The organism is Oceanospirillum beijerinckii DSM 7166 (genome assembly GCF_000422425.1).
Classification (GTDB): Bacteria; Pseudomonadota; Gammaproteobacteria; order Pseudomonadales; family Halomonadaceae; genus Oceanospirillum; species Oceanospirillum beijerinckii.
Map to the genome: position 1 here is coordinate 1 of NZ_AULT01000046.1, position 53,976 is coordinate 53,976.

Genomic DNA, 53,976 nt, shown 5'->3' on the forward strand with positions numbered 1-53,976 from the left:
GCTCAGCGCCGATGGTAGTGTGGGGTCTCCCCATGTGAGAGTAGGACATCGTCAAGCGCCTATTTAGTCTTTTTAGAAAAGACAGCAAACTCTGATCAGCAATGGTCAGGGTTTTTTGTATAGGCGTGTGAAAAAATCGAAAGAGAATAGGGAAAGAAATTAAAGCGTTGTATCTGGTTTTGCTCAAAACTCTATTTAGTTTGGGCTTGTGTAGAATCTATCTGGCATCAAAAATGGCAGCCTAGGCTGCCATTTTCAGTTCTTGCGGTATCGCTCGTCCTCAGGTTATTTCAACTGAGTACCGGTACCGTCAGTGTGCCATTGGTACATACCGAATTCAAAGCCTACCAGATCACCCTTCGTGTCCCAGGTTAGAGGGCCCATTGCGGTGTCGATAGTGTTACCACGCAGACCTTCAGCAACTTTGTAAGGATCGTCTGAACCTACTTTAGAGATCACATCAACCATCGCCTGTACTGCAGCAACACTGGTCCATACGAAAGGACCGGTTGGATCCTGGCCTTTGGACTTCATCAGATCAACCACTGCTTTGTTTTTCGGCAGTAGATCATAACGTGCAGGCAGAGTAACCATCAGGTTCTCAGTCGCTTCACCAGCAATAGACGCGATCGCTTTGTTACCTACGGCCTCAGGGCCTACAAACTGAGGTTTAAAGCCGTTGGCAGAACTCTGACGCATAATCAGACCCAGTTCTGGGTGGTAACCACCATAGTAAACCAGATCCACACCTTCACGTTTCAGCTTGAAGATCAGGGAGGAGAAGTCTTTGTCTCCCGCAGTTATACCTTCTGTTAATACTACATTCACGCCCGAGTCCAGCAGCGTTTTACGCACGGACATAGCAATGCCTTCACCATACTGCTGTTTATCATGAATGATAGCGACTTTTTGAGGCTTCAGGCTATCTGCAATATAGCGCGCCGCCGTTGGGCCCTGATCGGAATCCAGGCCAATGGTACGGAAGATCATTTCGTAGCCACGGCTGGTAATTGATGGGTTAGTTGAACAGGTAATGGCCAGAATGCCTTCTTCTTCGTATACATCAGAAGCTGGCTGAGTGGAGCTTGAGCACAGGTGACCTACTACATATTGAACACCGTCACTTACCAGTTTGTTTGCTACGGCTACAGCTTGCTTTGGATCACAGGCGTCATCATATTCAACGGCTTCCAGCATCATGCCGTTAACGCCGCCAGCTTTATTAATCAGTTCAATCGCGGCACGAGTACCTTGGAACTGCATATCACCGTATTGAGCTACTGCACCTGTCTGTGGTCCTGCGATACCAATTTTCAGTGTCTCTGCGGCGTTAGAAGCGCTGACTGCTACAGATAAAGCCAGAGTCGCAAATGTCTTTTTTATTAGAGTCATCGGGTATTCCCTGTTTGTTTTTATGTTGAGCCTGGTAAAACATCGCTAAAGGTGTCACAGGCTTTTTATCTGGATCTGACCCACAACACCCTGATTTAAAAATAAAACAACCACTGCTATATAGTTGTTTTCTAATGTTATGGCGGACTATCTCAGACCAGACATCTATAAATAGCATTTACTCTAATGAATTAAAATGGTGTAGTAGGAGTGTGATTTAAACAAAGGATTAAAATAGGGATACAGCTGTAAAGTATAATAGACACTTTAGGCGAGGTGCCTATGTTTGGTAACAGAGTTTTCAGTCAGGTGCATTAATGTCTTCTTGTGATGTACTACGCTGTAGAGGCACTACCAACATCAAAGGTCGCTAACAGCAGGATGTAGCTCTTGAGGTTGAGTCGAAAGAGTGAAGAGGTAGGCACGAAGCGGAAATCCTTTATAACTAAAACTCTATGCTTTCAATAGAGCTCAGTGATACAAAAAATCACATAAGTGCTCACAAATCAAGTACCCTATGAGCTTGAGCTGATAGAGGTGGCAGATTATCACTAGCAGCGAAGTGAAGTCATTGGTTGAGAGGCTGTATTGGTGATCAAAAGTGAGCGGGCATCTGAAAGTTTTTATCTGAAAATTCCGGGGTTTAGCGACTTCACTGAAATCTCCGATAGTCGGCATTATTACTCTGTGCCTGACGATTGGCTAGTGATTGTCTCAGATATTCAGGGATCTACTCAGGCTGTGCAATGTGGCCGTTATAACGATGTTAATCTGATAGGTGCAGCTTGTATCACGACAGTGCTTAATGCAACTCGGCAAGATATTCCTTTTGTTTTTGGTGGTGATGGTGCGAGCCTGCTTATTCCACCAGATCAGTCTGAGGTGGTCTTCAGAGTATTGAAAGATCTGATTCGGATATCAAAGGAAAACTTTGGTTTGATCTTGAAAGCAGGCTTTGTACCTATCCATGAGTTGACTAAAAATGGTTTTCAGATGGAGATTGCCCGTTTTATGCCTTGGGGCAATCGAAGTATTGCTTTGTTTCGTGGTGGTGCACTTGCTGAGGCTGAAAAACGTATCAAACGTCACAGTGAATATCAATTAACAGCTGATGATACTCCACCGGATGACTTGCTATTTAATGGTTTAACCTGTCGATGGAACAAAATCTCAAGCAAGAAGGGCATCACCTTATCATTGCTAATCACGCCTTTGCCTTTGTCAGATAACAGTCAGATGGGAGTTGTTGTGCAGAAAATTGGTGAAATTTTAGGTGGTAATCTGGAGCTGGGTAACCCGGTTAATATTGAGATGAGTAGTTATAAGAGTATTGCTCAATGCTTGCAACAGGAACTCAGGTTCCACCCCGGCTGGCACAGCCCGGGGTATATGAAACGTGTTGTGGAAATTGGTATGGCAGTGCCCTTGTTTGGTTGGGGGCTGCACAGTTACTTTCCTAAAGCGAACCATTACTACGGCAATTTAAAATCACACTCGGATTTTCAGAAGTATGATGACACCCTTCGTATGATTATTGATTGTTCAGAGGAACAAAGTCAGACTATTGAGGGTTATCTGCTGGAAGCAGAAGAAAAAGGGCAGTTAGTTTATGGGTTTCATCGCTCAGATGGTGCGCAGATGACCTGCTACGTGGAAAACCTGAGTGATGGCAATCATCTGCATTTTATTGATGGTGGTAATGGTGGTTATTCGCTGGCTTCTATCCGCTTGAAAGATAGATTAAAGCAACTACAGCCGTGAATAGCTGTCGATGGTTTAAGGGTAAGTCCATTTACCCTCTCTGTTAGTTTTAGCTAAAGCAGCATGTTCCAATGTAGCTCCTACTCAGCTGTGGCTTGCTTTATTTCTTCTGCCTCTGTTTTTTTGATCCTGCTTTTTCTGGCTCCGGTTTGTCTGAATTGTTCTCTGATTTAGCCGGGTGAATCTGCAGCTGGAACAAACTGGCTTCACCGTTACGATCATCATTGCTGGCCTGATCCGGTTTACCATCCCGTACAATTACATGACCACCCTGGCCGTTACGACCACCGATCACACTGCCTACCAGATAGCCTGGGAAGATGCTCGGATCGTTTTCATAGTTAGGATTATGAATCAGGCCGATCATCTGGAAGCGACCCCGGGTATTGCGTAGGGACTCCAGGGAGTCTTCAATCAACTTCTTGTGCGATAGCTTACTGAACAGCCCATCAAGAATAATCACGCTTTCACGGCTGGCTTGTTCCCGTTTGCGTTTTGGACTGGCGACCATGCGCATATCCCGCTCGATGGCAAACTCGGACAGTTTCACCAGCCACATCAGAGATACCGCTTCACGCTGACCCTCACTCATCTGCTCGTTCAGGCTAAACAGACGACCGTGGGCACGAATGGCGCTATGGCGCAGGCGAATAGCGATATTACGGAACAGGGAGCGGTAGATGCGACGGCGAATCAGCTCCTGCAGTTCTTTCTGCTGCTTCTCTTCGCTGTAGCTCTCCGGGTTCTGCTGCTGGCGCTTACGACTCACTTCCTGATGAGTGTCAATCTCGCTCAACAGTGTAGCGACCATCTCCTGAATTGCAGTGTCATCGATCACTTCCGCCTGGATATCAAAGTGCGCGCCTTCATCGCTGCCTTGGTTGCGGGCGACACGTTTTAGAATCTGCAGATTACCTGCAGCATCGGCAATAATACGGCTGAGACGTTCCTGCAGACCCGCTTCTACCTGGCCCTGAGATTCCTTCAGTTGTTCCACTCGACTCAGGTGTTGCTGCAACTGGCTTTGCAGGGTGATCTCCAGGGCGTGCAGATCACTAATCGCCTGATCACCAAAGCTTTCCAGCGCGGTTAAGCGGGCTTTTTCCGTGCTGTTAAACAGTTTGGCTTCAGACAGTGCCTGTTTTAACTGATTGGAGAGCTGTTCATGCAGTTGGTTGATCAGTTTCTCCTGACGCACCATCTCCTTGCCGCGCTCATTCAACTGTTCATCACGCAGACTTTCGATCAGGCGGGCCTGTAGGATATTCAGCTGATCCAGCTCGGATTCATCCAGTTGATAGTTGTGACAGTACTGATCAAACAGCTGATACAGCTCGCTATCTTCAATGCTTTCGGTCAGAGGGATAACTTGATTGCCGCTGAATTCCAGCTCACGCAGCTGCTCCAGCCACTCCATAGCTAGCTCATCAGTCAGCTTCATCACCTGCTCAGCGTGACTGATACTGGTTCTGAGTTGTTCGATACGCTGCTGCAGCTCTTTACGTTGGGCTTTCAGCTGACGAATGCTTTGATCCAGTGTCGCCAGGTTTTTATCCAGGCTTTGGTCGTTATCGCTATCGCTGCGCAGGGCCAGATAATCGCGAATACGTTGGAAATTCCAGCGTGCCCGGCGGGTGGCTCTTTCCTGTTGGGCCAGCAGTTCCTGCTCTTTTTGCGCACGATGGGCTATAAAGGCTTGTTCACCGGAGTCCAGATAGTGACACAGGCGTTGTAAACGGGCCTGTTCGCCATCGGCAAAGATCTGCTGTAACTGACGTTGAATAGTCTGCAACTGTTGTTGCTGCTGTTCCTGTTGCTCCGTCTGTTGATGCTGTTGCTCTTCAAGACGAGCAAGATTCAGCTCACAGGATGCTTGCTGATTGATCAGGGTTTGGTAATGACCTTCACCACCGGCCTGAACAAAGTTCTCGGCTTCCAGTGCCTGACGTTGGGACTGGTGCAGTACCTGTTCCAGCTCTTTTACCCGTGGCATTAGCGGTTGCAGAATCAGCTCCTGCTCTTTGATGCTTTCCAGAGCTTCGGTCAGGCAGGCATCGCCACCCAGCTCCAGATAGCGTTGGTAGTCGCTGATGGTTGCTAAGGCTTCCGGTTGAATCTGTTGCTGCAGCTGTGCCAGTGCTTGCTCGGTTTCCAGCAGCGTATTATCGATCGCTTTCAGGCGTTTATCCGCATTGTCGGCAACCGCCTTGGCGGCTTGCTCTACGGTGCCACAGGCCTCGCCATAGGGATCATACAGTTGCTGTTCCAGTACCAGTTGCTGCTGTTGCTGCTCCAGCTGTTCGATACGCTCCTGCACCTGTTCTCTGAGCAGATTGATACTGTTGGGGTCGGTGGCGGCTTTTACCGCCAGAGTCTCGTAACCCAGTACCGAACCCAGAATCTCACGCTGGTTATGTACCGATTCCGTTAATTCGCTGTGGCTAAACACCGGTAGTGAGAACTGTTTTTGTAGCAGTAACTTGGCCGCTTGCTGAGCCTGTTCGTTATCCGGCAGAACCGGGGCAAACAGGAAGGCGGCGGCTTGGGTTAGCCAGCGCTGCTTGATCTCTTGATCAGTGATGCCTTGCTGTTCTGCAATATGAGATAGGCTGATATGTAACGCGCTGACCGAGAACCCTTGCTCCTGCAGCAGATGAAGAGCTTGCTGTTCCTGTTCACTGGCGGCGAGCGGATCGGTATCCAGGTGTTTCAGATAGTGCTGCAGACGCGGCAGTTCTTTACGGCACTGTTCCAGCTCAGTCAGAGCTGTAGGGTAGCGCTGTTGAGCAAACTCCAGCCACTGTTTTGGCGTTTGTTCCGGGTTCTGCTGACGATATGCCTGCAGCGCCTGGGCTAAAGCCGTGTACTGTTGCTGTTCCGCGTTGAGTCGCTCCAGCTGTTGTTGCAAACTGCGCTCTTTATTCAGCAGTTCTTCTTTCAGGCCAACGGGTTTGGCATCGGCAAACAGCTGTTGGAAACGATCTCGCTGCAGTGCCAGCGGTTGCAGTTTTTGCAGTTGCTGACGGGCTTCTTCCAGTGTTTGTTCCGCCGGTTGTTTCTGCGCCAGCAGGGTTTGGTACTCCTGCTGAATACGTTGAATAAAACCAGCCGGTGATTGCTCTGGATGCTGCTGACAGAAGGCCTGGTATGATTCTCTGTACTGTTCCAGCTGCGCCAGCTCCGTATGCAGACGATGCTGTTGCTGTTGTTCCTGAGATATTTGCTGTTGCAGGTTTTGCAGCTGGCTGCTGTGTTGCTCCAGCGCTTCCTGTACGGCATGCTGGTTTTTGTTCAGCTCGTTATGGCTGGCTTCTTTCTCCTGCAGCAGCTCCTGAGGTGTGGTATTGGCGTGCAGATCGCAAAAGGTTTGCCACCATTGTTCCGTTTGTTCCAGTTGACCGGTTTTACGCTGGTGTTCACTGAGGGCTTGCTGTGCCTGTTCCGCTTCCTGAGTACAGGCTTGCTCGGTTTGATCCGGTGTTTCCAGTTCCTGTTCGCTAAACAGGCCTTCGCTTAAACCATCACGATAGTAGCTCTGGTTATCGATAAAGGCCTGAGAGCGAGTCGCGAGAGATTCTTTTTCTTGTTGGCACTGCTCCAGACGCTCTTCGGTTTCGCTTAGCTCCTGCTGGCTGTTATGCAGGAACAGCTGATCCGCCAGATAATCTTCGCGAGCCTGATTGCTGTCCCATTCAAGGAAGGTATCGCAGGCGTCTTCCAGCTGTTGCAACGCTTCCAGGCGTGCAGCATCATCTTCAAAGCCCTGGCTATCGACAATCAGCTGACGGCTTGTTTCCAGAGGATAGGTGTTTACCTTACGATCACTCACCCAGCGTGCAGCTGGATGATGCAGCAGACGACGAGTGGGGTTACCGCTAAAACCGGCCTGATCCATATAGGCCTGAGCACGACTTAGGGAGATATTCAGCAGTTTGGCGATCAGGGTACCGGCTACCACAGGTTCGGTTTGACCCGGCAGCAGGGCAAAATTCAGTGCCGGGTGTTTATCATCGATTACCTCTTCGGCAAAGGGAATACCGGGCAGTGGCGACTGAGCGATATGCAGCAGGGTATCGCGACTGGTGGCCATCTCTGCTTGTTGACGATTCAGTTCGCTACGGGCCTGTTGCAGTTCAGCGGCTTTTTCATTCAAGCCGTGTAGCCGAGAGACCTTCTTCTCGGCTCTTTGCTGATCCTGCTCGGCGGCGTTGATACGGTGACGCAGCTCAGACACCTTCTGGCCCGAGTTGATAATCACCTCTTCAATAAACTCTTCGCCTTCGTCGGTTTCCCCCTGAGTGGCACCGGCCAGAATCTGTGGGGCCAGTACTTCATAGAAAAACGCCTGATCCGGCTTTTCACCGGGACGGGGACGAATGGCGTTAAAGATCTGGCTTTTATCCGCACCCCCTTCCTTCTGGAAGTTAGCCAGTTGTTCCAGCTCTTTACGACTGATATGGCGACTAATCGACTCCAGCCACTCATCACGGGTATTGGGGCGTACCACGCGAATCGCGCGGGCAGCATTTAGAAAATCCCTGTTGCTGTACAGGCGTACCTTGCCATCCAGACTGGTTTCGATAACCCGGCAATCTTCCAGCTGGCCCTGATAGAAGTAGAAGTGACCATCACCGTCGCTATGGCCATACATACCAAAGACCCAGTTTTCACCGGACACCTCTTCACCGGCGACGGCCAGCAGATCATTTTGCTGTTCACCAGATTGGGTGTTGCTGCGGAACTCAACACGGATATGACTCCACGGGCGTTCCTGACCCTGCACGCGGGAAGGGCTCATCTTACGGCGGCTGTTAGACATCAGCTTGCGGTCACGGGACAGCATACCGATCAGGGCATCACTTAACGTGGTTTTACCAAAACCGTTTTCCATGCTGACTGCGGTGGATTGACCGTGCAGATTGAGCAGCAGGTGGCGCATCTTGGGTTCCCAGGGGCTAGCCACATCACCGTGTTTGTTCAGCAGGTTCGCAATCTCGATACGATTAATCACAGACATTAGTGGTTCTCCTGTTGATCCAAGATTGCGCTTTCATTCACTTGTTCGTTGGCGTGCTCACTGGCCTGCTTATTGTCGTGCTCATTATCGAGAGAGGTTAGCAAATCGTCTTTTACCTGAGAGAGCAGATCATCTTCGATGGGTGACAGTAGATCACCACCCTGAGGAATCATATCGGTTTGCTTAGAAGGGCGCTCTTCAGACGATTCTTCTTCGGAAGCGCTATTCTCTACCGTGTCTTGTTCAGTAGAGATTTTGTCAGATGCCCAATCAACTGCAGTTGCTTCAGTCTCGGAAGTATCTGTCTGAGTCGTATGCTTAGCATCTGTTTTCTCACCGGCTTCTGGCAGGTTTAGATCATTGAGCAGGTGATGCAGATGGTGCAGGCCAATCTGCTCCGCTTCCAAAGCACCTAACAGGGTTTGCTGATAGCTGGTTTGCAGGGCGCTGGCCTGCTGGCTAGAGGCCGCGACATCGTCGCTATCACTTTTGTCCTGATTACGTTGCAGATGACCCGCTTGCTCCATCAGTTCGATAAACACACGTACACGACGGGGAATATCCTCGCCCTTCTCATCAATCAGCGCGCGAACCGCAGGGGAGACCTGAGTACCCTGGATACCGCTCTGACGCAGTTGTTCCAGGTGTTGACGCATCGCTGTGATCAGCTCCTGTACGCTAAATACCGCTTCCTGATACTGGCTGACATCGGTCAGTGAGCGGTTATTACGGGTGTAGAGCAGGCCCATTAACAGCAACCACAGATGCAGGAACCAGAGGGCGATCTCCTCCTGGCTTTCCTGGCGCAGACGCATACTGGCGTAAACCGGTTGTTGGCTAAACAGTGCGGGCAGATCGGATTCCGGCAGACGTTGCAGCAGATACATACGACCACCTGCAGAGATACCAGGGTAATCGCTGGCTTCGATAAATACCAGCTGTAGCCCCTGTCCGTTCAGGAACTGACGCAGCTGACTGATCTCATCCTCACTGGCCTGGGCCAGAATGGCACAAACATCCCGCTCAGAGATTAAACCAGCACGGGAGGCACGGCGATTACGCTGACTGGGACGGCTCTCCGCCATACGGTAACGTAGCAGGTAGGCGTACACTTCGCCCATTTCACTCATATTCATCTTACTGGTCATCCTGGGCGTGAGGTTGGCGTAACATCAGAATCGGGTTATCACCTTTCAGTACCCGGCCATCGGGCAGGGTGATCTCAAGGCTATGGTTCGGGTCCAGCGCGACCACCAGATCCGCTTGTAGCTGTTCAGGGTCGACATACATATTTAGCAACTGAGGCAGGAAGTCTTCGCCTTCAATTTGGTGCCAGCCTTTGTCTAATGCTTCAGACAGGGTCAGAGGCTGTTGTTGCAGATGCTGACAGATACTTTCCGATCTATGTTGTAGGAAGGTATGTAGGGCGGTGTCCTGGTAGTGCTCGTTATCAGTGCTGTCGAATACCAGAGCTTCTTCGCTGCGTTCACTGCGTTGATCCAGCAGGTTGCTGGTAAAGTCATTGGGTGACGGGAACATGGTCTCGATATAAAACGGCATGCAGCGCTCTGCCACCGTATCGGTCAGTGCCTGTACCGGTGGCTTCAGGGCGATATCTTGAGCCAGTTGGCTAAAGTCGATCACGCCCATGCTGCGGATACGGCCATCGGCGATATCGGTCAGCAATTCGGTTAAACGACGACTCAGGTTTTCAATGGCGTTTACCACACGGTTAAGGCTCTGGGTCAGCATCAGCAGATCCCACTCCTGATGATTCTGCTGCTGCCACTGCTCAAAACTGTGTTGCTGTTCCGGGCGCAGCAGTTGAGTACGACAATCCAGAATGGTGCGCTGAATACTGTTCAGGGCGTTATGGTAGTGACGCTGATTTTCCTGGAATGCCAGTAGCTTACTTTCCCGTGTCGGGTTTTCCCGAATCTGGCGAATCTCCTGAGTTAATCCCCGGATCGCCAATAGGATGGAGTTACAGATATCCGGCACCCGGCCATAGTCGCCACGGGTAATCGCGGTAAGCGCTTTTGCCGCATCGTACTCACTGTACAGCACGTCTTCCACCTGACCGGCCAGGTTCACCGCCTGACGACCGGATGAGGTCAAACGTACATGTCCGGTTTGCGCCTGCTTTTCAATCAGCGAGGTACGCTTAGTACTGGCAATGGGGGCTTGCTGTTCATGACTTTGACCTGGCTGACGGTTGATATAAATCAGCTCGCTGGGTGTTGCCAGGGTATTGACCACAAACTGCAGATCATCACTGCTGCAGTTGGGGTAGTACTCACGGACAAAACCCAAACAGCAGCTATGACTGATAAAACCACCGTTGGTCAGGAAGTCCTCTTCCAGAAGATAGTCCAGCAGCAGGCAGGCCAGATCCAGCCAATAGCCATTTTTCAGGCCCGGTCGGGGCTGTTGTGCCACCCTTACATGGGGGGAGCGCTGTTCATGGTTGCTGTCATGAAGATCCAACAGGCGAACCGTGGTAATCAGCAGATTAGTCCAGGGGGTCATAAGCGAGCCCTAAAGTCATGGCGATGAGCTTTCATAATTGAAATTTAAGCAGTTTCCGGAACAAAACAGAGCCAAAGCGGCCAAAATACAAAGGCGGTTATTATGCCATAAACGTCTTAAAGGCGAGGGCTAATTTGTCTTAAATCAGAAGCTTTAACAGGAGTGTTATCATGCTAAAAACTACAACATCGGTGGTTGAAGGGCGTCCGGTTCAGGATTACCTGGGTGTGGTTGTCGGCGAAGCGATTTTAGGGGCCAATATCTTTAAAGATATGTTTGGTGCTGTACGGGATATTGTCGGTGGCCGGTCTGGTGCTTATGAAAAAGAGATGGGCCGGGCCAGAGCAATTGCCTTTGAAGAGATGGAAGCCCGGGCCAGGGAATTGGGTGCTGATGGCATTATCGGCATCGATATCGACTATGAAGTGGTAGGAGCCAAAGGTGCCATGATGATGGTCAGTGTCAGCGGTACAGCGGTTCGGTTTGGCCGGTAAAGGGTAGTCAGATTAAGTGCTGTGTGTTGTCTGCTGAAAAATTCTGGTGTGTAGAGTGATTTTCGGGCTCTTGTGGAGCCCGAGAATTTAGAAACTGTCAGATTAACTCTGGATTGCTACGTGTAATCAGCTTCTGCCAAGGTAGGCAGATAATCTATCAACAGTTGGTGGTAAGCAATAATACGATCCGCAATTAACGCAACCTTGATGGTTTAAGGTCGCTTGTGGAAATCACAGATTTACAGATGCTCCAGAACGGTGATCTTCTCTTCTTCCGCTAGCATCGCCGAAATCGCTCCAGAAATCTGAATACGCTCTTCCGACTTGTACCATTGCTTCCAGGCACTTTGATCACACCAGGTAGTGAAGATAAAACGATGGTTAGGATGAGCGCCATCTTTCAGAGATTCACCAGAGATAAAACCTCGGGCGTGAATGGCCTGTTTCAGGATATTGCGCGAGAATTCTTCATAGTCTTCTTCCAGGCCAGGAATAATAATGCGTTCAATCATTACCTTAATCATGCTGTTCTCCTTAAAGCAAATGGTACGTCCTGTGCTAACACGGTGATGCTCGTGGTTAGATATTTTGAGTGACCGTGCGGTCAAGTTTGGCTCAAGACGCGTATTTATTATTGGTTGCTCTGTCTTAATAGTGTGTAATATCAGCCATTTTCGCAAGGGGTATGAAGAAAATTTCTTGTTTTAAGTCAGTCTGTTAAACTTAGCGGTAAGATCTTTGATAGCTCATATAATATGATTCCGGATAAGTTTATTGATATCCGAGTAGGTTGGATAAGCGAAGCGCCATCCGACATCCGACATTGATGATCGTCGGAAGGCGCCTTGCGGCTTTTCCGACCTACAACAACTTATCCGGTTTGGTATAACACAAGCTGTTTAGATCAAAATATATCAATCCTACTGATCAGGAACCGGCTGATGTCTGATATTGCTTTTACTCACGAACTGGATACTTCGGGTCTGTTGTGCCCAGAACCTGTCATGATGCTGCATGGTAAGGTGAAAGAGCTGGCAAAAGGTGATGTGCTGAAAGTGATCGCAACAGACCCTTCAACTACGCGTGATATTCCTAAGTTCTGTCAGTTCCTGAGCTATCCGCTGGTACATCAGGAGCAGCAGGGCGATATCTATCTGTACTTTATTGAGAAAACCTCAGATTAATTGAGCTTTTTGTTGTACTGACTTTGCGTCGTGCCCTTGCTTAAAAACCTTTATTAAAAGGTGTTAGCAAGGGCAGTGCCGATCATCTCTCTTTAATTTGCTTTCTTCGATTTGGCCTTTTTTAATTGGATCGCGATGAAATCTCAGCCGAGTGCATCATACGCACCAGCGCCTGCATCGCTTCCGGTTCCCGCCGTTTAATCTGATTGGCAATCTGGTACTGGAAATAGTAGCTGGTGCCCTTGACCTGGCTCGCAGGAAAAAGACTATCGTCACCGGGAAGTACCGGGGTATTTATGACCTTGCTCTCGTCGACAATAAAGGCTTCGATCGTGCCGTCACTGAATAATCCCCAGCTAAAGACTTCCGCCATCTGAAAACTACGCTGATCCTCTTTTAGAGTGACTAAGTGAGTGCCGGTTAAGTCGGGCATCTCCTGCATCAGGTAGCGTTCCGGGCCACCGACAAATTCATAAATATCCATGGCAGCTTTGAGTTCTGCGACTTTATGCTCCGGTGGATCACTGAAAACAGTTTCGGTTTCGTAATCGTAATAACCCTGCCATTGACCGCCTCTGGGATCGGCTGCGCTATCTGCGGCGATCACTTCTTTTAGCCAGGGCACGACTCCGACAACTTCACCGTTTTTCTGCATTGCCCAGCCGATTAAGCGCAGAGCAAAAAGGGTGGTTTGGTCACTGGGGTGACTGTAGACCATGGCAAGCCCGTCCAGCTCAGGTGTCATACGAACAAAAGACCTTGCCTGAGGATCTTCATGCACACGGCGACTGAACAGATCAATCACGTTACTGGCTTGGCCAGTATGAGCAGGTGAGGTGTTCATAGAGCCCTCCTTTCCCCGTTGCTGTATAGACCGGGGGGACTAAATCAGAGAGTGAATCATGCGCTATCAGCTGGCATACCTTTCCCGCAAATGGGCCAGGAAAAATAAACCTGCTCTGATATTTTATACACCCTATAAGTAAAAGTAGTTCATAACTTGTTGTCTGCAAAGTAAAAGTTGGAAACAGCGTTATGGTTCAAAGGGTTAAGTGGTGGCTTAGGCAGGGAGTACTTGATAAAAATAGTCTGAATTAAAGGCTTGTGGTGATAGTGAAGGCTAACTTTTCAGATGCTGATGGCTCCGGTTAAAAATGATTTTAATCACTGGGTCTCGGGACTGAAAGCACTATACCAGTGTTAGGAGCCGCTTCAGCTTCTTGGAAACAATCCGCATTCACGCAGTACCTGATTCCAGATATGGGTATGTCGTTTATTGGCTTGTTGGTAGCGTTGCCATAGTCCCTGGGGATAATCATTGCTCAGCCATTGCAGGCGGAATTTTTCTAACTCGCTCCCTTTTTCTGCCAGCTGAAATAGCTGATCCATTCTGGGGAGTAGCTGATTCGCCATACGGTTATGGGAGGCCAGTTCCGGTTGTATACCTTGCAGATAGAACTTCTGAAGCAGATTAAACAGAATTTTAGCTTTTGGTGTTGCGGTGCCGCTTAAGCACAGAGGACGTTTATCTCGTTTATCTTCTAATAGCCGTGCAGTTTGGTTCAGCTCTACGGTGCTGATCTGCAGTGTTTTGAGTAAAGAGAGCATCAAAGGCTGTTGATAGAGTGTCTGCAGGGTTTGCTCAAGACCGGTGCCGTTAATTGGGCTATTGAGCGGGTCTTTACTGATGGTAATCAGCTGATCCAGTGCCGAGACCAGAGTGTTATATTCCAATACCTGCTCTGGGGGGATCGCTTGCTGTGTTGCTCCAAACTGGCTATCCAGCTCGGGCCCGGCAAACAGCATCTGATGAAACACGGCTGGCATAATATTTTGCTTGTACTGATAAAGCTGTTCGATACGGTGGACAAACTCGGCATCTTCAACCAGCCATTGTTCCCTTTCTTCATAACAAGGTTTTAGCTTTTGCCAGAAGGCATTTTCGTAGATAAAGCGTTGTGAGTGGGCCATCACTTTACCTAGATTGCTGTTGCGTTGATTGATCAGCTGCATCAGATCACAACGGCGAAAGTCCCAGACTTCGATCATACCCTCGCTGTACTTCGGGATCTCTCTTAAGCGTTGGCGCTTATCGGGATAGTGAATATTGGTGAGTGGTGCGACAGCGGGCTGATCACTGTCGAGGGTGCTGGCTAAACGATTCTGGTAGTTATCAAAGCGATATTGCAGGCTATCTTGTTCGGAGCAGGCCGTTATTACCAGCACCATAAAGCCGACCGCTAAGATGCTTAGAGCTTTTAGTGGTTGATAGCGCTTAGTCGTAATATGGTTGATCGATAGCAAATTAACGGCCTGATGCAGATAACTGATTTTATACAATGGATTCTGAAATCTCCGGTTTTATGGCCGACGCCATATAATCCGTAATCGCCAGCACAATAGGATGGCGGCACAGCTTAGTCCCGCTATCAGTCCATGCCAAAAGCCGGAAACGCCGGATGCTGGCAGAATCCAGTCGGTTAAACCCAGTATGTAGCCCAGTCCCATACCGATCACCCAATAGGAAAACAGCGTGATCGGCATAATAATTTTAGTATCTTTATAGCCTCTCATGGCACCGCTGGCGCTTACTTGGATGGCATCCGATAACTGAAAGATCGCCGCCAGGTGTAAAAGGCTAACAGCTAGGGCAATAACATCACTGTCCTGAGTATAGAGCCGTGCAATCGGCTCCGGCAGGAAAAACATAATACTGGCGGTAAAGGTACAGGCGATCACCGTACAGAAAATACCGATCAGGCTGATACGATGGGCGGCTTGCTGGCCCTGTCCACCAATCCCTTGTCCCACTCGAACTGTCAATGCCATCGCCAGGCTTAGCGGAATCATAAAGGTTACAGACGTCACATTTAACGCAATCTGGTGGGCTGCCACATCCGTTGAGCCCAGATGGGCGATAAAGAGTGCGATGGTGGTAAACAGACCTACTTCAAAGAATATGGCAACACCAATAGGCAGGCCAACACGGGCGATCTCTTTAATCGCTTGGGTATCCGGTAGGGCAGGATGCTCCAGCAGGTTGCAGGTCTTATATCTGGGCTGCTTTTTAATATACAGCCACATAAACAGCACGCTGCTCCACATCGCGATGGCTGTCGCTAAACCACAGCCTAAAACCCCTAATTCAGGGATAGGCCCAAAGCCAAAGATCAGGGTAGCATTGGCGATAATATTAACCACAAGGCTGGCTAAACTGATCAGCAGTACCGGTTTAGTGAAGCCCAGCCCTTCGGTAAAACTGCGCATCGTTTGATACAGGCCGATCGCCGGGAAACCCAGCATAATACCCAGTAAGTAATCACTGACCGAATCGTAAAGGTGCATGGGGACTTGCATCAGATCCAGTATCCAGGGATGGATCAGCATGATAAGGATGCTGAAACAGGCTAATGCCAGGCCGAGCCAGAAGCCCTGGAATGCGAAAGGCCCGATTTTGCTGACATCTTTTGCCCCATTCCATTGTGCGATAAAGGGCGTCAGCCCCAGTAAAACGCCCGCTAACAGCAGAAATAGTGGCATCCAGATGCTGGTGCCCAGGGCTACAGCAGCCAAGGCGTCTGCACCCAAGCGGCCCACCATGAGTGTATCGGCCACGCTCATACCGGATTGAGCGATCTGCGCACCCATAATCGGTAACGCAATCGCCAGCAGCTTTTTCACTTCCGTTGGCGTGTGTACAGAAGAAATGTGAGGGGAAGTGTCCGAATTTGACATAAGGTCCATCTGGTCTATACAAGGGGTTAAAACGATCCGGCATTCTACCTATGAGTCTGCCGTTTGTCTGTTGAAAGTCATCGATCCTTGTAGTGATAAAGTGCATACCGTAAGGCGCTCTGGCCGGAAAGGGTTGTTCCGTATCAAAAAAACAGTCATCAAACCTGCATAAAGCTGAACAGGTCGTATAATGTCCCGCGAAAAATTATGTTCTTCTGAGGTTAGTGTGGCTGAGCAACATCAATGTGAAGATCTGATCCAGATCTTTAATCAACTTTTCCAAGACAGTGAAAATACTCTTTTGGTACGCGGCGACGATGAGCCTATCTATCTGCCTGAGTCGATGACGGGGAATAAGCATCAGGTGATTTTTGCCCACGGTTTTTATGCCAGTGCCATGCATGAGATCGCTCACTGGTGTGTTGCGGGTGCTGAGCGTCGTTTGCTGGAAGATTATGGTTATTGGTATGAGCCTGATGGCCGTAGTGAAGAGCAGCAGCGCTTGTTTGAAACCGTTGAGATAGTGCCTCAGGCGATGGAAAAGTGTTTCTGCCTGGCGGCGGGTTTTAAGTTTCGTGTCAGTGTTGATAACCTGAATGGCTCTCCCGGCGATACCTCAGGTTTTGCCCATAATGTCGATCTCAAGGCTCAGGAATATCTGGAGCAGGGGCTGCCTGATCGTGCTCAGCGTTTCTTTGATGCGCTGGCCGAATTCTATGGCACAGGTGTCGTAACCGCTCAATCGACAAAGGATACACCAAGCGATATACCAAACAGTCAAACGTCAGCTTGTGAACAAGGACAGCCTGTTCAATTGCCTGATCCGGTATTGTCATAAGTCTTTATCTTTTCTAAACTTTGATCTAAGTCAGATAATGAAAATGATTCGTATCAAATATTGCGTTTCGTGGCGATTTGGGGTTAAATACAATTATTCTCATTTATATTAGATGTTTGATTTCAAAGACTTTCCTTGTATGGAGCACACGATGGCACAACAGAACGCACTGAAAAAAGCACTGGCAGGTCTGGCGATGATTGCGGGTGTTACGGCGACATTTAATGTCAATGCTGCGGATGAAGTGAATATCTACTCTGACCGTCAGGCCTTTCTGTTAAAGCCCATTCTGGATGCGTTCACCAAAGAGACGGGTGTTAAGGTTAATATTGTTTATGCCAAGAAGGGCATTATTCAACGCCTGAAGAGTGAAGGCCGTAACAGTCCTGCTGATCTGTTGTTAACGTCCAATGTGAGTAATCTGAATCGTGCGGTAGATGCCGGTGTGACTCAGGCGGTTAATGACAGCGTGGTCAACGGCAATGTGCCTGCTCAGTACCGTGATCCTAATGGCCACTGGTTTGGTCTGACTACCCGTGCCCGTGTGATCTACGCTTCCAAAGACCGTGTCAAAGAGGGTGAGGTCACCCGCTATGAGGACCTGGCTGATCCTAAGTTCAAGGGGCGTATCTGTACTCGTCCGGGTGATCATACCTACAATATTGCGTTATTGGCGTCGATGATTGCTGAATACGGTGAAGCTGATGCAAAGGCCTGGCTTGAAGGTGTTAAAGCAAACCTGGCACGTAAACCACAGGGTAACGACCGTGCTCAGGTTAAAGCCGTTAAAGAAGGTGTATGTGATATTGCCGTGGGCAACAGTTACTACTACGGTAAAATGCTGGAGAATGAAGAGCAGCGTGCCTGGGCAGAGTCGGTTAACCTGATCTATCCGAACCAGGCAGATCGCGGTACACACGTGAATATCAGCGGTATGACACTGACCGAAAGCTCTCCCAATCGTGAGGACGCGATTAAGTTGATGCGCTTCCTGACCGAAAGCACAGCACAGAAAATTTATGCTGAACAGAATTTCGAATACCCTGTGAAGCCGGGCGTGGAAGCCAGTAAGTTGATCGATCATTGGGGTGAGTTCAAGGCAGATAAAGTATCCCTGGCTGAGGTGGATAAGTACCGTAAGCGTGCTGCCATGATGGTGAATGAGGTCGGCTATAACCGTTAAGAGATCAACTACAAAGTTGATCGGCTTTTGAGTTGAAATATCAATGAAAACAAGGAATTATATTCCTTAAAAACAGGGCAGTTTTTACTGCCCTTTTGCGCGTTTAAGGATATGGATTTGCAGACACTGCCACAACAAAGCAAACCGGGGTTTTTTAGCCGCATGATTATGGCCAAGAAGAGTACAGATTCAGGTGTAAGGCGTTGGCAATGGTCGGTATGGCTGATTGCTGCTGTTGTGCTGTTGCCTGTGTTGTCTGTACTGTGGTTGTCTGCATTTCCAGATGAGAATATCTGGCCTCATCTGCTTGAAACAGTTTTGCCGGATTATGTTCAGAGTACTCTGTGGCTAATGCTGGGTGTCGGTGTGCTCTCGACCTGGCTGGGGGTTTCAACAGCCTGGGTGACGACCATGTATGAGTTTCCTGGTCGACGCTACTTTGAGTGGGCGCTATTGCTGCCTTTTGCCGTGCCTGCCTACGTGATCGCTTACGTTTATACCGATATGCTGGAGTACTCCGGTCAATTGCAGATCTGGTTGCGGGAGGTGTTTGGGTGGCAAAGTGCCCGGGATTACTGGTTTCCCGAGATCCGTAGCTTGGGCGGTGCGGTGATTATGATGGCGTTGGTGCTCTATCCCTACGTCTTTATGATGGTGCGGGCCACCTTTATTGAGCAATCTGCTTCCTTGCGTGATGCGGCCCGAACACTTGGCTGTAGTCGTCGTGAGGTGTTTTGGCGTGTGTCTCTGCCCACGGCGCGACCTGCACTGGCAGTTGGTCTGGCGTTGGTGCTTATGGAGACTCTGAATGACTTTGGTACGGTGGATTACTTTGCCGTACGTACCCTGACAGCAGGTATCTATGATGTCTGGATGAATATGGGCAATATTGGTGGTGCAGCCCAGATCGCCAGTGTGATGATGCTGTTTATTGTTGTACTGATCGGTATGGAGCGTTTCTCCCGCCGTAAACAGAAGCAGTTCTCCCGTGGTGATCGTTTTAAGCGTTTTAATCGGACTAAGCTTTCAGGTCGTACCGCTTTTGTTTGCTGGTTAATCTGCTTCATCCCCCTGGCATTTGGCTTTCTGGTGCCTGTTGGGTTTCTGGCCCGTCATGCGGTGGTATATTTTGATGTTTCCTGGACGCCGGAATTTGTCCAGATGAGTTGGAATAGCTTCTCTCTATCGGCGATTGCTGCTCTGGGGACGGTTGTGCTGGGGCTGGTATTGGCCTATGGCAAGCGTTTAGTAAAAGTGCCCAGTGTGCAGCGTGCAGTGGCACTGTCTGGCTTGGGGTATGCGATGCCTGGGGCGGTATTGGCGGTGGGTGTGATTTTGCCATTAGCAGCATTTGATAACAGTATTGATCGTCTGTTTGAAAGTTGGTTTGGTATCTCCACCGGTTTGCTATTGAGCGGTACGGTATTTGCCGTGGTGTTTGCCTACATGGTGCGTTTCCTGGCCGTATCCTCCGGCAGTATCGAGTCCAGTCTGGAAAAAGTGACGCCGAGTATGGATATGGCTGCGCGCTCTATGGGTTATAGTACCTTGGAGATTCTTTATAAGATCCATCTACCGATTATTAAACCGGGGGTGCTGACTGCGGCTCTGGTGGTGTTTGTGGATTGTATGAAGGAGCTGCCTGCGACGCTGGTTCTGCGTCCATTTAACTTTGATACTCTGGCGACTCATGTCTATCAGTTTGCTTCCGACGAGCTGTTAGAAGAATCGGCACTGTCGGCACTGGTGATTGTGCTGGTGGGTATTATTCCGGTAATTTTGTTAAGTCGTTCGATTATTGCGGCGAGGAATGAGAAGAAAGAACCGGCCAGTGCGGAGTAGTCTTCTCTCTGCTTGATTTATCGCAAGCCTCACTTCGAATAAAGAAGTGAGGCTTGATGCTTTTTAAACTGCGTTTTTAATATTGCTGGTCTTCCAGTTGCTGGTGCAGATTCAACATGGCGACCACATTGGTTTCGGATTGATAGTTGTCCAGGCCCTGATCTTCCAACCATTGCTGCTTCGTATTCATCCAGGATTCAAAACCGACAGTGTATAACTGTGGGGCGGGTTCGATGCGGAAAGACGGTTCGATCTCATAGGCTGAGAACAGCATCTCAAGCCAGTGTTCATCTTCACCCAGAGCATCGTTGTAAACCACATCCTGATCAATATCACCTTGCATCTCACGAATCACTTCCAATGCGCTAACGCCGTGCATCATCAGATCGCCCAGGTTAACCCGTTCATCATCAAACAGATGGCTGTTGCTGTTGAGCCAGTGATCTTCCGGGGTGATCAGTGTGGTTTTTACCTGGCCATCAGGCAGTGACCAGCATACGGCAATAGGGAAACCGTCTTCGTCAGGGCTGCTGCACTCAAAGTCGATAAAAATCGGATACTGGGTCATGTTCTTTCTCTTGTGGATGTTCTACAGAGGGTAGGTTGAAAAATGTGCGGGCGTTATCGCCGGTTTTGATCGCTAATGCAAGTTCATTGATCGCAACACCGTCTTTTTCTAGAGTGTGTTGCTGATAGCTCTGGGTGATCTGATGCAGCACCCAAGGCAGAAAGGCCGGGCGATTGCTTCTGTCTTTCGGCTTTTTCACCATATTACGTGGAAGTAAATAAGGTGAGTCAGTTTCGATCATCAAACGATCCAGGGGTATATTGTGTACCAGCTGTTGCAGCTCAATGCCCCGGCGTTCATCGCATACCCATCCGGTAATACCGATATAAAGGTCCAGGTCCAGATAACCAAATAGTGATTTCTGGTCTCCGGTAAAGCAGTGGATCACTGCATTGCTGAGTTGGTCACGATAGCTTTTCAGTATTTCAAACTGGCGGGTAAAGGCATCGCGCTCATGGAGAAACATAGGTTTTCCGGTTTCTATTGCCAGTTCGATCTGGGCTTCAAAGGCAGCAATCTGTTGCTCCGGGGTGGAGAAGTTACGATTAAAGTCCAGGCCGGTTTCACCAATAGCGACACAAGCGGCTTCTTTGCTCAGATCCTTTAACGTGGCACTGGTGGTATTGTCATAACTACTGGCGTCGTGAGGGTGGACTCCAGCGGTAAAGTAAAGTTGCTCTGGATATTGTTGACACAGTTTAAATGCCGCTTCGGACTCAGCCACGGAGGTGCCTGTTACGATAAGCGTTTTTACTCCGGCTTCCAGAGACTGCTCAATAATCTCATCATGTTTACCATCAAACCGGCTATTGGTCAGGTTAACACCGATATCAACCAGAGGTGCTGGGGAGATTAACAGGTTATTTGTGCTAGTTTCGCTCATTTGTAGAGGAATCCTGATAGCAAAAGAGTGTAAATTTAACTACTATTGTGTACTCGAATGAAGGTAATCGGCAACGAGAACCCTTTAAGACAACGTATAGAGTGGAGCGGCCCATGGCAGGGGTATTAGATAGCGTAGATTCCAGAACCCAGTTAGTGGGTGAAAACCGACTTGAGTTACTGATGTTCCGTCTGTTGACTGGTCAGTTATTTGCCATCAACGTATTTAAAATCCAGGAAGTGATGCGTTTGCCTTCACTGTCCAATCTGCCTCACCACCACCCTCATGTTGTGGGCGTGACTCACCTTCGTGGTCAAACTGTTACCGTAATTAATCTGAGTCAGGCGATTGGCATGCCTGCACTGAAGCCTACGGAAGACAGCAACCTGATTGTAACCGAATATAACAACTCAATTCGGGCATTTTTGGTCGGCGGTGTTGATCGCATTATCAATATGAACTGGGATGAAATAATGCCGCCCCCCAGAACGACAGGTCGCTCGCACTACTTAACGGCAATTACCCGGGTTAATGAGCAGATTGTTGAAATTATTGATGTTGAAAAAGTCTTGGCAGAAATTTCGCCATACCTGATTGACGTGGATACTAATAGTCTGGATGAAGATCTGCGTAACGCGGCCAATGGTATGGAAATCCTGATGGTGGATGACTCCTCTACGGCGCGTGCTCAGGTTCAGGATACGGTCGGCCAGTTGGGAATCAAGATCCATGAGGCCTGTGATGGTAAAGAAGGTCTGGATAAGTTACGTGAATGGGCTGATGCCAACGAAGATGTGCCGAATAAACTGCTGATGATGATTACGGATGCAGAGATGCCAGAGATGGATGGTTATCGCCTGACCCGTGAGATTCGTGAAGATCCGCGTTTGAAGGATATGTTTATCGTACTGCACACCTCCTTGAGCGGTAGCTTTAACAAGGCAATGGTTCAGAAAGTGGGTTGTGATGACTTTCTGTCTAAGTTCCAGCCTCATCAGCTGATAGATATCGTGCTGAAGCGAGTAGCCAGTGTAAAGGGCTTACCGCTGCCAGAAAACCTGAGTTGATATAGCTCGGCTGTGAGCCGATAGGTTAATCCAATGATGCAAAGAACCCGCTACGGCGGGTTCTTTGCCATGAGTACTTATCGCGTGTCAAGATTATGGATGGATGGAGAGAGGCAAAGACGAGCAGATAAAACGTTTTCCTGGCGGGGCTCGATACTCTAATCCGTTTACAGCACTGGCTTAATCCGTTTGCAGGGGGACTTTGTTTTCGTTATTTGCGACAGGTTTAGCCATAATAAAGTTGAACTGCTGCCGAATCTCTTCCAGTCGACTGCGGTTTTTACCCAGGTCATAAAAGCCAAGCCGTGACTCTGAGCGAAGTTCAATTATGCCAGGGATCTGGAAATAGAACTCCACATCATCAATAAAACCCAGTATAGGTGAACGAAAGTCTGCCCGGATGTAGTGTGCGTGTTCCATCTCTACTACAATGGCATCTTTTCGCTGCTTGATAAGCTCCAGCAGTTGTTCATAAGCAAAGCTTTGCTCTGCTTTATAAGTTAAGGGTGCGATACGTTTAGTCTTTGGCGTATCAGGGTGAGAGGCTACACAGTTGGGTGTACTGGGGCAGGGGTGCAGGCGATTATTTTGTACACCCAGTGTGGGCAGCTCAGCCAGGCAACCGGTTAGAATCAGTAGGCTGCTGACAGAGATAAGTCCTTTTATATATCGCCTTAAGTGGTTCATTGTACTGGCCTGTCGTGAGTAATTCTGCGGGTCCGGTTTATAGAATAATGGGGCTGTATTTTCTCTATCGGGTGAAGCCGTGGTTTTCTTTTTAATTATGGTTGAGTCCAGAAGACTTAAGTTAGCAAGTTTTACGGGTGGTACTCAATACATATCACTGATGTGGTATGAAAAAAATTGATCAGTTTTTTGTAACGGAAATATCATGTCGTTAGTTAGGTTAGAAAAAGTCAGTATCGCATTCGGACATCATGCGTTACTGGATGAGGCTTCTCTGGTTATTGAGAAAGGGGAGCGGATCTGTATTGTCGGCCGTAATGGGGCTGGTAAGTCCACTATGTTAAAGCTGGTTTCTGGTGAACAGACGGTTGATTCCGGTAACCTGTGGTTACAGCAGGGGCTGAAAATTGGTCAGTTGGCTCAGGACCTGCCTGACGCAGTTGATGAGACGGTATTTGATATCGTTGCTGGTGGTTTGCCGGGTATTGGTGATTTGATCACTCAATATCACCATTTGGCGATGTCCATTGAGAGTGATGCAGATCTGAAAAAGCTGGAACGTCTGCAGCATGAACTGGAAAGCAAAGATGGTTGGGCGCTGACGCAACGGGTTGAATCTATTATCAGTCGCCTGAATCTGCCTGCGGATACGCCGATGAAGTCTCTGTCCGGTGGTTGGCGTCGTCGTGTGGCTTTGGCCCGTGCATTGGTATCTGAGCCTGACCTGTTGCTATTGGATGAGCCTACCAACCACTTGGATATCGAAACGATCGCCTGGCTGGAGCAACAAGTCAGTGATTTCCGTGGAGCTGTGTTGTTTATTACTCACGACCGGGCTTTCCTGCAGAAATTGGCCACACGTATAGTTGAATTGGATCGTGGTCAGCTAACGGTTTGGGAAGGAGATTATCCAAGCTTCCTGGAAAACAAGCAGCACCTGTTGGAAGTGGAAGAGAAGCAAAACGCGGAGTTTGATAAAAAACTGGCCCAGGAAGAAACCTGGATTCGCCAGGGGATTAAAGCTCGCCGGACCCGTAATGAAGGTCGTGTTCGAGCCCTGCAGGCGCTTCGCAAAGAGCGTTCACAGCGGCGTGAGCGTCAGGGGACCGCCAGTATCATTGTGGATAAGGCTGAGTCCTCCGGTAAGCTGGTTGCCGAGCTGGATAATGTTAGTTATAGCTGGGGTGATAAACCGATTATCCGTAACCTGAGTACTCAGGTGATGCGTGGTGACCGTATTGGTCTGCTTGGTCGTAACGGTGCCGGCAAGAGTACGTTGTTAAAGCTGCTGCTGGGTCAGCTGGAGCCATCCTCCGGTGAGCTGAAGATGGGGTCTAAGCTGGAGGTGGCCTACTTCGATCAGTTGCGTAATCAGTTAAATCCAGAGCGTACGGTGATGGATAACGTCGCTGAAGGTCAGACCAGCATCACCATTGGTGGTCGCGACAAACATATTATGAGCTACCTGGGTGATTTCCTGTTTACCCCAGAGCGGGCTCGTACGCCGGTTAAGGCGCTGTCGGGTGGTGAGTGTAACCGCCTGCTGTTAGCCAAGCTGTTTACCAAACCAGCCAACATGCTGGTGTTGGATGAGCCGACCAACGATCTGGATGTAGAAACCCTGGAGCTGCTGGAAGAGCTGCTGGCCAGTTTTGATGGTACGGTCTTGCTGGTGAGTCACGACCGGGCCTTTATGGACAATGTAGTGACCAGCGTTTTTGCTTTTGAAGGCGATGGCCAGGTAAAAGAGTACGTTGGTGGTTATACCGACTGGGTGCGTCAGGGGGGCAAGTTCCCAGCGGAGCTGGCAGGTGGCGATGCCGGTCAGGCTGGTAAAGTGTCTAAAAAAGAGAAGGCAGCGGAGGCAACCACTGATAAAAGTACAGAAGCTGTGCCGCCTGCTGGACAGAAAACTCCACCTAAGAAAAAACTGAGCTACAAGCTACAACGTGAGCTTGATCTGCTACCAGCAGAGATAGAGCGCCTGGAAACTGAGCTGGAAGCGTTGCACGAGATGACTGCGGACAATAATTTCTATCAGCAGGACCAAGCTAAGGTTGCTGAGGCGCTGGACAAGTTACAGGAAACGGAAGCCGAGCTGGAAGTTGCAATGGATCGTTGGGTCGAGCTGGAAGCTATGCAGGAAGGTGAGTAGAGCAGTGGAGCAGCGATAACAAACGGTATCAATTATCAGGCGAGCTACTGCCATAGCCCGCCTGATTATATTTCGTACTTTGCAATATTTCTGGCTATTGTATTAATAGTCAGAAGTGTTGAAAAAGGGTAAAACTACTTCTCCTTATCCTTTTGAATACGCACAGCCAGCACATCACATTTAGCGCCATGCAGTACACCGGTAGAGGTCGAACCCAGTAGTAGTGATAAGCCGTGGCGGCCATGGCTACCGACCACTATTAGATCGGCATCCTGCTCTTTGGCAATACGATGAATTTCACTATCCGGCACGCCAACAATAACGTGCTGGCAATTATCGGGAATATTCAGTGGACCTCCCAGTTCTGCGATCTTTTTGCGTGCGTGTTGGTCCAGTTGTTCCTGAATACTGGTCAGATCCATGGGAATATCACCGCCATAGGCAAAGCCTAAAGGCTCCAGGGCGTGAACCAGACTTACTTTAGCGTTGTTGCGCTGTGCGATAGCGAAACCTTTCTCAATCACCTGATGGGATTCTTCGGTCAGATCCACAGCAATTAATACATGCTTATATTGGCTCATAATCCAGTCCTCTTTGTAAAAAATCCATATCTGACTGTACTTTATCTCTTCTCTATCGATTAGTATAGACGGCAATTTTTTTAGGAATTTTGACTATGAGCACAACTTTATTGGTTGTTATTATTTTTGCGATGGTAATCAGTCCGATTTTCTGGCTGGTGCCCTCTCGTCGTCAGCGCTATCAGATGCATATGCGTAAAATTGCGTTGCATGCGGGTATTAAAGTGCGTCTGGAAAAATTTGAACTGAATGGTGAAAAACATCCGGCTGTCGCTTATCGTTGGATGAGGGATGCAGATGATAGAAAACAAGCTCGTCGTTTTCGTTTGGCCCATGTACCGCGTATGGAGAAGGATCAATTTGACGTGCGTGGTGATGAGTTTGTCGAGAACTGGGTATGGCTACAGTCACCTATTCCTGAAGCGACAGAAGAGCAACTGGAAGCTTTGAAAGAGTGTCTGTTGCAACTGCCGGAAGATACCCTGATCTTTGAATCCGGTACGGCAGCACTGACCATCTGGTGGCGTGAGAGAGGTATGCCGGAAGAGGTTGAGGCGATGCCTGAATGTTTATCAAAACTACCGCTCTAATATCCTTTAGCTCAGTCGTTAAAGCAGGCGAAGAGTACTTATGATGACGTTACAACAACAGTCCGAACCTTTGGATCAGTCTCTGCAGCGTATGTTGCCGGAAGCCAGGGTGCAGGCTGTTGCTTTGCCTGATTTGCCAAAACTGAAGCTATGGCTGATTGACCCTGAGCCGGTAGACCGCCCATTTAGTCCCGAAGAAGTTGCTGCTATTAGCTATCATACCCCGTATTGGGCTTTTTGCTGGGGTAGCGGCTTGGCGTTAGCTCGGTATATTTTTTGTCATCCTGACCTGGTAAAGGGCAAGAGGGTTATCGATTTTGGTGCGGGCTCCGGTGTGGTTGCTGTGGCGTGTGCGATGGCGGGGGCCGAGGTTGTTGCATGTGATATTGACCCTGTCTCTCAGCAGGCGTGTCGTTCTAATGCGGCGTTGAACGGTGTTGAGTTGGAGGTGGCGGAAGACTTGTTAGCGCTAGATAAGCAATGGGCCGATCTGTTGATTGCCGCCGATGTGCTATACGACAGAGAAAATCTGCCCTGGTTGGATACGTTTAAATGTTTTGCCAGGGATATCTGGGTGGCAGACTCCAGAGTGAAAGACTTTTCCCATCCTGATTACTACCTGGCTGAGCAGATGCAGGCACGGACTCTGCCGGATATGGGGGAGCCCTATGAGTTCTCCCATATCCGCTTTTATCGGCTAAGTTGAGTTCATATCACCTGACTCTCTCGGTGCTAAAGTCGCCATACCCGGCACATGGTATGTACTCGTTGATCTCATTTGAGGTTATTGGGGCTGTAGCTCAAATCGATTAAATTCAGCTTGTTGCTGCCCCATGCAAATTTGATCCGCAATATATTTGCCCGCACCACAACCCATGGTCCAGCCCAAGGTGCCATGACCAGTATTGAGCCAGAGGTTATCGAAGTGGGTTTTTTCGATGTAAGGTAGGTTGGAGGGCGTTGTGGGTCTTAAACCGGCCCAGAAGCGGGCCTGATCAAAACCGCCTGCTTCAGGAAACAGCTTTCTGGCTTGTTCAACAATCAAATCGCAGCGTTTGGCATTCAGTTCTGTTGAGTAACCCGCTAGCTCGCCAGTGCCTGCGACTCTGAGTTCATTACCTAAGCGGCTGTACATCAGCCGGTATTCATCATCGGTCAGGCTAACAAAAGGGGCGCAATCCTCGTGTTCGATGGGGAGGGTGATTGAGTAGCCTTTGGCCGGATAAATATTCAGATAGATGCCAACCCTTCGCAGTAGTGGTGCAGACCAGGCCCCCATGCAGACTACCATATGATTAGCGCTGAGCCGGGTGTTGCCCAGTGCACCGTTCAGCCGCACATGCACACGCTTACCCTCCTGTTGTAGCTCCAGAATATGGGTGTTCAGGGCAAACTCAACCCCCATATTCTGGCAGACCCGGCTGAGCTCCTGGCAGTATTGGTGGGCATCGCCAGACTCATCATCAGGGGTATATGTCGCGCCAATGATATTCTGGCTGGCCCAGCGCAGTGCAGGTTCCAGCATAAGGGCTTCTTCTTTGGAAAGAAACTGGCGGTCACAACCGTACTTCTGCATTAGTTCTGTTTCCGCCTTGATACTATCCAAGTCGTGTTTATTACGATAAATATGCAGAATGCCCCGCGTTTTATGGCGATAATCCAGCTGATACTCTTGCCGAACCTGTTGCAGCAGTTGACGTGAATAGGTCGTCAGCCTTAATAATTCGATAGTATTCTTCTGGGTATTGCTGCGACTGCACTGCCTTAACCAGCTAAACAACCAGCGCCATTGATGAGGGTCAGCTTTCGGGCGAAACAGCAATGGGGCGTCATCCTGTATCAGCCAGTTCAGTACTTTCCAGGGGGCAGAGGGGGTTGCCCAAGGCATAGCATGACTGACGGCAATCTGGCCGCCATTGGCGTAGGAGGCTTCTTTGGCCACGTCAGGCTGGCGATCAATAACTAGTACCTTATGTCCGGCTTTAGCCAGCCAATAAGCAGTATTGACGCCTATGATACCGGCACCAAGTACAATGCTGTCATACATGACTTATCTCCTATCCTATCCAGGATGCTGTCTTTGCTATTTTTATTTTGGTCTCTTTTGTTTGAGTGTAGACAAGATAGTAGGATTTGTGAGACTGCTGAGCGACATTCAAGTAATAAAAAAGCGGATAACCCATTGAGTTATCCGCTTTTTTTGTTTGAGCGTTCAGGTTTATGACTGCATAACCTGTAGTACCTTTAATACCCAGGTTTGACTTGGGTGTTGCTCAAAAATGTTGGCTTGGTTACGGCCATTGCGCTTTGATTGATACAGAGCCTGATCCGAATGTTCCAGCCATTGTGTATGGTCATTCAGGTTAGAATTAAATTCACAGATGCCCAGACTGATGGTGAACTTAATCTCCATATCTTCATAGGTGACTGGCGATGCTTCAATAAACTGGCGTAGGCGGTTGGCCATAATCAGTGCCTCTTGAGCGCCAGTATCCGGCAGGATAATACCAAACTCCTCACCGCCATAACGGCCAGAGATATCTGTTTCCCGCTGCATCTGGATCAGCGTTGAAGCCACCACTCGAATCACTTCATCACCAGCCTGGTGGCCGTAGGTATCGTTGACTTTCTTAAAGTGATCAATATCAAACATGATCAGAGAAGATATGCCTTGGGTTCGACTGCAACGTCGGAACTCCTGTACCAGGCTCTCTTCCCAGAATCCTCTGTTGTTCAGGCCGGTTAAACGGTCTGTACGACTTAGGCGTTCCAGCTCTGCGTTGGCTTTTTGCAATTCAAGCTTGCCGACAGCGATATCGGTCACATCATAAACCAGGATGCAGACATGGCTAACACTCTTATCGATACCTGTCAGAGGAATTATGGTGATATTCTGATACATCACGTCTGATTTTCCTGTGAGAGGACGATAGCTTTTAAACTTAAACAGATACGGTCGCTGCTCCCAGGTAGAGTAGGCTCGACTGTCCAAAGTAAACACGGATTCTATCTTTCGACTTAGCCAGGCTTCTGGTAGTTCTGGGAACAGCTGGAATAGATTTTGGTCACGGGCCTTCGACGTTCGAACGCCACTGTGGTTTTCCATAAAACTATTCCACAGTTGGATCTTATTGCTTCTGTCCAGCACCACCAGGCCGACATCAGCGGTCTGCAGCATCTGCATCATCCAATGCAGGCCAGTCATATCCAGTTCGCTTGATTGTGTCATTTCAGATACCCCGCACGTTCCGACAGTGCCGGTATGGAATCCTCAGTAAGAATCAGAATGAGATCACATTCTACTTTATGGTCCGGAATGCTGTAGTCAATTTCAATGGCCAGAATTTGCTGTTCTGCGCCATGCTTGCCCAGCAGTGGTGCTAAAGGTTGTTTGCGTCCCAGGATGACCGGGTGGCTGTAGCTTAGCTCCAGATCCAGCTGTTCAGCAATACCGTTCAGGCAGGCACCGGTCAGAATACCGGACAGGTCCATCAGAACTTCCAAATCATTATTGCCCTGACTGTTATCTTCGTACTGCATCAATTTGGCCATATGAGGAAAGCTGTCATCATTAACCAGCAGAACGGCTTCACCCGCAATACCCGAACCATTGAAGCCCTGAGTCACGCCCGTCAGGGATGTGATGTCCTTAGAGGCCAGTACATCCTGCAGGTTCTTATAGGCCGTTAGGTGAACTTTAGGCACAGGCAGGTGAATAAAGGTACTCAGTAGGCTTGCCAGTTGGCTGCCAGCCTGGCCCATGGAAACGTTGACCACTTCCTGAACCAGATCGACCAGAGCAACATCCTGGTCATCGAAACGTGCCAGCTCGCTTTCAGACTGCGGCTGAGCTTCGCTGATAATGCCAAACTGGGTCAGAATCTCAGTGATTTTTTCGGTGGTGACAGGCTTTTTAATAAAGTCGAGGGCACCCAGAGAGGTCACTTTCTTGTGAGCTTCAGGCTGAATATCACCAGACACTACCAGAACCATCGTCGGCAGGTCTTCTTTGCGAATGGCTTCCAGAACCTCGTAGCCATCCATAACGGGCATATTAAGGTCAAGAAAGAGAATGTCAGCTTTACCAGCCTTGATCGCTTCGACTGCTTCCTTGCCGTGCTCTGCAAAGCTGATCTCGACATCCCAGCCGCCAGGTAGCGAACGGGCCATCTGCTTTCGTGCAAAACTAGAGTCATCACATATGACGATGGGGGTAGTCATGTGTCACAGGAATCCTTTTTACTGTAATGAGAAACCGCATGCAGCTGAAATACTTAGCACACTTGCATAAGCACCTAAAAGAACGTTATCTAATAAAGTTGGTATCAGAACGTTTTCAAACACTATTTTAAACACAGTGTTAGGTGGCTACATTTTTATTTTTACAAAATGATACAGAGGTTTTGTAAAGAACAACAGGTTTTCGTCTCTGATGGCGCAACTTTTGTGCGAATTTGGTGAGTGCAGAAGAGAGAATCGCGTGAAACAGCGTACTGAAAATACTTTTTTGACTTTAGTCAGCTAAATCTTTAATTCGTCAATGGACTATTTCCATCAGTTTTGTCATTATGTGGCGCTGTTTTTTATTTTAACCGGTGAATACATAACTCTATGAAAAAGGACACAATTTTGACAGGGCCTGAATCACTGTCACTGGGACAACGTGTTCGTCATCTTTTTGAATTGATGAAGGGGTACGAGCTTTTAGGTGCCCGGGAGCATCCCTCAGATTTCAATCAGATTCGGGCGGAATATATTAACACCCGGATTCGTTTATTGGCTCTGCTGTTTTCTATTCTGACTCCGTTATGGATTCCAGTCGATTATCTGATCCTGCCAGAAGAAACCTTTCTGGATATTGTACTGGCGAGATTAGTGTTTTCTGCATCACTACTGGCCTTATGGGTAAGAGCATCATATGTCCACTCTTTGTATAAGGCTCGGCGGCGTCTTGTAGTTTTGATGGTAATGCCTGCGTTCTTTCATCTCTCAACGCAGTTTATTCTGGGGGAGCATCTGAACAATGACTACCTGGCTTCGTACACCTTTTTGCCCATACTGATTATTGCTATTCATTGTGTTTTCCCTTTAACACTTAAAGAAGGTGTCCTGCTTGCTTTCTTTACCATCGTAGCTTTATCAATGGATGAGTTGGTTAAAAGGCAACTTTTTTCGCTGACATCGCTGAATAATATGTGGTTGCTGGGCGTGATTATGTCCATTGCTATTTGGGCTCAACTTTCTCAACTGCACATGCAGCTGAAACTGTTTGAGCAGGCGACTACAGATGCTTTAACGGGATTACTTAATCGTCGTTCTTTTATGTCTCAGGTGGAAACAGAGTTGAGTCGTTCAGAGCGTTATAACCGCCCTTTGACAATGGCGCTGTTTGATCTGGACTTCTTTAAACAGGTTAATGATGTGTATGGTCATCAGGCGGGTGATAAAGTGCTGGTGTACTTTTCCGAGTTATTGCGCGAAGAGTTGAGAGCAACGGATATTATTGGCCGTTTCGGTGGTGAAGAGTTTATCGTAGCGTTGCCTGAAACACCGCTATCTGAGGCAGAACAGGTCATTAACCGGGTACTGCAAAGCTGTCGTGATACTGTTGTGGAGTTTGACGGCCGGGAAATTCATTTTACCTCCAGTGCAGGTTTGGGAGAGGTTCTGGTGGATGTGCAGTCCTCAATGAAGCTGGTCGATGGAGCGCTTTACGAAGCGAAAGACCGAGGGCGTGATCAGGTGGCATTGGCATCTGGTACTGCACGAGCATAATCTGCGGCCTTTTGGTCATGTGTGTATTGAAATTGAGCGTTATCTTAGCTGATGGGACTGGTCAGTAAAGCTTTAAACCATATGAATAGTAAAGAGCCAGTATTCAACTGGCTCGGCGGGCTCTCTTATTACGCTTCTGGTTATACATTGCCTCGTCAGCCTTACGTAGCAGCTCTTCAGTGGCGATGGCATCGTTAGGGTATATTGCATAACCGATACTGGCTTCTAGAAAGAGTTTGGTTTTGCCCAGGTTTGCAATATTTTCGATTAAACCAATCTCAATATTCTTTTTCACTGCCAATACACCGGCAAGATTGGTATTGGTCAGCAGAATGACAAACTCATCCCCGCCCAAGCGAATTACCAGGTCATTTCCTTTCACCTGGCGTTGCAGTACATGAGCAAAGTGCACCAGTGCCAGGTCACCGGCATCGTGACCTAATTCATCGTTGATCATTTTAAAGCGATCGAGATCAAGCAGCATCAGCGCACAGGGCTGCTCACTGTGCTTGGCTTTACTCAGCAGGTTGGGCATCTGTTCGCTGAAATAGCGACGGTTATAAAGACCTGTCAGGGTATCCAGATAGGACGTTTCTTTCAGCTGACGATGGTACTCTTCTAGCTCTGCAGCCAGTTGGTTGAAGCTGTTTGCCAGTGTGTAAGATTCTTTCAGGTGGTAACGCTCGGGGTCGATTCTGGCTACAGTCAGGTCTTCTTTAATACCTGCCCGTATTCGCCGGGACAGATCCCTCATTGGATGCACAATTCGTATACGCACTATGATAAACAGTGCGCTGAACAGGACTATCAGTGTTAGTGCGATCGCTACAATATAGAAGTTCAATGTATGATCCAGCGACTGTTGCATATGTTGGTCAGGGAAGCGAATATCCAAAACGCCGTGCACTTTGCCTATCGCTGAATTGGTATGGCAACCCAGACAGTTCTCCTCCGCCAGAATCGGGTAGAGGTAACGCATATAGCCGCCCTGGTTATAGATCATCGGATGCTGTGCTTTAATTGCCTGTTGCAACTGTAGGTCAGTTCTTAACTGGTGCTGTGAGGGTTTATGAGTGCCAAATAATTCATCGATCACAGGTGTACGAATGAGCTGGACCTTACTGTCTCGTGTATTGATCTCCAGGGAATGCAGGAAACTGTCCATCTCCTCCCTTGACCAGCCTTTAATCATGCCGTGCCAAATGGTGCGAAAGATAATTTCAGCCTGTTGTTGTGCATGATCTTCAGCCAGTTCCTGGACGGTCTCCCGTTTAAAGGATTGTGAGAAGAACAAGGTTGCGACCAGGCCTATGCTCATCACGGTTAAAAAGGTGAGTGCGAGTGTTTTATAGGTTGAGTGTCTGGGGCTATAAGGGCTTACCGACATGGAATTGCTATCTCTTGTTGGTTCACTTAATGATTTTTAGGTTCTTAAGGCCTGAAGGTGTCATTACCTGAGTAAATCCATGGCCATAATGTGCCTTTTATTTCATGGTCATTAATGTAGAGAGCAAATATGACAGTCTGTGCCAAAGTTTAAGGCAGAACTGTGATCGTATATTGGGGGGGCGATTGAGTCATACTCTCGTTCGAATGAGAGGCGTTACTTGGCTTTAACTACGGGGATCTCCTGCCAACAGGTGGTATAGCGTGGCGAACGGTGGGCCATCTTCATCTGCCAGTTGGCCTCTTTTCTGGCCAGGCCAAAGCCAACGGCTTGCTTACCGATTTTATTATTGAGTTGATCCATTGTCTGCATCAGCTGTCGGCGCTTTTGTCCCTGTTCACTGATACTGGCTTGCTCTTTTTGAAACAGTCCCAGCTGCATGGGGCGGTGAGGGATCAGGTCCAGTAGCATCACTCCGGCTTTTTGATAACGCAAGCCTGGTTGATGTAACAGTTCCAGCTGTTCCTGAGCGTATTTAAGAATGAGGGCAGTATCATCCGTTGCTTGTGGCAAAGGATAGGCTCTGGCCTCTTTATGCTGCGGGCCAAAGCGGTTGCCATTGGTTCGAATGGTAACCAGCACGGCTTGAGCGAGACTGTTTTGCTTACGCAGCTTTTCACAGGCTATCTGACAGTGAAAGCGTATAGCTTCTTTAAGCTCAGCCAGGCTGTTGGTGGTTTTACTGAAGGAGCGGGAGCACATGATGTTTTGTCTGGGCTCTGGAGCATCATCTACATGAATACAGTGAGTGCCCTTGAGCTCAAGTGCCGTACGGGCCACTAAGACATTAAAGTTACGTTTTAACCAACGGTGGTCGGTGTCCCGTAATTGCAGTGCTGTTTCGATACCTGCTTGCCTGAGCTTCTGTCCCAAACGACGGCCAATGCCCCAGATCTCTTCAATGGGTAGAGATTTTAACCAGATTAATAGCTCTGGATCATCGGCGTGTTCAAAGACGCACACGTTTTGACGGCCCGGCTGCTTTTTCGCCAGATGGCTGGCAATTTTGGCCAGAGTTTTACTGGGAGCTGCTCCAACGGACACAGGAATACCGGTGTAAATTGGTACCTTACAGGCGATCTGTTGGCAGATATTGCTTACTGAATCCTGCATGCCTGATAGATCAAGAAAGGCTTCATCAATGGAGTAACGTTCAACACTGGGGCTAAAGCTGTCCAGGACCTGCATCACCCGTGAGGATAGGTCGCCGTAGAGCGCATAGTTGGAAGAGCGCAGGATAATTCCGAAACGATTTTGCAGCGGATAGACCTGAAACGCTGGCGTGGCCATCTCGATATTCAGGGCTTTCAACTCGGCAGAGCGTGCGATAACACAGCCATCATTATTGGATAGCACACCGATAGGTTTGCCAATCAAGGCAGGATCAAAGACCCGTTCGCAGGAAGCATAGAAGTTATTGCAATCCACCAGTGCTACCATGGACTGAGGTAAGGCATCCGTGCTCATCGTATCTCCTTATTCCATTAAAGAGTGTGAATCACATGAGCCACAGTACCCCAGACAAAAGCTTCGTTTTCATCTGTCATTGGAATGGGGCGGTAATGAGGATTATCCGGCTGCAACCAGAACTGTCCTGAACGTTGTACCAGGCGCTTAACGGTCAGCTCACCATTTACCGCTGCAATCACTACTTTACCAGGGTGAGGTTGAATCGCCCGGTCAACAATCAGCAGGTCACCATCTTTGATTCCGGCATTGACCATGGCATTACCCTGAACACGCATAATAAAAGTAGCAGAGGGGTGTCGAATCAACTGCTGGTTCAGATCCAGGCTGTGCTCAATGTAATTGTCAGCAGGAGATGGAAAACCTGAATGAAAGGGCTCTTCATTATCCAGTGTATGTTGTCCGGTGGCGGCATAGGCTTGCGCGATAATCTCTGTTTGCATCTCTTCCACGCCTTTTTATAGAGTGCTGTATAAATATATAGTTTCTACTATACCTCGAATTTCAAGGGATGCCTAATTTTACTGTAAATAAAAACAGTATCTGTGCCCGTGCCTGTTCCTGTGCCTGGAGTTGAGGTTGAAGCCGAGGTTGTGATTGAGTCTGAAGCTATTCTGTTTTGTAGTGACTTAAATTAATCAGAACGAAATAGATGGCTAGCAAGGTAATCGACAATAGGCACATAATGGGGTATTTAAACGAATTAAATTTCGATCGCACAAAATATTATTCTGATTTTTAAGAATAATATTTTTTTTCAATGTTTTTATGTGAATTTTATTTTGATTTATCTTGCTATGAAGAATTTAATTCGTTATCTTCGCTGTCAGTTAAGTAAGGTTGTGCGGATAGCGTTTGATTAATCTGCGGCTAAATCAATAACCTTGCAGAAAGATCACCTGAAGTCAGTCAGAGTTTATAGAATGTTTAACCAAGTACACTCACTTAAACGCAAGGCCTATAAACGTGAAGTTATCTTCGCGACCGGTTTTGCTACGTGTGAATAGTACTTACTGACACAAGATTGCAGAGACCCGGTCGCAGTAGCGCACCGGGTTTTTTATTATTTATTTAAGGAGTTTCCCCATGTTTCGCGGATCATATGTTGCCCTGATTACCCCTTTTACCAACGGTGAGCTGGATGAAGCGGCCCTGCGTAAGATGGTGAACTGGCAGATTGAGAGCGGTACTCACGGTCTGGTACCTGTCGGTACGACCGGTGAATCACCGACTCTGACGGAAGCGGAACACAAACGTGTGATCGAGATCGTGGTTGAAGAAACAGCAGGCCGTGTACCTGTTGTTGCAGGTACCGGTTCTAATAACCCGATTGAAGCAGTTGAATACTCTCGTCATGCTCAGGAAGCGGGTGCTAACGGTGTACTGAGTGTGGCCGGTTACTACAACCGTCCTAATCAGGAAGGTCTGTACCAGCAGTTTAAAATGATTCACGATGCGATTGATATCCCTGTGATCATCTACAACATCCCGCCACGTGCTGTGGTTGATGTGCTGCCTGAAACTATGGCGCGTCTGGCCGAGCTGCCCCGTGTAGTCGGTGTTAAGGATGCAACCGGTGATCTGTCCCGTATCAGCAACGAACGTCTGGTGGTAAAAGGTGAGTTTAGTTACCTGTCTGGCGAAGACCTGACCGCGATGGCGTACCGTGCCAACGGTGGTCACGGTTGTATCTCGGTAACCGCTAACGTTGCACCAGCGCTGTGTGCTCAGCTACATGAAGCCTGTGGCCGTGGTGATTTTGCTTCCTCACTGGAGATTCAGGATCGTCTGGCTCCACTGCATAATGCACTGTTTTCCGAGCCAAGCCCTGCGGGTGTCAAGTACGCGGCTTCTCTGCTGGGGCTGTGTGGTGAAGAAGCCCGTCTACCAATCGTTGAGATGTCAGAAGCCGGTAAAGAGCGCGTGAAAGCAGCGATGGAGTTTGCAGGCCTGATTTAATCGTCATAGTCCTCTGATATTTGAGCGTGACGTGCTTTAGCCTCAATCCGCTGTAACAACAACAGTGCGCTGGAAAAACAAAAGGCCCAAATATATTTTGGGCCTTTTGTCGTTTTGTATTTCGATCCGTTGTAATACGGCGATGAAAGTTGTTATTTGATCTCCACCTCAATCAACACAATATCCTGATCGGTGTTATTTATTACATTGTGCTCGACACCGGCATACCGGAAATAACACTCTCCCGCCTTCATTGGTACGGTCTTTGCGCCTTCACCGGTATCAATCTCCAGCTGACAATCCTGCATCGGCACAATGACATAATCTCTGTCATGACGGTGCCACTGACTTTCACCTCCCGCAGGGAACAGCAGGTGGTTCACACAGGTACGTTCGTTATTGATCTGCTCACTAATAGCCAGAAGAGGACGTTCAGACATGGGATTTCCTTTCTACAAATAGGTTTTAAGTAATCGTTAGAACTCTAGATCGTTTACTCTTTTTAGTGAGTACTAATAAAGCAGAGAGTCTTGCTGGAAACAAGCCAGTGTCGTTCAGTCTCTTTCAATCCTCGGTTTGAAAAGAGTCGACTCAATAAGCGGTTTTGATTCAACCCGTTTTTTAGTTCAACAGGGACGCTGCTTATTTAATCGGTATAGCAGGTTACAGGTTCGGCGCATGCTGTATCTGTACCGGCACATACTACGGTGTCGCGGCCACTGTTTTTGGCCAGATATAAAGCATCGTCCGCTCTTTTCAGTAGGGCATCCCCGTTGAAATCATCATTCAAAGTCGCGATGCCGATACTGGTTGTCACTGTCTTTTTCACCGGGTAGTGGGCGGATTTAATCGCTAGCCTGATCTGGTTGGCGAGGGCCAGAGTTTGTTCCTGACTCATATAGGGGCAGACAATCAGAAACTCTTCTCCACCCCAGCGGCTGGCGATCGGCTTTGTTTGACAGCTCTTCTGGATGACGTGGGCTGCTTGTTGTAGAACCTGATCACCGACCTGGTGACCGTATTCATCGTTAATTGCTTTAAACAGATCAAGATCCAGAATCATAATGCTAAAAGGGTGTTGCTGGGTTTTGGCTAAGTTCAGCTGCTCGGTAAATATTTGATCGATCTTGAGGCGGTTATACAAACCTGTCAGGCCATCATGCCAGGCTTGTTGCTCCAGCTGTTTGCGCAGTGTCCATAATTCTGTGATATCGGTAGAGATCCCAACAAGGGTTTTATTTTCTGCTTTGTTATAAGGCAGCGGATATTTGGATTCAAGGTAAACCGTGGTATGCCCTGTTTCGTCCGTGACTTCAACCTCCTGTCGGGACGCTTGTTGCTGTTCCAGTACCTGAAGGTCAATTTGTCTGAGCCGCTGTACCGTTTCGATAGGAAAATAACGTGCATCCGGGCTGCCTTTCAACGCGTGCTGATCGACACCAAACAACTCCAGACAGGGTTTGTTTGCATACAGGTAGCGACTATCGGCGTCTTTGATATAGATGCAGGCATTAACATGATCCAGTGCGAGTGCCATCTGCTGATTATGTTGTTTCAGCTGAGTGTTCTGTCGCTTCTCTTTGAACAGCAAGTAACAGGAAATAATCGTCGTAAGACCGAGGAGCGTAAGAATCAATGCCGCCATATAGATACCAGTTGTATTAAAACCAAGGCTTTTGCGCTTATCTAACGAAAAACATAATTAAGAGAAATTTTGTATCCAAGGTGCTTTGGGGGTACTGGCCTAGCATGTAGAAGGTATTTAAAACAGCCGCTTAGATCACTACCTGTTACCAGCATAGATAAAACGACCGAATGCTCAATTGTTTTTTGTAAGCAAAATCGCTGATACGATCATTGATGGCGTTTGTCTTTCTGTTATTCGAAGCCAACATCGTGCCAGGATTAAGTGCTTTGCCAGTCAAAGACGCGTATAATCGCAGCCCCTTGTATCCGGTGATATAGCCGGTTTCTTTGTTCGCTTATTCCAATGAGATTGCCGTGACTACCAGTCAAAATGCCAGTGCCGAATTTTCCAGCCTCAACCTTCCCCCTAAGCAACTGAAAAACTTACAGGATCTGGGTTATCAGAGGATGACACCAATTCAGCAGCAGAGCTTGCCGCTGCTGATATCCGGTAAAGATGTGATTGCTAAAGCCAAAACCGGTAGTGGTAAAACGGCCGCCTTTGGTATCGGCTTGCTGGAGAAACTGGATGTCAGCTCTTTTCAGTGTCAGGCGTTGGTGTTGTGCCCGACCCGTGAGCTGGCCGGTCAGGTCGCAAAAGAGATCCGTAAGCTGGCGCGCTATCAGCATAACGTTAAGGTGCTGACCCTGTGTGGCGGTATGCCGATTGGTCCTCAGATCGGTTCTCTGGCCCATGGCACGCACATTGTCGTGGGGACACCGGGGCGTATTCAGGATCACCTGCGTAAGGGCACACTGAGTCTGGATAACACCCATACCGTGGTGCTGGACGAAGCGGACCGTATGCTGGACATGGGCTTCTACGATGCCATGGTGGATATTCTGGAGCTAACGCCCACTAACCGCCAAACCCTGCTATTCTCTGCCACTTATCCGGATAAGATCAAACAGATCAGCGGTGACTTCCAGCGTGACCCTGTGATGGTTGAGGTGCAGTCAGTACACACTCAGCAGTATATTGAGCAGAAGTTTTATAAAGCCGATAAAGTATCTGACAAGCTGAACCTGCTGCTGGAAGTGCTAGGCCACTATCAGCCGGAACACGCAGTGATCTTCTGTAATACCAAACAGAACTGTATGGATCTGGAAAAAGCGCTGTGGGATCAGGATTGCCACGCTCAGGCCCTGCACGGCGACCTGGATCAGCGTGATCGTGATCGCGTACTGGTGAAGTTTGCCAACCGTAGCTCCCAGTTTTTGATTGCCACCGATGTGGCGGCCCGTGGCTTGGATATTGATGATCTGTCTCTGGTGATCAACTACGATCTGACCCGTGATGCCGAGGTGCATGTACACCGTATTGGTCGTACCGGTCGTGCGGGTAAATCCGGTCTGGCGATTAGCCTGTTTACCGCATCAGAAGAGTACAAATTGGCAGATATTGCCGATATTCTGAATACCGAGATTGAACCATCCGATGTCGAAGAGCTGGTGGATGGTGATCTGACCCTGCAGACTCGCCCTCCTATGGTGACTCTATCGATTGATGGCGGTAAAAAGAATAAAGTACGCCCTGGTGACCTGTTAGGTGCCCTGACCAGTAAGGGCGGCATAACTGGTAAGCAAGTGGGCAAGATCGATATCTTTGATTTTGTCGCTTATGTGGCGATTGAACGCAAAGTGGCTCGTCAGGCACTGGAGCACTTGCAGCAAGCGGGTATTAAAGGCCGTAACTTTAAAATCCGTCGTGTGTAAGCTGTCAAATGATTGAACCCTGTCGCACTGCTGTTGAGTAGTGGCTATAGGTCTAAAGGAAACAGCCTGAACATCACTGCTCAGGCTGTTAACCCTCCAGGCGTTTCAGTAGAATCAGTTAAGCTTTACAAACCCATTCTTAATATTGAAATAGTGAATTAAAAATGAGTAAGTCGTCCTTACAGGATCAGTTGTTAAAAATGGGCCTGACCGATAAGAAGAAGGCAAAACAGGCTGAGAAACACGTTCAGAAACAGAAGAAAGTTCAGCGTAAAACCGGCGCAGAAGATGAAACTAAACTGCGTGCAGAGCAGGCCCGTAAAGAGAAGGCAGAGCGTGATCGCGAGCTGAACCTGCAGAAGAAAGCAGAGGATGAGAAAAAAGCGATTCAAGCTCAGGTGAAGCAGCTGATCGAAATGAACCGCTTGGGTGATGAAGTGAAGGGTGATGTGCCTCATAACTTTGTCATGGACAAAAAGGTTAAGAAGATCAATGTTACGGCTAAAATCTCTGATCAGCTGGCAAAAGGACGCCTGGCCATTGCAGAGCTGGAAGGTGCTTTTGAGCTGATTCCACCTAAAGTGGCGGAGAAAATCCTGCAGCGTGAAGCAGATTGGCCGATCGTACTGAACGAAAAAGCACCGGATACCGGTGATGAGGAAGAGGATGATCCGTATGCGGACTTCCAGATTCCAGATGATCTGATGTGGTAAACTCCGTCAGACCTTTAAAAGCCGTGCACTTAAGCGCGGCTTTTTCGTCTTTATGGATACGATAGTGTGCTTCTTGGCTTCATCTAGTCTGAACTAATACTGATCAGATACGGAACTGCCCCACCATGTTATGTAGATTATCCGCTTGGCCAGCCAAAGCATCGCTTGATTGATTCACCTGGTGGATGGATTGAGCCGTTGTTTGAGATAAACCTACAATATTAACCACATTCTGGTTGATCTCTTCGGCCACCAAGGATTGCTCTTCAGCAGCGCTGGCAATCATATCGTTCATACCTTTAATCGACTCAACAGCTTGTAGAATGGAGTCCAGAGAGACACCGGCCTGTTCGGCGATAGTGATAGTCTCTGCTGTGGACTTCATGCTGATATCCATCGAACGTACAGCATCCTGAGCTGCATTCTGTAGTTTCTCGATCATGGACTGAATCTCGTCGGTGCTTTCTTGTGTGCGTTGAGCCAAAGTACGCACTTCATCGGCGACTACCGCAAAGCCACGGCCTTGCTCACCGGCACGGGCAGCCTCAATGGCAGCATTCAATGCCAGTAGGTTGGTTTGTTCTGCAATGCCACGAATCACATCCAGTACGGAACCAATATTTTCACTGTCCGTATGTAGGCGCTGAATCACCTGTGCCGAGCCTGAAACCTGTGTGCTCAATTGGTTAATGGCATCGATGGTTTTTGCCACTTGCGCTTTACCACACCGAGCCTCTTGGTCTGCCTGGTTGGCACCTTCCGCCGCTTGTCCTGCATTTTGAGCAACTTCATGCACCGTGCTGGACATCTGTTGCACGGCAGTGGCAACCTGGTCGGTTGCTTTAGCTTGTTGTTCAGTCGTGTTGTGAACTTCTGTTGTGATTATAGACAGGCGCTCAGCAGAACCTGACACGGAAGAGGATGCACCATTAACCTGACCCATCACACCATGTACTTTCTCGACAAAACCATTGAAGTAACGGGTCAGTCGGGTGATTTCATCGTTGCCAGCCACGGTCAGGCGTTTGGTCAGATCTCCGTCACCTTCATTGATATCCTTTAATGCAGAGACAGTTTCTTCTAGTGGGCGGGTAATGCTCTGTACTAACAGCCAGGCAATCGCCAGCATGATGATAATGATAACGCCTGCAATACCCATGTTGGTCACTACTTTCTGCCAGAAGATCTCTTCGATCTCATCAATATAGAAACCTGAACCCACAGCCCAGTTCCAGTTCTTATAAGCGATGATCATACCCATTTTCTCAACGGGCACATCACTACCGGGTTTTGGCCAGTAGAACTCTGAATAGGTTTTGCCGTAGTTGCGCATATCCCCAGGCAGATCATTAAAAATACGGTTGCCGCGTTTATCGTTAAATACGGAGCCATCTTTACCTGTCAACGCAGGTGCGATAGGGTGCATTAGATAAATACCCGAGGTATCCATCACCCAGAAGTAATCCTTGTTATCCTGGCCGTAACGCATATTTTTAATGATGTTCAGAGCTTGTTGTTGTGCCTGCTCTAAGGTCATGGTTCCATTCTGAACCTCCTGGTTCATACCATCGAGTACTTCTATCACGGTATGAATAATATTGTTCAGCTCACTTTTCTTCTGCTCTCTGAAGCTTTCCTTTTCCTGCATCATCATGATCAGTATAAGTACTGCCATGGCCAAAAAGGCCAGAATCTGCATAAACCAGATACGATATTGGATTCTGAATTGCCGAAATATGGCTTCCACTGTGCGTCACCTGTTATTCAATGTTCTAGAGAAAGATAAGGCTTATTTAGTATAAGCTTATTACTAAGGGCGCGCATGATTCATTAGCTGAGGTAAATAATCAAGTAAGAAGAGTGCTTCACGCTAACTTTTTTGTAAGCGGATTAGAAAAATTACTTATAGAAATGCTGCAAAATAAGTCTGGTTTCTACTTTATTAGGTAATCTTGCCTTGATGAAGTTACTGTTGATAAGGGAAGGAGTTTGTAGAGAATAACGCTGCGGTAATGGCTGAGCAGACAACTGCCAGCCTAAGGTCTTGATGCCTTAGGCTGAACAGGATGGGGGGCGCGAGTTAATGCTGCTCGTTTCTGGATACAGCATCCAATGCATGAATCACCTTTTTGCGGCTGAAGAGCAGCTTCCAGCGACGACCGCCCAGTTGGTGCCACAGAATGCCGGACCGAATGCCGGAAAACAGCAATGCCCGTACCTTATCGGCATTACCACTCTGGCGCAGGATGTTGGGCTCTCCCTGTACCTGAATACGGAAGGAGTAGGTGCTGATAGTGTCCTGATACAGGCTGGCGATGCTGGCTATCACATTCTCATGGGTAGTTGAGAAGTGATGACTTTGCATCTGAATCTGATCCAGACGTTGGCCGATGGCATTCAGCATGTCAGGGTCTTTACGCAGGCGTTTCTCCAGGTAAAGAATCGACATGGCATAGCGCAGGATATAAGTATCGGCATCAGGCTCTTTGTTCATAAAGCTGCGCAGAGTGCGCATGCCAAGATTCAAGCCATAGGTATTACCGCCATAGACATCCAGCGTACTACTGGGATTAGTATTCAGGATGCTGCCGATACTGGTTTCAAAGCTGTCCTGAGATACCATGCCCTTTGTGGCCATTTGATGTACTAATGCTGCGGCCTGGAAAACACCTGCCAGGGCGATGGCCTGTTCCTGCTCTTTCTGGCTTGAACTCATATAGTCTCTTTATCCATCGGTTTTTTTACTGTGCTGCTGCTTGATAGCGCTTGAGGCACAAAGCTCAGACCATGAACCTTCGGGAAATATCCCTTAGTGTTGATCTTATAGCAGCTTGTTTCCATTAATTATGCTTTTTAAGATCGAGCTAGCCCTGATCACGCCAGGTTTTCTCAATCACAGCGCCGCCAAGACAAATATCATCCAGATAAAATACCACGGACTGGCCTGGAGTGACGGCACGCTGAGGCTCGTCGAAAACCACTTCAAACTCATTGTCGCCCAGAGGTTTAACCCGACAGGCCTGGTCATCCTGGCGGTAACGGGTTTTGGCGCGACAGCGAAACTCACCATCAACTGGTGGTTTGCCTGCGACCCAGTCAACACTTTCGGTTTTCAGGCCGTGGCTGAACAGTAATTTATGGTCAGTGCCTTGTACGGCGACCAGGATATTATTTTCCAGGTCTTTTTCTGCCACAAACCAAGGGTCTTCCGAGTACTCTTTCAACCCGCCAATGCCCAGGCCCTGGCGTTGGCCAATGGTGTAATACATCAGGCCGCTGTGCTTGCCGATCTCGTCGCCATCCGGTGTAGTGATCTTGCCCGGTTGTGCCGGTAGATACTGTTGCAGAAAATCTTTAAAGCGACGTTCACCGATAAAGCAGATGCCAGTGCTGTCTTTTTTACGAGCGGTGATCAGATCGTGTTTTTCAGCCAGAGCACGTACTTCCGGTTTTTCAATCTCGCCAACTGGGAATAGAGTTTTGGCGATCTCTTTGTGACCGACGGCGTGCAGGAAATAACTCTGATCTTTGTTGTTGTCCAGGCCTTTTAGTAACGTAGCCTGTCCATCTTTCTCACCGCGACGTACGTAATGACCTGTCGCGATCAGATCAGCGCCCAGTGCTTCAGCGTATTCCAGGAAAGCTTTAAACTTGATCTCTTTGTTACACAGAATATCCGGGTTAGGGGTGCGCCCCGCCTTATACTCTGCCAGAAAGTGCTCAAATACATTATCCCAATATTCGGCGGCAAAGTTGGCCTTATGCAGTTTGATACCGATGCGGTCGCACACAGCCTGAGCATCAGCAAGATCCTCTTTTGCGGTGCAGTACTCAGTGCCGTCATCCTCATCCCAGTTCTTCATAAACAGGCCTTCCACCTGATAACCCTGTTGCTGTAGCAGAACGGCGGAAACGGAGGAATCAACACCGCCGGACATACCGACGATAACTTTGATCTGACTGTTGTCAGCGTTTGGTGTTGTGGAGTGAGTATCTGACATCTTAGTTCGCTATTGATTGTGTTGCAGGGGATCACCTGCGGACTCATCGGATAAAGTATGTTGTCTGGGTCAGATCTATATCGATCTGTAAAAGCGTTCAAGTATACCGAATCGTTTTACGCTTCGTCTGCCTGGGGGTGATTAAAATCATAAATAAAATCTAATGGAAAGCGTCGGCCTGCGCGGTAATCCTCAAAACATTTGAGAACGGCTTCGCTACGCATCTTTTCTTGCTGAGCTACCAGCTCTTCCCAGCTTAACCAGACGGCACCTTCAATGCCGGTATCCAGCGGCAGGTTTGCGTCATAGCTGACAGGTTCCGCAATAAAGGTATGACGATGGTAGGTGGTGTGATCACTGACTTCATTGATGTACAAACCTAGTAACCCCGTGATCTTGACTGTCCAGCCGGTTTCTTCAAGGGTTTCCCGAATTGCCGCATCCAGTAGACTTTCGCCTTTTTCTACATGGCCAGCAGGTTGGTTATAGACCAAGCGGCCCTGACTCCACTCCTCAACAAGAAGAAAACGGTCATCTTTTACCACGATTGTGGCGACAGTGCTGTTAGGTTTCCAAACATCGGTACGGGCTGTCATCACTTATGTCCTTGTTTTGTTTTTGGGCCATGGTTGCGCTGATTATTCGTGCTATTCCTGTTGCCATTTCTACCGTTACTGGCGCTTGGCTTTTTACTGCCTGTGCCTGAGTATTTTGAATGGCCACTGTTCTTGGTCTTTGTGGGTTTGATATGGGGGCGCTTGGTTTTTTTTACAGCCTCAACAGGCAGGTTAACTTCAATCTCTTTGTATTGCCCTTGTTCAATGCCTGCCAGTGCCCAATCACCAATTTTTGTCCGTACCAATCGTAGTGTAGGGAAACCTACCGCAGCACTCATGCGACGGACCTGGCGGTTACGGCCTTCACTGATCACCAATTCCACCCAGCTGGTAGGTATGGCCTTACGTTCTCGAACCGGTGGCACCCGTTCGGCAAACCTGGGGTCTGCAATACGACGGGCCTTGGCGGGTCTTGTTGGGCCATCTTTGAGCTCAACGCCTTTTCTCAGCTGTTGCAGTGCTTCTTCTGTGATTTCGCCTTCTACCTGTATTACATAGGTTTTGGGTAGTTTCATATCCGGTGAGGCGATTCTATGTTGCAGGCGGCCATCGTCGGTTAAGAGCAGTAGCCCCTCAGAGTCATAGTCCAGGCGGCCTGCAGGGTAGATGCCGGATTGATTGATAAAATCCGCCAGCGTTTTACGCCCTTCATTATCGGTAAACTGTGACAGTACTTGGAAGGGTTTATTGAATAAGAATAATCGGCTCATTAGTGTCTATACTTTTGTAGCGTAGCCCTGATTCTAACGGATAGATTCTCAGAGGGGTATGCTGATTTTTACGGATGTCGAATTTTCTGGTCTTTGTGTAAAGGTATTTGATCTATAACGCTTTTTAATGGGGGGTGGAAAATAGTGAATAATTAGTCACAGTGTATGAAGCGATTGTTTTTCCAATTTTTTCGATTATTCTTACTTTGTGACTCGGTTATTTGACCCTATATAACTATTTAACCGTAAAGGTTTACGTAGAACCGGACTGGGGCATGTCCCTGGTCGGCTAAAAAATGTGTAGGAGTGAGCAGTTTCTCCCAGAAATAACTGTTATTACTTGAGCTTGGCGGGTTATGTGCTTATGTTTAGCAAAAGCCTTTTAAACCTGACTAAAATTTTCACCTTTTGTAACAGAGGATTAGCTGTACGCCATGTCTGACCATTTTTTATACATGTTAAACCAGGCCACCATCTTCAATCAGGCCGATGATCAGGAGAGACATGACGATGATGGTGGTGTTGCGGTTGCACCTGCCAAGCCTGAATTGAAGCAACCGCCGATGTACAAAGTTGTTTTATTAAATGATGACTATACGCCCATGGATTTTGTGGTCGAGATTTTGACGACCTTCTTCAATATGGACGAAGAAAAAGCGACGCAAGTGATGCTTGCAGTACACACACAGGGCAAAGGTGTGTGTGGTATCTATACCAGGGATATTGCTGAAACAAAATGTGTCCAGGTGAATCAGTACTCAAGAGAGTGTCAGCATCCGCTACTGTGTGAGATTGACCGGGCTGATTGACAATAAATAGCGGCAAGTGAGGGTAGCCCCATGTTAAGCAAAGACCTCGAATCAACATTAAATGCTGCATTTACCGTTGCGCGTAGCAAGCGCCATGAGTTTATGACGGTAGAACATCTTTTACTTGCGTTGCTGGATAACAGTTCAGCAGCTCAGGTTCTGCAAGCCTGTGGTGCCAACCTGGATAAGTTGCGTATCGATTTACAGGATTTTATCAACAGTACCACCCCGCTGATTCCTGATGATCAGATGGAGCGTGAAACTCAGCCTACGCTGGGCTTTCAGCGTGTGCTGCAACGCGCCGTGTTCCATGTGCAGTCATCGGGTAAAAGTGAAGTGACCGGTGCCAATGTATTGGTCGCTATTTTCAGTGAGCAGGAAAGCCAGGCGGTTTATTTCCTGCGCCAGCAGAACGTGGCCCGTGTGGATGCGGTGAATTATATTTCACACGGCATTTCAAAAGTGGCTGGGCATGATAACCCAGGTTTGGGCCATGATCATGATCACGAGGATGTGGAAGAAGGCAGTACCGAAGGTGATGCCAACAGTCCGCTAACGGGTTATTCCACCAATCTGAATGAGCAGGCCCGTGCGGGTCGGATCGACCCTCTGGTGGGTCGTGATCATGAAGTTGAGCGTGTGATTCAGATTCTGGCCCGTCGCCGTAAGAATAACCCGCTGCTGGTGGGGGAAGCTGGTGTCGGTAAGACAGCGATTGCTGAAGGTTTGGCTAAACGTATCATTGACGGTGAAGTGCCTGAAGTGATCGAAGAGAGTGTGGTTTACTCGCTGGATATGGGCGCGTTATTGGCCGGGACTAAATATCGTGGTGACTTCGAGAAGCGTCTGAAAGCATTGCTGGGTGAGTTGAAAAAACAACCTCATGCGATTCTGTTTATCGATGAGATCCACACTATTATTGGTGCGGGGGCTGCATCCGGTGGCGTCATGGATGCCTCTAACCTGCTGAAACCGCTACTAAGCTCCGGTGAAATTCGTTGTATCGGTTCTACGACGTTCCAGGAATTTCGCGGTATCTTTGAAAAAGATCGTGCGCTGGCACGCCGTTTCCAGAAGGTGGATGTACTGGAACCTTCAGTCGATGACACTATCGAAATTCTGAAAGGGCTACGCAGTCGTTTTGAAAAACATCACGACCTGGCGTATACCGACGAAGCGCTGGAGGCTGCCGCTAAATTGGCAGATCGCTATATCAATGATCGCCATATGCCGGACAAGGCGATTGACGTGATTGATGAAGCGGGTGCTTATCAGCGTTTGCTACCGGAAAGTGAGCGTGTTTCTACGATTCGTGTGGATGAGGTCGAAGCCATTGTGGCGAAGATCGCCCGAATTCCACCAAAAAGTGTTACCACATCTGACAAGAAAGTACTTAAGGATATGGAGAAAAATCTGCAGATGCCGGTCTTTGGTCAGGATGATGCGATTACTTCACTGTCTAATGCGATCAAGCTGTCCCGTGCGGGCCTGAAGTCTCCTGAGAAGCCTATCGGCTCTTTCCTGTTTGCGGGTCCTACCGGTGTGGGTAAAACCGAGGTGAGCAAGCAGCTGGCTAATATCATGGGTATCGAGCTGATTCGCTTTGATATGTCGGAGTATATGGAGCGTCACACCGTATCCCGGCTGATCGGTGCACCTCCGGGCTATGTAGGTTACGATCAAGGCGGTCTGTTGACTGAAGCGATCACCAAGAGCCCGCACTGTGTATTGCTGCTGGATGAGATTGAAAAAGCACACCCAGAAGCGTTTAACTTGCTGCTGCAGGTGATGGATCACGGTACGCTGACTGATAACAATGGCCGTAAGGCGGACTTCCGTAATGTGGTGATGATTATGACCACTAACGCGGGTGCAGAAGCATTGAGTCGTCGCTCTATCGGTTTCTCTCATCAGGATCACAGTACCGACGGTATGGAGGTGATTCGTAAGACCTTCACGCCTGAGTTCCGTAACCGTCTGGATGGTATTATCCAGTTTAGCGCGCTGAACTTCGAGATGATCAAGAGTGTGGTGGATAAATTCCTGGTTGAGCTGCAAGCTCAGCTGGATGAGAAGAAAGTCCATCTGATTGTTGATGATGAAGCGAAGGGGTGGTTGGCTGAGAATGGTTACGATCCTGAAATGGGCGCGCGTCCTATGGCTCGCCTGATTCAGGAGAAGATCAAAAAACCATTGGCAGAGATCTTGCTGTTCGGTGATCTGGCAGAGTCCAGTGGTGAGGTGCATATCACCATTAATGATGAAGGTGAGCTTGTGCTGGAAGCTGAAAAAGAGAATGCTCCGGCTTGATGTTGTGTCTTAATCTGCATAGCTGATGCTGATTAAGTGAAATTCAAAGGGTGGCTACTTCGGGAGCTGCCCTTTTTTATTGTTTTGGTGTCAAGGTGTGATCTTGCTGTAGGGCTATGCCTGAACTGGAAGTGAGAAAATCTAATCGCGCAAGGTTTATAACTCAAAAACTAAAAAGCCCGGCAGGATGCCAGGCTTTTCAAGAACCGTGCGCAGATTAACGAGCGCGGTATACAATACGGCCTTTAGACAGGTCGTAAGGTGTCAGCTCCACCTTAACCTTGTCACCGGTCAGAATGCGGATGTAGTTTTTGCGCATTTTGCCAGAAATATGAGCAGTTACAGTGTGACCGTTTTCCAGTTCGACACGAAACATAGTGTTTGGCAGCGTGTCAACCACGGTGCCTTCCATTTCAAAGGAATCTTCTTTTGCCATGCAGGAATTACCTCGGGTTTTTCTGCTGTCTATGTGCGAATCAATGCGTATTGTTTACTTGAACTTAAACCTTTAATTGGCTCAAGCCAGATGAAGCTACACACAAAAAATCGCGCGTATTTTGCCTTATTTTCGCCAGCTTAGCAAAAAGTTCCCGGAATAAATTGAAAAAAGTCTCTGTTGAATCATTAATTGCTCATTATATGAGCAATTAATGACGCTTAACCTGATTATTCATCAGATATCTTTGCTTTCAGGATTGTCTTGTATTTGTAATGGGTACCAGTGATTGTCTCTTAACTGTTCTAAAGGCTGAAATTCCGTTTTGTAGCGCATTTTACGGCAGGCTTCTATCCAATAGCCCAAGTAAACATAAGGTAGGCCGCGGCTTTCAGCGAAACGGATGAGCCAGAGCACAACAAAAACACCCGGAGAACGCTTTTCTTCATCAGGATTAAAGAAAGTATATATTGCCGATAAACCATGATTTAACAGGTCCATAGCGGAAACCGCTATGAGTTTGTTACCGTTGTCACGGAATTCAACCAAATGAGAAAAAGGTTTGTCCAGATTCAGAAATGATCTGTACTGATCTTCTGATGCAGGGTACATATCGCCATCAGAATGTCGTTCATTAACGTAGCGCTCGTAAAGGTCGTAATGATCTTGGCAAAAGCGGGCGGGTAAGACCCGGACGCTTAAATCTTGATTGCGATTAAGGATCTTTCGATGTTTGCGTTTCGGTTTAAACTGGTCAGCGGGTACGCGTACAGAGATGCAGGCATCACATCCTTTGCAATTTGGGCGATAAAGATGTCGTCCGCTGCGCCGGAAACCGACTAGAGATAAAAGGTCATAGACCTGCGTCGTCAACGGGTGTTCCGGATCAAGAAACAGCGTTGTGGCTTCTCTTCCGTCCAGGTAGCTACAGGCGTGTGGAACGGTCATATAAAAGCGTAGCTGAGATTCGATAAAGGGTGTTTCAATACTCAATAGATCGATTCCTTAATGCTCTCACTGATTTTCCATTGGCCTGGCAGCCTTGGGGCTGCTCCATACCATTTAAGGTGGTCCAGAAATACTGTTCTTTCGATTTCTTCTGCGCCAAAACTGGCCAGGTAGTCTGTATAGACCTGGCAATCAATAAGTTTAAAGTCCCATGCTTTCAGCTGCTCAACCAGATGCACAAAGGCTACTTTTGATGCGTCGTTCACCCGGGTAAACATGGATTCACCGCAAAAAATCTTGCCTACAGCCACACCATAGAGGCCTCCGACTAATTCGCTATCCTGCCAAGCTTCTACAGAATGAGCGTATCCTTCCTGATGTAGTCGGGTATAGGCGGCTTTCATCTCGTCTGAAATCCAGGTTTCATCCGTATAGGCACGAGCGGCTGAGCAGCCTTCAAGGACTTGTTCAAAAGCCTGATCGAATGTAACCTCAAATGGTTTTTTTTTCAGCACCTTACGCAAACTTTTACGAATCTTAATTTTGTCGGGTATTAGTATCATGCGAGGATTAGGGGACCACCAGAGCACGGGTTCGCCAGGGCTGTACCAGGGGAAGATGCCTTGGCGGTAAGCCTGTATTAGCCATTCAGGTGTTAAATTGCCCCCAAAAGCCAGTAGACCCGGTGGGTCTTCCAGTGCGGTTTCGACGTTAGGAAACAGAGCAGGACCTTCCGGGTCAAGCCAGGGCAGTTCAATCATGGGGTTTTCTTATCCTTCATCTTGCTTATTGATTTTGCTTGTTTCTTGGCTCAGGTATTATATAGCTTCAGTTTTTAATGGTAGACATTTCATGAACTCCAACCAACATTCTTCATCAGATCAATCGCTAACGGAACGTATCCGCAGTACAGCCCGTGAAGGTTTAGCCATTTTGTTGTTGGCGTTATGTACCTTTTTATTTGTTGCCCTGACCAGTTATGACAAAGCGGATGGCCGTTGGTCAAGTGCTTACAGTCCTGAAGAACCGATCAATCTGATGGGGAGTTTTGGTGCTTTTGTTTCAGGCTTAATGTATTCCGGGTTGGGATATTCAGCTTATCTGTTTCCTATTTTGTTTTTAGGCTTGGCTTTGGTCAAGCTGGGTAAAAGATCAGGCTTCCGTCCTGAGCGGCCTGTTGTCGCTATTCGTAGTGCGGGTTTTTTATGTTTGCTGATCTCTACTTCGACGTTAGGCAGCTTACACTTTTTTCATCCTGAAAGTGCTCTGCCTAATGCTGCCGGAGGTGCATTAGGGGAGTCTATAACCAGTGCGTTATCTGGTTTTGGCTTACTCGGTGCAACCATGGTGATGCTGGCAATCTGGATGGCGGGCTTTACTCTGCTAACGGGCTGGTCTTGGTTGCGGGTCATGGATGAAGCTGGCTTCTATGGTGAGAAGTTTGGTATGCGTGTCTACAACTGGCTACGTCAGGAGGCGAAAGACTCCAGCGCTGGTTTGCCTGAACATTACTCGGCACCCGAGACGAAAAAACCGCTATTTTCTACGCGTCCCGAGCCTGAAAAGGCTGAACTCAAACCTGAGAATAAGGTGCGCAAAGGGCCGAAAATTCATACACCTTATCAGGGGCGATCAAACTCTGAGGTTGTAGCTGAGGGGGCGTCTAAACTTGCTGCTGAGTCTGGTCATATTGCTGAAACGGCGCGTGTAGAAAAAGGACCGTCAGCCATTGCACAGTTAAAAGATAGGTTAGTGAATTTATGGCGTCGTCGACCTGCACTACCGCCCGTATTTAAGTCGGTGCCTATACCTGAAGGTAAAGAACAGAAGCGGGTTGAACCGGGGTTGGATATCCCTGCTGCCAGTTCGCATAATGAACGGGTTGAACCTTCACTTGGTAATCTGGGTGATGCTTCTGTTCAGTCGTCGATATCTCTTCATGCTGGGGAGCAAGCTGCTGCTCCGGTAATGGCGCCTTTGGTGGCTACTGATGAGCCTTATACTGCACAGCCACAGCCACAGCCACAGCCACAGCCACAGCCACAGCCACAGCCACAGCCACAGCCACAGCCACAGCCACAGCCACAGCCACAGCCATGGGTCCAAGTGCAAAATCCTGAGGGAGCTGCTGCTGATATGTCTGAGCAGGCAGGGATCATGCAGCCTGTGAATGCAACTACTCAAGCTCAGGGTTCGATGCCATCCCAGGCTTTGAATCAGAACCTAGCTCAAGATCCGTCTTCATCGCAGGGGCTGCCTCTAACACAAGATAATAGCGGACCTCAGGTGTCTTTAGTTGATCATGCTCCAGTCGCTGAAGCAGTAGAGGCAGTAGAGCCTGTTGTTCAACCTCATATTGAGCCGGTTATTGCGACAGAGACCGTTGCAACGACTGATATGGCAACTGAGCAGCCTGAGGTTACAGAGCCTGTTGCGAAGGTCGCTTATGAAGCCGCTGCACCAGTGGTTGAGCAGGAAGTTGAACCTACAATCGAGTCTGCAATTAAGCCTCAAGTTCAGGCTCAACCTCAACCTCAAGCCCAACTCCGACCAAAATCTCAATCTCAGTATCAAAGTCATCCAGAAGAACCTGTAGTGGTTTCAAGCGAGGTGGCGAAGGAGCAATCCGCTCCAGTTCAAGTGTCTGTAGAAACAGCGCCTCGTATAACAGAGAAAACGACGGTTGGGAGGGAAGAGGATACAGGCTTCCAGAAACCTGCTTGGATGTTAGCGAAAGAGCAGGAAACGGTTGACACTGTACAAACAGAAATTTCTGATCGCCCAGCTCCAGCTCCAGCTCCAGCTCCAGCTCCAGCTCCAGCTCCAGCTCCAGCTCCAGCTCCAGCTCCAGCTCCAGCTCCAGCTCCAGCTCCAGC

General features: G+C 48.3%; 45 protein-coding genes. 17 read left to right on the plus strand and 28 right to left on the minus strand.

Annotated elements, in window-relative coordinates:
* Positions 1-285 precede the first annotated feature (285 nt).
* The gene (locus H579_RS0113875) at positions 286-1,392 is read right to left on the minus strand and encodes a branched-chain amino acid ABC transporter substrate-binding protein (RefSeq protein ID WP_028301191.1); all 1,107 of its coding nucleotides are present in this window, start codon (positions 1,390-1,392) and stop codon (positions 286-288) included.
* Positions 1,393-1,983: 591 nt separating this feature from the next.
* Between H579_RS0113875 and H579_RS0113880 the strand changes: the two genes are divergently transcribed.
* A complete protein-coding gene (locus H579_RS0113880; RefSeq protein WP_028301192.1) occupies positions 1,984-3,153 on the plus strand; it encodes a DUF3095 family protein in 1,170 nt (389 codons plus the stop codon).
* Between the two features lie 100 nt (positions 3,154-3,253).
* Here the strand turns inward: H579_RS0113880 and H579_RS25665 are convergent, their stop codons facing one another.
* From H579_RS25665 to H579_RS25675, 3 genes are read right to left on the minus strand one after another with little or no spacing between them, the layout of a single operon-like run.
* On the minus strand, positions 3,254-8,170 hold the full coding sequence (locus tag H579_RS25665) for a hypothetical protein (RefSeq protein ID WP_051227639.1): 4,917 nt from the start codon (positions 8,168-8,170) through the stop codon (positions 3,254-3,256).
* Entirely contained in the window at positions 8,170-9,306 is a 1,137-nt protein-coding gene (locus tag H579_RS25670; RefSeq protein WP_211224721.1) for a hypothetical protein, read from the minus strand. Before H579_RS25670 ends, H579_RS25665 begins: the two co-directional genes overlap by 1 nt.
* A 1-nt stretch (position 9,307) precedes the next feature.
* Positions 9,308-10,699 carry a hypothetical protein gene (locus tag H579_RS25675; RefSeq protein WP_051227640.1) on the minus strand — a complete coding sequence of 464 codons (1,392 nt, stop codon included), beginning with the start codon at positions 10,697-10,699 and terminating at the stop codon, positions 9,308-9,310.
* Positions 10,700-10,869: 170 nt separating this feature from the next.
* Between H579_RS25675 and H579_RS0113900 the strand changes: the two genes are divergently transcribed.
* Positions 10,870-11,193, plus strand: coding sequence for a heavy metal-binding domain-containing protein (locus H579_RS0113900; RefSeq protein WP_028301193.1), 324 nt, complete (start codon positions 10,870-10,872; stop codon positions 11,191-11,193).
* A 239-nt stretch (positions 11,194-11,432) separates the two neighbouring features.
* On the opposite strand, the gene H579_RS0113905 is transcribed toward H579_RS0113900, so the two are convergent.
* Positions 11,433-11,717: an antibiotic biosynthesis monooxygenase family protein gene (locus H579_RS0113905; protein ID WP_028301194.1), complete on the minus strand. Its 285-nt coding sequence runs from the start codon at positions 11,715-11,717 to the stop codon at positions 11,433-11,435.
* Positions 11,718-12,134: 417 nt separating this feature from the next.
* On the opposite strand from H579_RS0113905, the gene tusA reads away from it, so the two are divergent.
* Positions 12,135-12,377 carry a sulfurtransferase TusA gene (gene tusA / locus H579_RS0113910; RefSeq protein WP_028301195.1) on the plus strand — a complete coding sequence of 81 codons (243 nt, stop codon included), beginning with the start codon at positions 12,135-12,137 and terminating at the stop codon, positions 12,375-12,377.
* 121 nt (positions 12,378-12,498) lie between these two features.
* On the opposite strand, the gene H579_RS0113915 is transcribed toward tusA, so the two are convergent.
* The 3 genes from H579_RS0113915 to H579_RS0113925 form a co-directional block, all read right to left on the minus strand.
* Entirely contained in the window at positions 12,499-13,221 is a 723-nt protein-coding gene (locus H579_RS0113915) for a hypothetical protein (RefSeq protein ID WP_028301196.1), read from the minus strand.
* A 368-nt stretch (positions 13,222-13,589) separates the two neighbouring features.
* Positions 13,590-14,717, minus strand: a complete 1,128-nt coding sequence (locus H579_RS0113920; RefSeq protein WP_028301197.1) for a DUF3080 family protein — start codon at positions 14,715-14,717, stop codon at positions 13,590-13,592.
* Between the two features lie 21 nt (positions 14,718-14,738).
* The gene (locus H579_RS0113925) at positions 14,739-16,112 is read right to left on the minus strand and encodes an MATE family efflux transporter (RefSeq protein ID WP_051227641.1); all 1,374 of its coding nucleotides are present in this window, start codon (positions 16,110-16,112) and stop codon (positions 14,739-14,741) included.
* Between the two features lie 190 nt (positions 16,113-16,302).
* Between H579_RS0113925 and H579_RS25680 the strand changes: the two genes are divergently transcribed.
* From H579_RS25680 to H579_RS0113940, 3 genes are all read left to right on the plus strand, one after another.
* Positions 16,303-16,950 (plus strand): elongation factor P hydroxylase, encoded by a 648-nt coding sequence (locus H579_RS25680; protein WP_084624139.1) that lies wholly within the window; start codon positions 16,303-16,305, stop codon positions 16,948-16,950.
* 151 nt (positions 16,951-17,101) lie between these two features.
* Positions 17,102-18,133, plus strand: coding sequence for a Fe(3+) ABC transporter substrate-binding protein (locus H579_RS0113935; protein ID WP_245583277.1), 1,032 nt, complete (start codon positions 17,102-17,104; stop codon positions 18,131-18,133).
* Between the two features lie 117 nt (positions 18,134-18,250).
* Positions 18,251-19,975 carry an ABC transporter permease gene (locus H579_RS0113940; protein ID WP_342662790.1) on the plus strand — a complete coding sequence of 575 codons (1,725 nt, stop codon included), beginning with the start codon at positions 18,251-18,253 and terminating at the stop codon, positions 19,973-19,975.
* A 76-nt stretch (positions 19,976-20,051) separates the two neighbouring features.
* On the opposite strand, the gene H579_RS0113945 is transcribed toward H579_RS0113940, so the two are convergent.
* Positions 20,052-20,543 (minus strand): hypothetical protein, encoded by a 492-nt coding sequence (locus H579_RS0113945; protein ID WP_028301201.1) that lies wholly within the window; start codon positions 20,541-20,543, stop codon positions 20,052-20,054.
* A complete protein-coding gene (locus tag H579_RS25685; RefSeq protein WP_051227643.1) occupies positions 20,512-21,426 on the minus strand; it encodes a TatD family hydrolase in 915 nt (304 codons plus the stop codon). Before H579_RS25685 ends, H579_RS0113945 begins: the two co-directional genes overlap by 32 nt.
* A gap of 113 nt (positions 21,427-21,539) precedes the next feature.
* On the opposite strand from H579_RS25685, the gene H579_RS0113955 reads away from it, so the two are divergent.
* Positions 21,540-22,493 (plus strand): chemotaxis protein CheV, encoded by a 954-nt coding sequence (locus H579_RS0113955; protein WP_028301202.1) that lies wholly within the window; start codon positions 21,540-21,542, stop codon positions 22,491-22,493.
* Positions 22,494-22,673: 180 nt separating this feature from the next.
* Here the strand turns inward: H579_RS0113955 and H579_RS25690 are convergent, their stop codons facing one another.
* Complete coding sequence (locus H579_RS25690) at positions 22,674-23,180, minus strand: DUF1499 domain-containing protein (protein WP_051227644.1); 507 nt, start codon at positions 23,178-23,180, stop codon at positions 22,674-22,676.
* A gap of 205 nt (positions 23,181-23,385) precedes the next feature.
* Here H579_RS25690 and uup point away from each other — a divergent pair, with 205 nt between their 5' ends.
* Positions 23,386-25,335 (plus strand): ATP-binding cassette ATPase Uup, encoded by a 1,950-nt coding sequence (uup, locus tag H579_RS0113965; RefSeq protein ID WP_028301203.1) that lies wholly within the window; start codon positions 23,386-23,388, stop codon positions 25,333-25,335.
* A 134-nt stretch (positions 25,336-25,469) separates the two neighbouring features.
* Here uup and H579_RS0113970 read toward each other — a convergent pair whose 3' ends face one another.
* Complete coding sequence (locus H579_RS0113970) at positions 25,470-25,916, minus strand: universal stress protein (protein ID WP_036566325.1); 447 nt, start codon at positions 25,914-25,916, stop codon at positions 25,470-25,472.
* 95 nt (positions 25,917-26,011) lie between these two features.
* Here H579_RS0113970 and H579_RS0113975 point away from each other — a divergent pair, with 95 nt between their 5' ends.
* The gene (locus tag H579_RS0113975; RefSeq protein WP_028301205.1) at positions 26,012-26,506 is read left to right on the plus strand and encodes a hypothetical protein; all 495 of its coding nucleotides are present in this window, start codon (positions 26,012-26,014) and stop codon (positions 26,504-26,506) included.
* 40 nt (positions 26,507-26,546) lie between these two features.
* Positions 26,547-27,212, plus strand: a complete 666-nt coding sequence (locus H579_RS0113980) for a class I SAM-dependent methyltransferase (RefSeq protein WP_028301206.1) — start codon at positions 26,547-26,549, stop codon at positions 27,210-27,212.
* 78 nt (positions 27,213-27,290) lie between these two features.
* Here the strand turns inward: H579_RS0113980 and H579_RS0113985 are convergent, their stop codons facing one another.
* The 3 genes from H579_RS0113985 to H579_RS0113995 all read right to left on the minus strand — a co-directional run bounded on the left by H579_RS0113985 (position 27,291) and on the right by H579_RS0113995 (position 30,727).
* Positions 27,291-28,553, minus strand: a complete 1,263-nt coding sequence (locus H579_RS0113985) for a D-amino acid dehydrogenase (protein WP_028301207.1) — start codon at positions 28,551-28,553, stop codon at positions 27,291-27,293.
* Between the two features lie 171 nt (positions 28,554-28,724).
* Positions 28,725-29,735 carry a GGDEF domain-containing protein gene (locus H579_RS25695; protein WP_051227645.1) on the minus strand — a complete coding sequence of 337 codons (1,011 nt, stop codon included), beginning with the start codon at positions 29,733-29,735 and terminating at the stop codon, positions 28,725-28,727.
* The gene (locus H579_RS0113995) at positions 29,732-30,727 is read right to left on the minus strand and encodes a response regulator (protein ID WP_028301208.1); all 996 of its coding nucleotides are present in this window, start codon (positions 30,725-30,727) and stop codon (positions 29,732-29,734) included. Before H579_RS0113995 ends, H579_RS25695 begins: the two co-directional genes overlap by 4 nt.
* A 408-nt stretch (positions 30,728-31,135) precedes the next feature.
* Here H579_RS0113995 and H579_RS0114000 point away from each other — a divergent pair, with 408 nt between their 5' ends.
* Positions 31,136-32,281: a GGDEF domain-containing protein gene (locus H579_RS0114000; RefSeq protein ID WP_028301209.1), complete on the plus strand. Its 1,146-nt coding sequence runs from the start codon at positions 31,136-31,138 to the stop codon at positions 32,279-32,281.
* Positions 32,282-32,384: 103 nt separating this feature from the next.
* Here the strand turns inward: H579_RS0114000 and H579_RS27950 are convergent, their stop codons facing one another.
* The 3 genes from H579_RS27950 to H579_RS25705 all read right to left on the minus strand — a co-directional run bounded on the left by H579_RS27950 (position 32,385) and on the right by H579_RS25705 (position 35,638).
* Complete coding sequence (locus H579_RS27950; protein WP_028301210.1) at positions 32,385-33,668, minus strand: GGDEF domain-containing protein; 1,284 nt, start codon at positions 33,666-33,668, stop codon at positions 32,385-32,387.
* A 216-nt stretch (positions 33,669-33,884) separates the two neighbouring features.
* A complete protein-coding gene (locus tag H579_RS0114010; RefSeq protein ID WP_051227646.1) occupies positions 33,885-35,195 on the minus strand; it encodes a Y-family DNA polymerase in 1,311 nt (436 codons plus the stop codon).
* 17 nt (positions 35,196-35,212) lie between these two features.
* On the minus strand, positions 35,213-35,638 hold the full coding sequence (locus tag H579_RS25705) for a LexA family protein (RefSeq protein ID WP_051227647.1): 426 nt from the start codon (positions 35,636-35,638) through the stop codon (positions 35,213-35,215).
* 643 nt (positions 35,639-36,281) lie between these two features.
* Here H579_RS25705 and dapA point away from each other — a divergent pair.
* Positions 36,282-37,154: a 4-hydroxy-tetrahydrodipicolinate synthase gene (gene dapA, locus H579_RS0114020; protein WP_028301212.1), complete on the plus strand. Its 873-nt coding sequence runs from the start codon at positions 36,282-36,284 to the stop codon at positions 37,152-37,154.
* A gap of 152 nt (positions 37,155-37,306) precedes the next feature.
* On the opposite strand, the gene H579_RS0114025 is transcribed toward dapA, so the two are convergent.
* Together H579_RS0114025 and H579_RS0114030 are read right to left on the minus strand one after the other, a co-directional pair.
* Positions 37,307-37,594, minus strand: coding sequence for a cupin domain-containing protein (locus H579_RS0114025; protein WP_028301213.1), 288 nt, complete (start codon positions 37,592-37,594; stop codon positions 37,307-37,309).
* Between the two features lie 206 nt (positions 37,595-37,800).
* The gene (locus H579_RS0114030; protein ID WP_028301214.1) at positions 37,801-38,799 is read right to left on the minus strand and encodes a sensor domain-containing diguanylate cyclase; all 999 of its coding nucleotides are present in this window, start codon (positions 38,797-38,799) and stop codon (positions 37,801-37,803) included.
* A gap of 356 nt (positions 38,800-39,155) precedes the next feature.
* Here H579_RS0114030 and dbpA point away from each other — a divergent pair, with 356 nt between their 5' ends.
* Together dbpA and H579_RS0114040 are read left to right on the plus strand one after the other, a co-directional pair.
* Positions 39,156-40,556, plus strand: a complete 1,401-nt coding sequence (gene dbpA, locus H579_RS0114035; RefSeq protein WP_028301215.1) for an ATP-dependent RNA helicase DbpA — start codon at positions 39,156-39,158, stop codon at positions 40,554-40,556.
* Positions 40,557-40,720: 164 nt separating this feature from the next.
* A complete protein-coding gene (locus H579_RS0114040) occupies positions 40,721-41,269 on the plus strand; it encodes a DUF2058 domain-containing protein (protein ID WP_028301216.1) in 549 nt (182 codons plus the stop codon).
* A 103-nt stretch (positions 41,270-41,372) separates the two neighbouring features.
* Here H579_RS0114040 and H579_RS0114045 read toward each other — a convergent pair whose 3' ends face one another.
* The 5 genes from H579_RS0114045 to H579_RS25710 form a co-directional block, all read right to left on the minus strand.
* Entirely contained in the window at positions 41,373-43,016 is a 1,644-nt protein-coding gene (locus H579_RS0114045; RefSeq protein WP_051227648.1) for a methyl-accepting chemotaxis protein, read from the minus strand.
* 333 nt (positions 43,017-43,349) lie between these two features.
* The gene (gene hflD / locus H579_RS0114050) at positions 43,350-43,985 is read right to left on the minus strand and encodes a high frequency lysogenization protein HflD (protein WP_028301218.1); all 636 of its coding nucleotides are present in this window, start codon (positions 43,983-43,985) and stop codon (positions 43,350-43,352) included.
* Between the two features lie 148 nt (positions 43,986-44,133).
* Positions 44,134-45,270, minus strand: coding sequence for a tRNA 2-thiouridine(34) synthase MnmA (gene mnmA, locus H579_RS0114055; RefSeq protein WP_028301219.1), 1,137 nt, complete (start codon positions 45,268-45,270; stop codon positions 44,134-44,136).
* 116 nt (positions 45,271-45,386) lie between these two features.
* Positions 45,387-45,866 (minus strand): NUDIX hydrolase, encoded by a 480-nt coding sequence (locus H579_RS0114060; RefSeq protein ID WP_028301220.1) that lies wholly within the window; start codon positions 45,864-45,866, stop codon positions 45,387-45,389.
* Complete coding sequence (locus H579_RS25710) at positions 45,866-46,597, minus strand: pseudouridine synthase (RefSeq protein WP_084624141.1); 732 nt, start codon at positions 46,595-46,597, stop codon at positions 45,866-45,868. Before H579_RS25710 ends, H579_RS0114060 begins: the two co-directional genes overlap by 1 nt.
* Before the next feature lie 434 nt (positions 46,598-47,031).
* Between H579_RS25710 and clpS the strand changes: the two genes are divergently transcribed.
* Together clpS and clpA are read left to right on the plus strand one after the other, a co-directional pair.
* Positions 47,032-47,406: an ATP-dependent Clp protease adapter ClpS gene (clpS, locus tag H579_RS0114070; RefSeq protein ID WP_084624142.1), complete on the plus strand. Its 375-nt coding sequence runs from the start codon at positions 47,032-47,034 to the stop codon at positions 47,404-47,406.
* A 30-nt stretch (positions 47,407-47,436) separates the two neighbouring features.
* Positions 47,437-49,716: an ATP-dependent Clp protease ATP-binding subunit ClpA gene (clpA, locus tag H579_RS0114075; protein ID WP_028301222.1), complete on the plus strand. Its 2,280-nt coding sequence runs from the start codon at positions 47,437-47,439 to the stop codon at positions 49,714-49,716.
* 217 nt (positions 49,717-49,933) lie between these two features.
* On the opposite strand, the gene infA is transcribed toward clpA, so the two are convergent.
* The 3 genes from infA to aat all read right to left on the minus strand — a co-directional run bounded on the left by infA (position 49,934) and on the right by aat (position 51,861).
* A complete protein-coding gene (infA, locus tag H579_RS0114080) occupies positions 49,934-50,152 on the minus strand; it encodes a translation initiation factor IF-1 (protein ID WP_028301223.1) in 219 nt (72 codons plus the stop codon).
* 237 nt (positions 50,153-50,389) lie between these two features.
* Positions 50,390-51,145 carry an arginyltransferase gene (locus tag H579_RS0114085; protein ID WP_028301224.1) on the minus strand — a complete coding sequence of 252 codons (756 nt, stop codon included), beginning with the start codon at positions 51,143-51,145 and terminating at the stop codon, positions 50,390-50,392.
* Entirely contained in the window at positions 51,142-51,861 is a 720-nt protein-coding gene (aat, locus tag H579_RS25715) for a leucyl/phenylalanyl-tRNA--protein transferase (protein WP_036566326.1), read from the minus strand. The genes H579_RS0114085 and aat overlap by 4 nt, the downstream gene beginning before the upstream one ends.
* 91 nt (positions 51,862-51,952) lie before the next feature.
* Here aat and H579_RS29475 point away from each other — a divergent pair.
* The coding region (locus H579_RS29475; protein ID WP_028301225.1) for a DNA translocase FtsK 4TM domain-containing protein at positions 51,953-53,976 on the plus strand (2,024 nt) is incomplete at its 3' end.

What these genes read in the sequence shown, in the direction of transcription:
- H579_RS0113980 (WP_028301206.1), top strand. Translation starts at nt 26,547, where the DNA reads ATGATGACGTTACAACAACAGTCCGAACCTTTGGATCAGTCTCTGCAG.
- H579_RS0113935 (WP_245583277.1), top strand. Translation starts at nt 17,102, where the DNA reads ATGGCACAACAGAACGCACTGAAAAAAGCACTGGCAGGTCTGGCGATG.
- tusA (WP_028301195.1), top strand. Translation starts at nt 12,135, where the DNA reads ATGTCTGATATTGCTTTTACTCACGAACTGGATACTTCGGGTCTGTTG.
- H579_RS0113955 (WP_028301202.1), top strand. Translation starts at nt 21,540, where the DNA reads ATGGCAGGGGTATTAGATAGCGTAGATTCCAGAACCCAGTTAGTGGGT.
- H579_RS25665 (WP_051227639.1), bottom strand. Translation starts at nt 8,170, where the DNA reads ATGTCTGTGATTAATCGTATCGAGATTGCGAACCTGCTGAACAAACAC.
- H579_RS0114060 (WP_028301220.1), bottom strand. Translation starts at nt 45,866, where the DNA reads ATGACAGCCCGTACCGATGTTTGGAAACCTAACAGCACTGTCGCCACA.
- clpS (WP_084624142.1), top strand. Translation starts at nt 47,032, where the DNA reads ATGTCTGACCATTTTTTATACATGTTAAACCAGGCCACCATCTTCAAT.
- aat (WP_036566326.1), bottom strand. Translation starts at nt 51,861, where the DNA reads ATGATTGAACTGCCCTGGCTTGACCCGGAAGGTCCTGCTCTGTTTCCT.
- H579_RS0113995 (WP_028301208.1), bottom strand. Translation starts at nt 30,727, where the DNA reads ATGACTACCCCCATCGTCATATGTGATGACTCTAGTTTTGCACGAAAG.
- infA (WP_028301223.1), bottom strand. Translation starts at nt 50,152, where the DNA reads ATGGCAAAAGAAGATTCCTTTGAAATGGAAGGCACCGTGGTTGACACG.
- dapA (WP_028301212.1), top strand. Translation starts at nt 36,282, where the DNA reads ATGTTTCGCGGATCATATGTTGCCCTGATTACCCCTTTTACCAACGGT.
- H579_RS0113970 (WP_036566325.1), bottom strand. Translation starts at nt 25,916, where the DNA reads ATGAGCCAATATAAGCATGTATTAATTGCTGTGGATCTGACCGAAGAA.
- H579_RS27950 (WP_028301210.1), bottom strand. Translation starts at nt 33,668, where the DNA reads ATGTCGGTAAGCCCTTATAGCCCCAGACACTCAACCTATAAAACACTC.
- H579_RS0114040 (WP_028301216.1), top strand. Translation starts at nt 40,721, where the DNA reads ATGAGTAAGTCGTCCTTACAGGATCAGTTGTTAAAAATGGGCCTGACC.
- H579_RS25690 (WP_051227644.1), bottom strand. Translation starts at nt 23,180, where the DNA reads ATGAACCACTTAAGGCGATATATAAAAGGACTTATCTCTGTCAGCAGC.
- H579_RS0113875 (WP_028301191.1), bottom strand. Translation starts at nt 1,392, where the DNA reads ATGACTCTAATAAAAAAGACATTTGCGACTCTGGCTTTATCTGTAGCA.
- H579_RS25675 (WP_051227640.1), bottom strand. Translation starts at nt 10,699, where the DNA reads ATGACCCCCTGGACTAATCTGCTGATTACCACGGTTCGCCTGTTGGAT.
- H579_RS0113915 (WP_028301196.1), bottom strand. Translation starts at nt 13,221, where the DNA reads ATGAACACCTCACCTGCTCATACTGGCCAAGCCAGTAACGTGATTGAT.
- mnmA (WP_028301219.1), bottom strand. Translation starts at nt 45,270, where the DNA reads ATGTCAGATACTCACTCCACAACACCAAACGCTGACAACAGTCAGATC.
- H579_RS25670 (WP_211224721.1), bottom strand. Translation starts at nt 9,306, where the DNA reads ATGAATATGAGTGAAATGGGCGAAGTGTACGCCTACCTGCTACGTTAC.
- H579_RS0113945 (WP_028301201.1), bottom strand. Translation starts at nt 20,543, where the DNA reads ATGACCCAGTATCCGATTTTTATCGACTTTGAGTGCAGCAGCCCTGAC.
- H579_RS0113985 (WP_028301207.1), bottom strand. Translation starts at nt 28,553, where the DNA reads ATGTATGACAGCATTGTACTTGGTGCCGGTATCATAGGCGTCAATACT.
- H579_RS25710 (WP_084624141.1), bottom strand. Translation starts at nt 46,597, where the DNA reads ATGAGCCGATTATTCTTATTCAATAAACCCTTCCAAGTACTGTCACAG.
- hflD (WP_028301218.1), bottom strand. Translation starts at nt 43,985, where the DNA reads ATGAGTTCAAGCCAGAAAGAGCAGGAACAGGCCATCGCCCTGGCAGGT.
- H579_RS0113975 (WP_028301205.1), top strand. Translation starts at nt 26,012, where the DNA reads ATGAGCACAACTTTATTGGTTGTTATTATTTTTGCGATGGTAATCAGT.
- H579_RS0113905 (WP_028301194.1), bottom strand. Translation starts at nt 11,717, where the DNA reads ATGATTAAGGTAATGATTGAACGCATTATTATTCCTGGCCTGGAAGAA.
- H579_RS0114030 (WP_028301214.1), bottom strand. Translation starts at nt 38,799, where the DNA reads ATGGCGGCATTGATTCTTACGCTCCTCGGTCTTACGACGATTATTTCC.
- uup (WP_028301203.1), top strand. Translation starts at nt 23,386, where the DNA reads ATGTCGTTAGTTAGGTTAGAAAAAGTCAGTATCGCATTCGGACATCAT.
- H579_RS25695 (WP_051227645.1), bottom strand. Translation starts at nt 29,735, where the DNA reads ATGACACAATCAAGCGAACTGGATATGACTGGCCTGCATTGGATGATG.
- H579_RS0113925 (WP_051227641.1), bottom strand. Translation starts at nt 16,112, where the DNA reads ATGTCAAATTCGGACACTTCCCCTCACATTTCTTCTGTACACACGCCA.
- H579_RS25705 (WP_051227647.1), bottom strand. Translation starts at nt 35,638, where the DNA reads ATGCAAACAGAGATTATCGCGCAAGCCTATGCCGCCACCGGACAACAT.
- H579_RS0114010 (WP_051227646.1), bottom strand. Translation starts at nt 35,195, where the DNA reads ATGAGCACGGATGCCTTACCTCAGTCCATGGTAGCACTGGTGGATTGC.
- H579_RS0114025 (WP_028301213.1), bottom strand. Translation starts at nt 37,594, where the DNA reads ATGTCTGAACGTCCTCTTCTGGCTATTAGTGAGCAGATCAATAACGAA.
- H579_RS25680 (WP_084624139.1), top strand. Translation starts at nt 16,303, where the DNA reads ATGTCCCGCGAAAAATTATGTTCTTCTGAGGTTAGTGTGGCTGAGCAA.
- H579_RS0113900 (WP_028301193.1), top strand. Translation starts at nt 10,870, where the DNA reads ATGCTAAAAACTACAACATCGGTGGTTGAAGGGCGTCCGGTTCAGGAT.
- H579_RS25685 (WP_051227643.1), bottom strand. Translation starts at nt 21,426, where the DNA reads ATGAGCGAAACTAGCACAAATAACCTGTTAATCTCCCCAGCACCTCTG.
- clpA (WP_028301222.1), top strand. Translation starts at nt 47,437, where the DNA reads ATGTTAAGCAAAGACCTCGAATCAACATTAAATGCTGCATTTACCGTT.